General features: G+C 59.3%; 54 protein-coding genes and 4 pseudogenes (2 of these 58 cut by a window edge). 33 read left to right on the top strand and 25 right to left on the bottom strand.

Annotated features, from left to right (window positions below; all coding sequences use genetic code 11):
* The 4 genes in view from DES49_RS03270 to DES49_RS03255 are tightly spaced (each overlapping or abutting the next) and all read left to right on the top strand, a layout consistent with a single transcriptional unit that may run on beyond the window.
* A protein-coding gene (locus tag DES49_RS03270; RefSeq protein ID WP_133734929.1) for an AAA domain-containing protein crosses the window boundary here: on the top strand, positions 1 to 687 show its 3' portion. It extends 1902 nt beyond the left edge of the window; only the last 687 of its 2589 coding nucleotides appear in the window; its start codon lies beyond the left edge, outside the window; its stop codon occupies positions 685 to 687.
* Positions 687 to 1805: a hypothetical protein gene (locus tag DES49_RS03265; RefSeq protein WP_133734928.1), complete on the top strand. Its 1119-nt coding sequence runs from the start codon at positions 687 to 689 to the stop codon at positions 1803 to 1805. Before DES49_RS03270 ends, DES49_RS03265 begins: the two co-directional genes overlap by 1 nt.
* Positions 1805 to 3325 (top strand): phospholipase D-like domain-containing protein, encoded by a 1521-nt coding sequence (locus tag DES49_RS03260; RefSeq protein WP_133734927.1) that lies wholly within the window; start codon positions 1805 to 1807, stop codon positions 3323 to 3325. The genes DES49_RS03265 and DES49_RS03260 overlap by 1 nt, the downstream gene beginning before the upstream one ends.
* Positions 3325 to 4761 carry a sigma-54-dependent transcriptional regulator gene (locus tag DES49_RS03255; RefSeq protein WP_133734926.1) on the top strand — a complete coding sequence of 479 codons (1437 nt, stop codon included), beginning with the start codon at positions 3325 to 3327 and terminating at the stop codon, positions 4759 to 4761. Before DES49_RS03260 ends, DES49_RS03255 begins: the two co-directional genes overlap by 1 nt.
* Before the next feature lie 222 nt (positions 4762 to 4983).
* Here the strand turns inward: DES49_RS03255 and DES49_RS03250 are convergent, their stop codons facing one another.
* The 7 genes and pseudogenes from DES49_RS03250 to DES49_RS03225 all read right to left on the bottom strand — a co-directional run.
* Positions 4984 to 5895, bottom strand: a complete 912-nt coding sequence (locus DES49_RS03250) for a hypothetical protein (RefSeq protein WP_133734925.1) — start codon at positions 5893 to 5895, stop codon at positions 4984 to 4986.
* A complete protein-coding gene (locus DES49_RS03245) occupies positions 5892 to 8660 on the bottom strand; it encodes a hypothetical protein (protein ID WP_133734924.1) in 2769 nt (922 codons plus the stop codon). Before DES49_RS03245 ends, DES49_RS03250 begins: the two co-directional genes overlap by 4 nt.
* Positions 8657 to 9235, bottom strand: coding sequence for a condensin complex protein MksE (locus DES49_RS03240; RefSeq protein WP_133734923.1), 579 nt, complete (start codon positions 9233 to 9235; stop codon positions 8657 to 8659). The genes DES49_RS03245 and DES49_RS03240 overlap by 4 nt, the downstream gene beginning before the upstream one ends.
* Positions 9232 to 10488, bottom strand: a complete 1257-nt coding sequence (locus tag DES49_RS03235) for a hypothetical protein (RefSeq protein ID WP_133734922.1) — start codon at positions 10486 to 10488, stop codon at positions 9232 to 9234. Before DES49_RS03235 ends, DES49_RS03240 begins: the two co-directional genes overlap by 4 nt.
* Positions 10489 to 10710: 222 nt before the next feature.
* On the bottom strand, positions 10711 to 11280 hold the full coding sequence (locus DES49_RS03230) for a GIY-YIG nuclease family protein (protein ID WP_133734921.1): 570 nt from the start codon (positions 11278 to 11280) through the stop codon (positions 10711 to 10713).
* 9 nt (positions 11281 to 11289) lie between these two features.
* Positions 11290 to 11514: pseudogene (locus DES49_RS15790) on the bottom strand (DUF7669 domain-containing protein); the annotation flags it as partial.
* 680 nt (positions 11515 to 12194) lie between these two features.
* A pseudogene (locus tag DES49_RS03225) lies at positions 12195 to 12506 on the bottom strand (IS1182 family transposase); the annotation flags it as partial.
* A 72-nt stretch (positions 12507 to 12578) separates the two neighbouring features.
* Here DES49_RS03225 and DES49_RS03220 point away from each other — a divergent pair.
* From DES49_RS03220 to DES49_RS03210, 3 genes are all read left to right on the top strand, one after another.
* Complete coding sequence (locus DES49_RS03220; protein WP_133734920.1) at positions 12579 to 13199, top strand: class I SAM-dependent methyltransferase; 621 nt, start codon at positions 12579 to 12581, stop codon at positions 13197 to 13199.
* Positions 13186 to 14487, top strand: a complete 1302-nt coding sequence (locus DES49_RS03215) for a protein NO VEIN domain-containing protein (RefSeq protein ID WP_133734919.1) — start codon at positions 13186 to 13188, stop codon at positions 14485 to 14487. The genes DES49_RS03220 and DES49_RS03215 overlap by 14 nt, the downstream gene beginning before the upstream one ends.
* A gap of 106 nt (positions 14488 to 14593) precedes the next feature.
* Positions 14594 to 14941, top strand: a complete 348-nt coding sequence (locus DES49_RS03210; RefSeq protein WP_133734918.1) for a DUF6482 family protein — start codon at positions 14594 to 14596, stop codon at positions 14939 to 14941.
* 25 nt (positions 14942 to 14966) lie between these two features.
* Here the strand turns inward: DES49_RS03210 and DES49_RS03205 are convergent, their stop codons facing one another.
* A complete protein-coding gene (locus DES49_RS03205; RefSeq protein ID WP_133734917.1) occupies positions 14967 to 15722 on the bottom strand; it encodes a competence/damage-inducible protein A in 756 nt (251 codons plus the stop codon).
* Between the two features lie 170 nt (positions 15723 to 15892).
* Between DES49_RS03205 and DES49_RS03200 the strand changes: the two genes are divergently transcribed.
* The 3 genes and pseudogenes from DES49_RS03200 to DES49_RS03190 all read left to right on the top strand — a co-directional run bounded on the left by DES49_RS03200 (position 15893) and on the right by DES49_RS03190 (position 17995).
* Complete coding sequence (locus tag DES49_RS03200; RefSeq protein WP_341776773.1) at positions 15893 to 16513, top strand: type IV toxin-antitoxin system AbiEi family antitoxin domain-containing protein; 621 nt, start codon at positions 15893 to 15895, stop codon at positions 16511 to 16513.
* A pseudogene (locus DES49_RS03195) lies at positions 16510 to 16650 on the top strand (nucleotidyl transferase AbiEii/AbiGii toxin family protein); the annotation flags it as partial. The gene DES49_RS03200 and the pseudogene DES49_RS03195, both read left to right, overlap by 4 nt.
* A gap of 232 nt (positions 16651 to 16882) precedes the next feature.
* A complete protein-coding gene (locus tag DES49_RS03190) occupies positions 16883 to 17995 on the top strand; it encodes a HigA family addiction module antitoxin (RefSeq protein ID WP_133734915.1) in 1113 nt (370 codons plus the stop codon).
* Between the two features lie 96 nt (positions 17996 to 18091).
* Here DES49_RS03190 and DES49_RS15740 read toward each other — a convergent pair.
* From DES49_RS15740 to DES49_RS03175, 3 genes and pseudogenes are all read right to left on the bottom strand, one after another.
* Positions 18092 to 18205, bottom strand: a pseudogene (locus DES49_RS15740) (YkvA family protein); the annotation flags it as partial.
* A gap of 249 nt (positions 18206 to 18454) precedes the next feature.
* A complete protein-coding gene (locus DES49_RS03180) occupies positions 18455 to 18982 on the bottom strand; it encodes a carboxymuconolactone decarboxylase family protein (RefSeq protein ID WP_133734914.1) in 528 nt (175 codons plus the stop codon).
* Positions 18983 to 19036: 54 nt separating this feature from the next.
* On the bottom strand, positions 19037 to 19741 hold the full coding sequence (locus DES49_RS03175; protein WP_133734913.1) for an HAD family hydrolase: 705 nt from the start codon (positions 19739 to 19741) through the stop codon (positions 19037 to 19039).
* A 148-nt stretch (positions 19742 to 19889) separates the two neighbouring features.
* Between DES49_RS03175 and DES49_RS03170 the strand changes: the two genes are divergently transcribed.
* On the top strand, positions 19890 to 20801 hold the full coding sequence (locus tag DES49_RS03170) for a homocysteine S-methyltransferase family protein (protein WP_133734912.1): 912 nt from the start codon (positions 19890 to 19892) through the stop codon (positions 20799 to 20801).
* Here DES49_RS03170 and DES49_RS03165 read toward each other — a convergent pair.
* Both DES49_RS03165 and DES49_RS03160 read right to left on the bottom strand, forming a co-directional pair.
* Complete coding sequence (locus tag DES49_RS03165; RefSeq protein WP_133734911.1) at positions 20798 to 21592, bottom strand: lysophospholipid acyltransferase family protein; 795 nt, start codon at positions 21590 to 21592, stop codon at positions 20798 to 20800. The two genes, DES49_RS03170 and DES49_RS03165, sit on opposite strands and share 4 nt — an antisense overlap.
* Before the next feature lie 91 nt (positions 21593 to 21683).
* Positions 21684 to 21875, bottom strand: a complete 192-nt coding sequence (locus DES49_RS03160; RefSeq protein ID WP_133734910.1) for a YgaP family membrane protein — start codon at positions 21873 to 21875, stop codon at positions 21684 to 21686.
* A 116-nt stretch (positions 21876 to 21991) separates the two neighbouring features.
* Here DES49_RS03160 and DES49_RS03155 point away from each other — a divergent pair, with 116 nt between their 5' ends.
* The 4 genes from DES49_RS03155 to DES49_RS03140 all read left to right on the top strand — a co-directional run bounded on the left by DES49_RS03155 (position 21992) and on the right by DES49_RS03140 (position 24061).
* Positions 21992 to 22303, top strand: coding sequence for an ArsR/SmtB family transcription factor (locus tag DES49_RS03155; RefSeq protein ID WP_243864843.1), 312 nt, complete (start codon positions 21992 to 21994; stop codon positions 22301 to 22303).
* 131 nt (positions 22304 to 22434) lie between these two features.
* Complete coding sequence (locus tag DES49_RS03150) at positions 22435 to 22974, top strand: hypothetical protein (protein ID WP_133734909.1); 540 nt, start codon at positions 22435 to 22437, stop codon at positions 22972 to 22974.
* Between the two features lie 120 nt (positions 22975 to 23094).
* Positions 23095 to 23712, top strand: coding sequence for a Tll0287-like domain-containing protein (locus DES49_RS03145; RefSeq protein ID WP_133734908.1), 618 nt, complete (start codon positions 23095 to 23097; stop codon positions 23710 to 23712).
* Positions 23702 to 24061, top strand: coding sequence for a rhodanese-like domain-containing protein (locus tag DES49_RS03140; RefSeq protein WP_133734907.1), 360 nt, complete (start codon positions 23702 to 23704; stop codon positions 24059 to 24061). The genes DES49_RS03145 and DES49_RS03140 overlap by 11 nt, the downstream gene beginning before the upstream one ends.
* Positions 24062 to 24070: 9 nt before the next feature.
* Here the strand turns inward: DES49_RS03140 and DES49_RS03135 are convergent, their stop codons facing one another.
* Positions 24071 to 24808: a Crp/Fnr family transcriptional regulator gene (locus tag DES49_RS03135; RefSeq protein ID WP_166645972.1), complete on the bottom strand. Its 738-nt coding sequence runs from the start codon at positions 24806 to 24808 to the stop codon at positions 24071 to 24073.
* Positions 24809 to 24987: 179 nt separating this feature from the next.
* Here DES49_RS03135 and DES49_RS03130 point away from each other — a divergent pair, with 179 nt between their 5' ends.
* Entirely contained in the window at positions 24988 to 25605 is a 618-nt protein-coding gene (locus DES49_RS03130; RefSeq protein WP_133734905.1) for a hypothetical protein, read from the top strand.
* Between the two features lie 83 nt (positions 25606 to 25688).
* The gene (locus DES49_RS03125) at positions 25689 to 26255 is read left to right on the top strand and encodes a DUF2452 domain-containing protein (RefSeq protein WP_133734904.1); all 567 of its coding nucleotides are present in this window, start codon (positions 25689 to 25691) and stop codon (positions 26253 to 26255) included.
* Here DES49_RS03125 and DES49_RS03120 read toward each other — a convergent pair.
* Positions 26236 to 27507, bottom strand: a complete 1272-nt coding sequence (locus tag DES49_RS03120) for an MFS transporter (protein ID WP_133734903.1) — start codon at positions 27505 to 27507, stop codon at positions 26236 to 26238. The two genes, DES49_RS03125 and DES49_RS03120, sit on opposite strands and share 20 nt — an antisense overlap.
* 263 nt (positions 27508 to 27770) lie before the next feature.
* Between DES49_RS03120 and DES49_RS03115 the strand changes: the two genes are divergently transcribed.
* Positions 27771 to 28703 carry a carbohydrate kinase family protein gene (locus DES49_RS03115; RefSeq protein WP_133734902.1) on the top strand — a complete coding sequence of 311 codons (933 nt, stop codon included), beginning with the start codon at positions 27771 to 27773 and terminating at the stop codon, positions 28701 to 28703.
* Between the two features lie 232 nt (positions 28704 to 28935).
* Here the strand turns inward: DES49_RS03115 and DES49_RS03110 are convergent, their stop codons facing one another.
* Positions 28936 to 29892, bottom strand: a complete 957-nt coding sequence (locus tag DES49_RS03110) for a radical SAM protein (RefSeq protein ID WP_133734901.1) — start codon at positions 29890 to 29892, stop codon at positions 28936 to 28938.
* A gap of 130 nt (positions 29893 to 30022) precedes the next feature.
* On the opposite strand from DES49_RS03110, the gene DES49_RS03105 reads away from it, so the two are divergent.
* From DES49_RS03105 to DES49_RS03080, 6 genes are all read left to right on the top strand, one after another.
* Positions 30023 to 30796, top strand: coding sequence for an enoyl-CoA hydratase (locus DES49_RS03105; protein ID WP_133734900.1), 774 nt, complete (start codon positions 30023 to 30025; stop codon positions 30794 to 30796).
* A gap of 110 nt (positions 30797 to 30906) precedes the next feature.
* Positions 30907 to 31359 (top strand): c-type cytochrome, encoded by a 453-nt coding sequence (locus DES49_RS03100; RefSeq protein WP_133734899.1) that lies wholly within the window; start codon positions 30907 to 30909, stop codon positions 31357 to 31359.
* Between the two features lie 50 nt (positions 31360 to 31409).
* Positions 31410 to 32753, top strand: coding sequence for a cbb3-type cytochrome c oxidase subunit I (locus DES49_RS03095; RefSeq protein WP_133734898.1), 1344 nt, complete (start codon positions 31410 to 31412; stop codon positions 32751 to 32753).
* 6 nt (positions 32754 to 32759) lie between these two features.
* Positions 32760 to 33548, top strand: coding sequence for a CbbQ/NirQ/NorQ/GpvN family protein (locus DES49_RS03090; RefSeq protein WP_133734897.1), 789 nt, complete (start codon positions 32760 to 32762; stop codon positions 33546 to 33548).
* Positions 33549 to 33560: 12 nt separating this feature from the next.
* Positions 33561 to 35495, top strand: a complete 1935-nt coding sequence (locus tag DES49_RS03085; RefSeq protein WP_133734896.1) for a nitric oxide reductase activation protein NorD — start codon at positions 33561 to 33563, stop codon at positions 35493 to 35495.
* A gap of 2 nt (positions 35496 to 35497) precedes the next feature.
* On the top strand, positions 35498 to 35992 hold the full coding sequence (locus tag DES49_RS03080; RefSeq protein ID WP_133734895.1) for a nitrous oxide reductase accessory protein NosL: 495 nt from the start codon (positions 35498 to 35500) through the stop codon (positions 35990 to 35992).
* Here DES49_RS03080 and DES49_RS03075 read toward each other — a convergent pair whose 3' ends face one another.
* Positions 35993 to 37123 carry a patatin-like phospholipase family protein gene (locus tag DES49_RS03075; protein ID WP_133734894.1) on the bottom strand — a complete coding sequence of 377 codons (1131 nt, stop codon included), beginning with the start codon at positions 37121 to 37123 and terminating at the stop codon, positions 35993 to 35995.
* A gap of 93 nt (positions 37124 to 37216) precedes the next feature.
* Here DES49_RS03075 and DES49_RS03070 point away from each other — a divergent pair, with 93 nt between their 5' ends.
* The gene (locus tag DES49_RS03070) at positions 37217 to 37522 is read left to right on the top strand and encodes a DUF4156 domain-containing protein (protein WP_133734893.1); all 306 of its coding nucleotides are present in this window, start codon (positions 37217 to 37219) and stop codon (positions 37520 to 37522) included.
* Between the two features lie 8 nt (positions 37523 to 37530).
* Here the strand turns inward: DES49_RS03070 and DES49_RS03065 are convergent, their stop codons facing one another.
* Both DES49_RS03065 and DES49_RS03060 read right to left on the bottom strand, forming a co-directional pair.
* Positions 37531 to 37950, bottom strand: coding sequence for a hypothetical protein (locus tag DES49_RS03065; RefSeq protein ID WP_133734892.1), 420 nt, complete (start codon positions 37948 to 37950; stop codon positions 37531 to 37533).
* Positions 37951 to 38003: 53 nt separating this feature from the next.
* Positions 38004 to 38741, bottom strand: coding sequence for an outer membrane protein (locus DES49_RS03060; RefSeq protein ID WP_166645971.1), 738 nt, complete (start codon positions 38739 to 38741; stop codon positions 38004 to 38006).
* Positions 38742 to 38928: 187 nt separating this feature from the next.
* On the opposite strand from DES49_RS03060, the gene selD reads away from it, so the two are divergent.
* Positions 38929 to 41202, top strand: a complete 2274-nt coding sequence (selD, locus tag DES49_RS03055) for a selenide, water dikinase SelD (protein WP_133734890.1) — start codon at positions 38929 to 38931, stop codon at positions 41200 to 41202.
* Between the two features lie 6 nt (positions 41203 to 41208).
* On the opposite strand, the gene DES49_RS03050 is transcribed toward selD, so the two are convergent.
* The 3 genes from DES49_RS03050 to senB form a co-directional block, all read right to left on the bottom strand.
* A complete protein-coding gene (locus DES49_RS03050) occupies positions 41209 to 41949 on the bottom strand; it encodes a putative 4-mercaptohistidine N1-methyltransferase (protein WP_133734889.1) in 741 nt (246 codons plus the stop codon).
* Positions 41950 to 42332: 383 nt separating this feature from the next.
* Positions 42333 to 43673: a selenoneine synthase SenA gene (gene senA / locus DES49_RS03045; protein WP_133734888.1), complete on the bottom strand. Its 1341-nt coding sequence runs from the start codon at positions 43671 to 43673 to the stop codon at positions 42333 to 42335.
* A 54-nt stretch (positions 43674 to 43727) separates the two neighbouring features.
* Entirely contained in the window at positions 43728 to 44693 is a 966-nt protein-coding gene (gene senB / locus DES49_RS03040) for a selenoneine biosynthesis selenosugar synthase SenB (RefSeq protein WP_133734887.1), read from the bottom strand.
* Between the two features lie 113 nt (positions 44694 to 44806).
* Here senB and DES49_RS03035 point away from each other — a divergent pair, with 113 nt between their 5' ends.
* The 3 genes from DES49_RS03035 to DES49_RS03025 are packed head-to-tail and all read left to right on the top strand — an operon-like array spanning position 44807 to position 47786.
* Complete coding sequence (locus tag DES49_RS03035) at positions 44807 to 45661, top strand: putative selenate ABC transporter substrate-binding protein (protein ID WP_133734886.1); 855 nt, start codon at positions 44807 to 44809, stop codon at positions 45659 to 45661.
* A complete protein-coding gene (locus DES49_RS03030; protein ID WP_133734885.1) occupies positions 45661 to 46311 on the top strand; it encodes an ATP-binding cassette domain-containing protein in 651 nt (216 codons plus the stop codon). The genes DES49_RS03035 and DES49_RS03030 overlap by 1 nt, the downstream gene beginning before the upstream one ends.
* A gap of 2 nt (positions 46312 to 46313) precedes the next feature.
* Positions 46314 to 47786, top strand: a complete 1473-nt coding sequence (locus DES49_RS03025) for a PhnE/PtxC family ABC transporter permease (RefSeq protein ID WP_133734884.1) — start codon at positions 46314 to 46316, stop codon at positions 47784 to 47786.
* 26 nt (positions 47787 to 47812) lie between these two features.
* Here the strand turns inward: DES49_RS03025 and DES49_RS03020 are convergent, their stop codons facing one another.
* Positions 47813 to 48526 (bottom strand): outer membrane protein, encoded by a 714-nt coding sequence (locus tag DES49_RS03020; protein ID WP_166645970.1) that lies wholly within the window; start codon positions 48524 to 48526, stop codon positions 47813 to 47815.
* Between the two features lie 168 nt (positions 48527 to 48694).
* On the opposite strand from DES49_RS03020, the gene DES49_RS03015 reads away from it, so the two are divergent.
* From DES49_RS03015 to DES49_RS03000, 4 genes are read left to right on the top strand one after another with little or no spacing between them, the layout of a single operon-like run.
* A complete protein-coding gene (locus DES49_RS03015; RefSeq protein ID WP_133734882.1) occupies positions 48695 to 49162 on the top strand; it encodes a copper chaperone PCu(A)C in 468 nt (155 codons plus the stop codon).
* A gap of 13 nt (positions 49163 to 49175) precedes the next feature.
* The gene (locus tag DES49_RS03010; RefSeq protein ID WP_133734881.1) at positions 49176 to 51455 is read left to right on the top strand and encodes a molybdopterin-dependent oxidoreductase; all 2280 of its coding nucleotides are present in this window, start codon (positions 49176 to 49178) and stop codon (positions 51453 to 51455) included.
* A 58-nt stretch (positions 51456 to 51513) separates the two neighbouring features.
* Positions 51514 to 52044 (top strand): DUF2489 domain-containing protein, encoded by a 531-nt coding sequence (locus DES49_RS03005; RefSeq protein ID WP_133734880.1) that lies wholly within the window; start codon positions 51514 to 51516, stop codon positions 52042 to 52044.
* 49 nt (positions 52045 to 52093) lie between these two features.
* Positions 52094 to 53626, top strand: a complete 1533-nt coding sequence (locus tag DES49_RS03000) for a sensor domain-containing diguanylate cyclase (protein ID WP_133734879.1) — start codon at positions 52094 to 52096, stop codon at positions 53624 to 53626.
* 46 nt (positions 53627 to 53672) lie between these two features.
* Here DES49_RS03000 and recG read toward each other — a convergent pair whose 3' ends face one another.
* A complete protein-coding gene (gene recG, locus DES49_RS02995) occupies positions 53673 to 55751 on the bottom strand; it encodes an ATP-dependent DNA helicase RecG (protein WP_133734878.1) in 2079 nt (692 codons plus the stop codon).
* Between the two features lie 3 nt (positions 55752 to 55754).
* A protein-coding gene (locus DES49_RS02990) for a hydrogen peroxide-inducible genes activator (protein WP_133734877.1) crosses the window boundary here: on the bottom strand, positions 55755 to 56566 show its 3' portion. Its footprint extends 154 nt past the window's final position; 812 of the gene's 966 nt are visible here — the last part of the coding sequence; the start codon falls outside the window, past its right edge; the stop codon is at positions 55755 to 55757.

Below are 56566 nucleotides of genomic sequence, written 5' to 3'. Positions count from 1 at the left end.
GACGGCTTACCAGCTGATGTTTTGGCAAGCCGGCATGTGCTTTTGAGCACTCAGCACCGGATGCATGATGAGATTGCAGAATTTTCTCGAAGCTACATCTACCAGGGCAAAGCGTTGCAGACGCCAGTTGATATGACTAATCGTCGGAACTGGGGATACTCGCGGCATGCTCATCGTGCTCTTTGGCTCGAAGTAAACAGCAGATTTCAGAGAAAAACCAACTCCAATCCCGGAGAGGCGAAAACCGTTCTTGACGAGATAACTGCATTTGACCACTGGGCAAAACAAAACCCGCCGCCTGATAAGGCACCTTGGGTTGTTGCCGTGCTTGCATTTTATCGCGGCCAAGAGAGAGAAATCCGCAACCACCTCCAACGTTGGAGCGGGATGAGGGGGAAAACGCGCCATTTCCATCGTGGTGACAAGCAGAAACCGTATTTGGAGATAGAGCTATGTACCGTCGACCGTTTTCAGGGGCACGAAGCGGATATGGTGCTGATCAGTTTGGCCAATGACCATCCCACCAGCTTTCTGGAAAGTCCTAACCGTCTCAATGTGGCGCTAACCCGAGCTCGCTATCAACGTATCGTTATAGGCAACCGCAAAGCAATGCGAAAGGCTAAGCAGAGTGTGCTCGGAACCTTCGCAGGCACGGAAGTTTGGGGACTTCCAGGGGGAGGACACTAATGCAAAACCAACTGATTCTTCGTCGGACCTTGAATGTCGTGTGCTGGCATGTGTCCGGGCAAGTGGCTACTGCCAAAGAGCGACGCGACCTTATTCCCTTACTGCTTCGAGCTCAAGAGGTTGAGCAAACCGGCGCAAAAGATATTGCCGAGCACCTGTTTTTCGAATCGAATTCCAGGAAAGTAGTCGCTGAACGCCTTCTGCAAGTTGCTCATAGTTATGGGCTACTGAAAAAAGAAAGTGCGGGGGCGTACTCGCTTAGTGAGGAGGGAAAGCAGGCAATAGCCAGGGAGCGCGTTTATGTCCCACAGGAAGGTACCTGGATCATATGGGCCAGTGATGAGCCAATGCTTGATCACCCGATTTTGCACGTTGAAGCTTGGAGCGAGCCCAGCGCCTTTGATGAAGTGTGGGGTAAAGAAAAACACAAAAATTCCGAGCGAGCATTTGAGGAACTGCCACGTTGGATGACGGAAAGCGAAGGTCGAGCCTTTGACATGGTATGTAAAACGACTGAATCTCGCCGCATCGACAGCATGCAAATAAATGCCGAGCCAGTTCGGAACCACGCCTTCATATATCTAGAATGGAACGTCAATAAAGGAAAGCTTTGGCTGCGAGGAGAGTTAGCAGATCAGTCCGTCGATTCGAGCCTCAACGCTCCCGACATTGAATCGAACCAGGTTTGGAAGAATCTACTTGAATGTGTAGAACTCTGGCCTCGGTGGGATCCGAGCCAACAGGCGTTGAGAATGGCCTTCGATGAAAGCTCAAAATCCGAGCGAGAATCTTTGACTAGGGTTTTGAAGTTCAAGAACCCCGAGATCTCGGGTGCAGGCCGGTTTGAGGATTTGGATGTTTACGATGTGCCCTTGTTACCGCTGTCAGGAGAGGATGCAAAAAAATGGGCAGAATGGCGATTAGAGGCTCGTATCAGCGATTATGCGACAAATTCGCGTTATCAGCAGTGGACCAACGAGGCGGCTGAGCCATTTGCTGAATTTTCTCCCACTTTGCCCCCAAGAGATGCATTAGCTGAATTGGTTTGGACGCAACGAGGTAACCGACCGACGGCAAAGTGTTGGTATTTAATGGCATCAGAAGATTGGGGACTGTAATGAACAAAGCGATGGCAAGCTGGAAGAAAGAAGATTCTGAAACAATTGATCAGCGTAACTTCACCCTGCCTCCAACCTGGACACCGGCGTCTGAATCACGATTCGCTCCCGTCGAATCTATTAATGATGTATTTAGCTCGGGGCCAGAGAGACAGCTCGCTCGCAAGTTTATATCCTTTAGCGAAAGCGCCGACCAGATGATTGTTCTTTCCAGCTTTCTTTTGGCAGATCGGGAAATTGAGGATGCCCTATTGGCGGCCGCAAATCGCGGCATTAGAGTCTATGTCATGCTCGCATCGGAAGCACGGTTGGAAAACGATGATAGTGAGGAGCCGTTCGACAAGCATGTCATTGACCAACATAAAGAGATGCTAGCGCGTCTGAGTGGCCATGTTCTTTTCCGCTCGGCACCCCACTTCCATGCAAAAGTCCTTTTGATAGATCCATTTGATGCGGGCAGTTCTGGTATCTTACTCACCGCTAATCTTACAGAAGCCGCTTTAGAGCGGAACCCGGAATTGGCGGTTGAACTGACCTCCGCAGAGGTGGAGCAGGTCAGTAATTTGCTTCGTTGGGCGATGTGGGAAACTGCGGAGCATGAAAAGCTCGGTCCCGAGGAGCAATTCAGACCAGTAAAGCCTTTGGGCATGGTCGATTACCCTGAACTGGCAAATGGGATCGTGGCTACCACCGAACAAGAACAGAGCATTCATGAATGCGCGATGTCGGTAATCGATAGCGCGATGGATAAGCTGCTGGTCAGCAGCTTTGGTTGGGACCTCAACCACCCTGTCGTTCAGCGTTTGTGTGAACGGGCTCAAGAGGGCGTGAAGATCACTATTCTTGCGAGAAAAAGGGCTGCGTCAATGCCTGCTTTGCTAGCACTTCGGAGGGCCGGAGCGACAGTCATTGGGTATAAATGGCTCCATGCGAAAGCGATATGGGCTGACTCGGATCGGGCAGTTATTACGTCTGCGAACCTTCAGACTCAAGGGTTGGACAAAGGCTTTGAGGTAGGTGTGCACTTGTCGGATACGCGCTCAGAATGGCTGAAGTATCATCTTGAGAGTTGGGTTGCGCAAGCACCAAAATCCTTACAGATCGCGCCTCTACTGGGAAGCCTGATCGGTAAGGTCGAAGTCTGGGACCAGCCTCAATTCAAGGAGGTTGAAATCTCCGAAGAAGAAAATATTAACCTGGGAAAACATGAGTGTGAGTCGGCTGAAGACTTAGAATACAGACCAGAGTTTCCAGCCGGGCCTTCTATCCCCACCGCGCATCAACGTTACTATCGGTGGGAGGTTACCGCACCGCAGTTAAAGCCAAAATCGAAGCCGGAGCACCGCAAGGAGAAGAATAAGTCTAGACAGTCTACTCCGTATGCGCTTCCAGTTTTTAGGGAGCCAGATGGACGCAGGGTGGTAGCAATTAGAACACGTGATCAGTTACAGGAAGCCTTGTCCGTTAAGGTGCAAGTCCAGGCTGACGCTATTGTGGTCGATAGTGGAGCAGAAGGGTGATGGCAACAGACAAAGGCGTGCTGCTATGTTGGCACGCTGAGCGTGCTGGTCTTGGCGTGCTTGAGCGTACACTCAAGGCATTGCGTAATCGGAACATTACAATTGTCGAGGTCTTTTATCTGGTTCAGGGAAAGGCACGGCATACCTTTCCTTCCACCTTGGCCGATGCTCAGCTGAAAGCCATCGAGGTGCCACTTGAGGACCCGACACACCATGTCGATATATACTCCCGAGTCCGCCATGACATCTTGCCCCGGCTTCGGGATTTAGATCATCAGCTACACATTAATATCTCGCCTGGCACTCCTGCTATGCACAGTGTCTGGTTAATTTTGCATGCAGGTGGAGCACTCCCCCCAGGCTGTCGACTCTGGTCTTCTCAGTACAGCACGCAGACAAAGCGAACCCGCATTGATGAAGTAGAGTTCCCAATTACTACGTACTTGTCAGAGATCCATGAAATTGAATACGGGGCCCCCCAACTTGCGGTATACGAACCTGAAGCTCGTTCTTTAGCCCGCCGGAATTCGCTTGAGCGACTTGCCAGATATTCACAGGTGCCAGGAGCGCCTGTTTTGCTTTTGGGTGAACGAGGCACCGGTAAGACGCGATTGGTTGAGACATTTGTTTCTAAACTCAAACAGCGCTTTAAGGTAGCTACTGTACCTTGTGGTGGGTTAGACGGCGATTTGGCTGAAAGCTTTCTCTTCGGCCATTTGAAAGGGGCTTTCACTGGGGCCAGTGAAAAACGTGCAGGCATTTTGAAGGAAGCTGATGGTGGTATTCTTTTTTTAGATGAAGTCCAGGATTTACCAAAACCTATACAACGAAAACTTGTGCGAGTATTTCAGGACCGACTCCACCGTTATAGACCGATGGGAAGTGACCGGGAAGAAAGTGTGGATTTAGAAGTCATTTGTGCTTCAAATCTCTCCATGCAGGAGCTCCGAGAACGTCTGGACCCTGATCTATTTGACCGACTAAGCCATCTGGTTGTATCCGTCCCCCCTCTTCGGGAGTGTCGCGAGGACTTGTACGAAGACTGGAGGCGCGTTTGGCGAGAGCTCCAAATATCGAATCAGGGCTCATCGAACCCACCTTGGTCTGAAGAGATTCAAGAAACGCTGACCCGAAATTCGTTGTCCGGAAACCTTCGTGATCTACAGCGTTTAGCTTTATTGATAATGGCTTGGTGCCCTTCTGGCGATCAAATGCACCTTGATAACGCAATAAAGGAATGGGCGAGAAAGGACGATATTTTGCCATCTCAACCAATATTCCTGGGCGATGGAACAAGATCGGAGCGGCTTCGCTGGTTTCGTAAAGAGTTAGCTATGTGGGCAATAGAGCATTACGGAAACTGGAGTGCTGCTTCAGACGCTTTGGATTGTGACCGAAAAACATTACAGAATGATGCTTCTGCAGAACGTAGATGAGGTTTTGAGGATCTCCTTTGGAGCCTCCTCTGAAACGACATTTTTCAACCCTCAAGACAACCAAGTTAAATGGACACCCACGGAGGCTGACTTGGGAGGTGTACTGAATTCGTTACGGACTAAAATGAACACAGTAGTCGCCTAAATAATAACATCCAGTGCACACCTGCTTTTCCGAGCCGAAGCCTTAATCGATCGGTACACTACAGCAGCCGATATAAGCTACCCTTGGGTCGTCGGTCCAGAGGTAAATTCTCCAGATATAAGCCCGATAGCTTCCTGTTCCAGCATCATCCCCCAGAACGCGAGTTCCTCAATAAGTTCATGAACGCGATCTTCGGGTGCAAGCCACTTCAGGCGCTGCCTCGCCGTTTCAAATGTCACCAAGTTGTCCTGCCAGATTGTTCGGTTCCCATAGCGTGCGAGAAGCGCCTTCCAGCCAGGCATTAACCAGAATGACGCCTGGTCGCCAATAGCGGTTTTCAAGCGTGCGTAATTCTCCAACCCTGTCCCGTCGTAGTCTGGAAACAGGATAACCTGAGAAGCCCGCTGGCGGCTCTCAAGCCAACGCAGAAGGTTGTTCGTGAGATTCCCTGCGTAATAAGCGACGGAGCCTCCTAAAGCAGGCTCCACCCAATCCAATGAATCAAACAGTGCCTGATTCTCAATCAGCCAAAGCGGCTGGTCCGTTCGCCACGTATCACTCGGCGCCACCTGGAGGGCACCCAGTCCGTATGCGTCGGTCGACTCGGACAGCTCCAGAGTTACCCCTTCATCATTGAACCACTGAACCCCAGAACCACTTGCCTTCAACAACAGATAATAAAGGTCGTGTTGATGCTGGCCCGCCTTGCTGGACCTTCGGGTGGCGATATTACGCGCTCGATCGTTCAAATCTGACGCCAGATCCGAATCACGATCTGGCCGAAGCTCCTGGAGATGACGGTTGAAAAGGGTTTGGTTACAGACCTCATACCCCCAACCCCGCCCCTTTCGATAGACGCGAATACATCCGGTTTGTTGTATGAATTCATCCAGAGCGCGACGCTGCGCCTGCGTAAAAGCTGAACTGGAACGCGCTTTTTCCTCGTTCTCTGCCAGCTTGGCCAGCGCTGCGGCCAGAGCCTGATTCATGACGGCGTTTCCTCCAGCGACTCCAAAATCTGCCAGCTCTTGCGGCTGATGTGGTTCAGGCCATTGTGCTCCTGAATGGGCACACAATAGCGGGCAGTGGTGAGCGGGGCGGGCGATGCGAAGATCAGTGAAAACCCAAACTCAGACGCTGCCTCAATAAGACTCCTCTGGTTATCGGCATCCAGGGCCAGCGCCTCATCCAGGTAACATACGGCGCGAACGCTGTGGCGCCTGTCCTGCATCAGATAGAGCATGGCCAGGCCCGTCACAAGCTTGGCCATGAGCACGGTGCCGTTGGAGGCAGCACTATCAATGTCATCGAAAGACTCAGGGGGAGCGCCCTTTTTTGCGACCACAAACTGCAGCTGAAACAGATCGCCAACCCGTAACCCCGATCGGGCATCGCCCTCCTCGATCAGGGTCCGCCGGGCACGGTCGAGTTGGTCGTCATCCAACACACTTCCCTGACTGAAGATCTCGAAGGACTCGCCACTTGAAACCGTCTCTGCTTTATCAACAAGGGTGTTGATGGCACCAACTAGGTGCTCCTGACGCTGGGGCGATATGCGGAAGGTTTCGAGATCGGAAAGCTTGCGACGGCCAATCAATCGTTTGAATTCCGCCATGCCCTTTTCGAAATTAAGTAGCCCATCCCGCAGTTGGCGTAGGCTGCTGGTCACCGTGACGACCGCACTGCGGGCCTTGCGCTCCAGCGCTTCTGCCTCACGTTCCAACTGATGCCGGAACTCGATGATGCGGGTTACCTCTTCTTCTTCCGAGCCACTGTATTGATACTTGGTGAGGCCTCCCTCATGCAGGGCCGATAATTGCTGGTGAATCGCCCGGTCGAGTTCCAGGACCTGGCCGCAGTCCCGTTGGTACTCCTCCAGCGTCACGGCCAATTCGTCCACAGAGACTTCCGTGTCTGCCATCCAGGCATGATGGGGCATTTGCGCCAGCGACAGAAAGGGCTCGCGATGGTCCAACCGTTGCCCACGGAGGCGATTGATCCGTTCATGCTGGTTGGTCAGCTCGCCCAGATCCTGATCCGCCTGATTGATCTGTCTGTTCAATTCATTGAAACGCTCACTGAAGCGATTCAGCTCCTCTTCGATGGCCTGCTTCTGTTCCTGCAGGCTCTTCAGCGTTGTATCTCGCTCGGCCGCCCCCTGCTGTAATGCCACCATTTCATCATAGGCTTCGAGGTCCTTCTCCACCTCCTTGAGCGCTTTCTCATGGGAGTCCCGGCGCTGGCGCGCTGCCTCCATCTCGCGAGCCGCTTCAAGCTGATCACTCAGCTTGCCGGCCTGCTGCTCCAGCTCACTTAATCGATCACGTAACTCAGCCTCGCTGCGCTGGCTGAACTGCACCTCAAGGTCATGCAGACTGAGTGACAGGCCCGGGAGCGCCAGCCTGTCTTCCCCGCCCTCGGACAGCCACGCCTTCAGCGCAGGCACATTCAGCTGAAACTGATCGCTGGGCAGAGTCATGACCTGGTTATTCAGTCCCCGATTCAAGCGCGCCAGATACTCGCTGGACAGCGACTCCGCCAGAGACTGGTAGAGATTGTCATGGCGGTTTTCGAGTTGGCGCTGAGCCTCCTGCTGCTGGCGCCTATTATCAGCGAGTTCCCGTTCAATGGCGTCAGGCTTTCGGTCACTGGCGTTGTTCACCAGCGTAACCTGTTTCTCGTAGGCTTTGCGGCTTTCCTCGTAGCGCTGCTCCAGCTCGCCACGTTCACGTACCAGCGCGAAATGATTTTCCAGTTTGGACTGGCGTTCAGCCTGTTGCGTGAGTTCTTCCAGTTGACGCTTGTGATCCACTCTCTGCTCACTCAACTGTTGATGACGTGAGGAGAGCCGGGTCTGCTCAGTTTGCAGCTCACTGCGGCGGTTCGTCAGGACTTCCTGCTGTTGTTCGTAATGGGTCTGCCAGTGTTTTAGCGTTTCATCAATGAGTGGCTTCCAGGCGACGACTTTACCGCGCAGGGTCAGGCGCTCTTCGTGTTGCCGCTCTAGATGATCGATCTCGGTCACTTGGTCCTTAGCCGCCTTATACTGGGCCCGATCCTTATTCACGCCATCAAAGGCCTTCTCCCACTCATCTTTGAAATTAATGCTGGCATCCGGCAGGCTCCGGTGAAAGATGCGCAACAGGTAGTCTTTCACCTCGATGGAGGTGAGCTTATCAAGCCGCAGCGTGCGAGTGAGTACTTTCTGGTAAACGCCCGCATCACGGGCATTCTCAAGCCGGAACACGCGGAAGTCCGGGGCGCTTCCCCCGCCGCTGCGCCGCCCGCCGTACAACAGGTCGGCGAACTCCGAAGCATTGTAGGCGTGGACCAACCGGCCCTGCTCTCCCAGGTGGCTCTTTAGCTGGGGCTGAGTCACCAGAGTGCCATCCGCCAGGCGAAAGTCATCCACGTTGAGCGATCCGGCATAGACAAAGTACTCGTACTCATGCCCCAGCCCCTTGCCGACACAGCCCAACACCATCGTGCCGGACTCCGGGAGACTGACTTCCAGAAGGATATAGGCGCTGTTGTCCGGGAAATAAAAACGCCGGGTCTTGTCCCATTCATGCGCCCCAAAATCCATGCGCCGCCGATCAATGATCAACAGGAACTGAAGCGCGTTGATCAGGCTTGTTTTGCCGGCGTTATTTGGAGCAACCAGGGAGACAGAATCATCCAACGGCAATTCGGCGCGCTGATACCCCGCACTCCCCAAGAGCACCAGACGCTGGAAGCCGTACTGGACACTCATACTTCGTCTCCCTCGCTGTCGTCAGCCTCGGCAAGCCAATCCTCACTGCTTTCCACCTGCGCCGCCAATTCCTCGAAATGGGCCAGGTAACGATGAACCGCTGGCAGTAACCGCCAGCCGCCCTCCTCGGAGAGCGCAAACCCATAATTGGCGGCTCGTTCCATAAGCTGACTCAGGAAGGCGCGATCCATTTCCTCTGCCAAAAGAAGCTCCTGCTGTTGCTCGTAAACCGCATCAAGTAGGCGGTTGTCGATGAGCCACTCCTCAAAGCGGACCAGCGGCTGCCCGACATCCGCCTGATAATCGAAGATCACCATAAACAGCAATGCCAGTTGGCGCGTCAGCCGGTTGACCGCGCTGGAGCTGTCCTGGGTGTGGAACCAGGCAAAACCGCGGGCGTCAATGCGGAGATCATAGCCCAGTGACTGAAACAGCGACTGGTAAGCCGCCTGCTGCTCCTCCAGCTCCGCCCAGAGTCCCGGATCGGCGACCCGGTTGAGATGCTTGCCCGCGCTGAAAAAACGCCACATCTCATCAAGTCTCGGGAGCTGCTCAAGGTCAATCCAGTGCGTCATAACGGTTGCAGTCCATGGGGGTGATAGTGAACCCGAACCTCGGTTAGTTCGGTAGCGCGAGCTTCATCCTTTTGAAAAACTTCCCAGAGTTCATCCTTGATGAGGTCATGGTACAGGCGCAGCACAACAGCATCTGGCAACTTTGGGTAATGTTCATGCAGCCAGCGCATCAGATCAGAGACAGGCAATGCGGCTTGCAGCCTCTCTCTCAGCGCCGGCTCATCAACCCAGGAATCGATGGCGGTCGAGCCCTCACTCAGTTCCTCTGGGAAGGATTTCAGAACGGCCTCAAAGTCCCGTGCCTGGGCCATGATGATTTTGACCTCGTCGCCCACGGAGACGCGTTGCTGACGCTGGACTCGCCAAACAGGCAGCTCGGACCCAGAGACCTGACGGGGCAAGGCACGCCGGAGCCCTTTCTTGCGGACCTGGCCAAGCAGGCTGCTGACGGCGGCGGATAGATTGTTGTGCTGACGGGCCTCCTCGCGCAAAGGGAGAAGCGTCTCCGCACATTTCTGGGCAACAACGCGGCCCATGCGCCGCAGTTCCTTTGCTCTGTAACCGACCTGGCGAAGCTGAAGCCGGTGGGTGTAGAGAGCGCCTACCACATTGAGCTGCTCGTACGCCTGATCCAGTGCCTGCTCAGCACCCTCCAGATAGGGATAGAAGGTGCCCTCAGGGCCCGTATCCATCATCTCATTCATGGGTTCGACGTACTGGTCATAGGCATTCAGCACCGTGCGGTAGCGCCGGGCAATCGGAATCGACGTATCCGCTGCCTTGGCCTGCTCACCGATCTCCATGATCGCGTGGCGGTCCTGCTCCAGCTGCTGAGCGATCCGGTTAAAGAGCTCGCCCAGCTTCCCCGAACCGGTGCGCATGGCTTCAGGATCACCTGCCGCAATACCTTCTGAAAGCTCTTCCGTGGCTGATTTAATCGCCTCGACGCGCGCTTTCAGAACAGCAGACAGGCCGAGCTCATGCTCACGGGTCAATCCCCGCACGAAATCCAGAACCAGCGAATTGAGCTCAAAAACTTCAGTGCGTGCCGGTGTCTCAAGCAGGTTGGATTGGCAGAGTGTGCGCAGTACCGCATCCCGTTCGGCAGGACTCAAAGCCGGATGATGACGTTCAATCACCGCAAGAACCTGTTCGTGCGTAAACGTCTGCGTCTCGCGGGTAGCCCGGGTCAGCGATTCGATTACATCCCAGTATTTGTGGAGGTTGGCGACCAGGGCGCGAGGGGCTGCCAAAATCAATCTCCATTTGGTTGTGGTGACAGCAAGCAGGTCACTTGCCCACTTTAGTGTAGACCCTGCTTTTTTTGTTGCTAAAGCAGTCGGATACTCTCTCACCACTGATAGGGTAAAGGTGTCGGTCTTAGCGATCGATTTTCACTAGGAAGCAATGCAAAGTATCGCGTCTATGGTTTATGCCTAAACCATCAGTGGTACCGTAAGGTAACGGGCGCCTTCTTATACCCGATTCCAACCGAATGCCCCTATCTCTCTAAGAGCGGACTCCACTTTCTTGTATTCGTCTGTCGTATGGAACCAAAGAGTGACTCTGCAGCCTTCACTGAGCTTATCGAAGATGAGGCTATTTATTCTGCAGTTTGTCTCTTGCCCACCTGCAAAGCAGTTTCTCGGAGAGATGTTCCCATAGCCCATGTTAAACCGGTTGCTCAGATTTTCGGTTTCCCCAACGTAGTGGATCTGTTCATCCACCACGAGGGCATAGACCCCACATTTGGATATATTCCATGGGATTTTAAACTTACAGAAGGGCCCCGCTCCGTACCTATTCAAGGTAAGGTATCCGGTATTTTCATAACGATCCTGCGGAGCCAACATCCTGACAGTCCCATCATCGTTGCGCTCCGGCTCAATCTCGCAGATATACTTAAAATCGTACCCACCTATTTCAAGAATCTCATGGCCAAGTCCAGCCGACTGCCTCTTCTCGCCCTCCACCTCACGAGCCGTTGGGCGAGCCGGAATCTTCGCTTGGGGCTTTTCTGGAGAGCGGGGAACAGCCTCGTTCAAAACGAAATGTCCTCTGCTGAGACTGTGCAGTAGATTCTTACCAACCGCTCCAGGCGCTCCGCCCCGGAGGTTGTCTGTCATTCCCTGAATGATGGGATTTATTGAGTCTGGACTGCAGTCGGGATCATCGCGCTGCACGCAACGAATCAGATCACCCCTTGTAAAAGGTGTCACTCCCTTGCTCGTCAGTTCTTGCGCGCACTGATACACGCGCTTCCAGATTACATCAGTCATCTTGCTGCATACTTTATTATTAGTGACGCTACTCGCTTCGCCATGACATGTAGAAAAAGTAAGCCGCTCCATTTTCCCTGGACTTTCCACCGAGGCTAGGTCTGTAAGGGGCATCCCTTCTTACTGGGGCGTACTTTTGCCATGACGATCGTCTTGCATCGTTCTGCAGCCCCTCAAAAACTCTCTTCTCCAATGCCAGTGCTTCTCTAGCGGTCAGTCCCACCTCAAGTACAACAAAGTGTTTATAATGCGGAGGCAAAGAAGCATACGGAACTCGTCGACGTCTGGGGTTGTCAGTAATTCCAATGTTGTAATAGATCACTTCAGGCGATTTTGAGATCGCGGAAATCGTATCAATGACGCGATTGACCATTGACTTTGTCACTCGTGGCATACTGCCTCCTCGCAATCAAACTGTAGAAAACCCGCTTCCGGGCCTTACACCACAGCCTCTTCGTGTGTTGGTTTCACCAATTCATCTACTGTCCGAATACCTTCCGGTTACCAGATCCGATTATATTTCACCCGCAAGACCATTTCAGGTTCTGTTTTGACCGCCCTCTGCCGGTGCCTTTTGGCCTTGTCTCCTCATGCGACCGACCGCTCGTGTAGTTGGCCACCTTCTGAACGTTATGCACCAGGCAGCATAGCTGCCACAGGCCCTGCACGTTCTTATTCTTGGCCTCGTCCAGCGACAGGATGGTATTGGCCTCCCGGATCTCCTGGTCCAGTTCGGGCTCTGTCGTGACCTCATCGCGCTGGCGATGCTCCTGGAGTCGGTAACGGATCAGTCGGCGCAACTTGTCGCGCTTAGCGCCCAGTTCATTAAAGGTGCCGAACCATTCCTTGGCCGCATCAGCCCCCATCTTGCAGCCGTCGATGGCTTGCCACAGTTCGTTGCCCAGAAGACCTTGCTCCTGACACACCAGAAGGACCTGCTCGAACAGCGCTTTGATCTCATCGGCGTGGTTACTCACAAACGCCGCCAGGGAGCAGGTCAAAACCCATTAACCATGCAAACATCGTTCTGCTAACCTGGCAGTAAAGCAGAACCGAGTCGGCCGATGCCCGATCCCTACTCCCAAAGAGCAAAAGCGTTCTTCGATCAATACCAACAGCTGGCATTTGAAGAGGTGCATGACGCTTGGCTCCACTACTTGCCGGAAGATCCCGGATACGCACTGGACATAGGAGCAGGCAGTGGCCGGGATGCAGGAGCGCTAGCAAAGCGCGGTTGGTCAGTTCTTGCTGTGGAGCCTGCAGAGGCGCTTAGGGAGCTTGCCGAAAGATCAACTGCGGAACTCCCGCTTCAGTGGCTCAATGACAGGCTCCCCGAACTCGAAGAGGTCAAAGCTTGTGGTCATCGCTTCCGGCTCATTCTTGTTTCTGCCGTTTGGATGCACCTGCCTCCCAACCAACAAGGGGAGGCTCTGAATACATTGTCTGAACTCATTGAGCCAGGGGGCATCATCGTAATTACGTTGCGTCATGGGCCTGGGGATGATGAGAGAACCTTCTATGAAACCAGTCGAAGCGAGCTCGAAACGCTAGCCAATGATGAGGGGCTGACGCCAATGGCTGTCGATGATTCCCCCCAAAGTGACCAGCTGGGTCGCGATGCTGTGTCATGGGAGACCCTGGTATTCACGACCGTTAAGACGGGAGCACGCCATGAGCCTGCTTGATTACGAACGCAGGTTCTCCCAACTCCGAGCTAACAGCGCTGGGGGCCATAAGAGTCCTCACAAAGTCGCGATGCTGACGGTGGTCATCGACCTGATTGCATCCGGCGACATAGCCAGTAACCACATCCCGTTTTCTGAACAGCTCAAGACCCGATTTATCGAGCGCCTCAAGGAACTGGGAACATCCAATGATCGCCCTAACCCACACCTGCCCTTTTTCCACTTACGAAGTGAGGGATTCTGGCACCATCAGGTTAGGCCCGGGAAATCAGAGCAATATGGCCAGCTCAGCACGGTAGGTGGCCCGGGCGCTATCGAGGAGCACATCCTCTACGCATATCTTGATGACGAACTCTTTGAGCTTTTGCAGAACCAGTATGTCCGCGAGCTACTCAGAGAAGCACTGCTCACCAACCTGGATGATCAAGCCCGTGCAAAGATACTGCGCCAGGGCAATGGCTGGGATTGGCTGGAGTGCGAGTTTACTGTGGCTGACTATCTGGACATGCTTCATAAGCAGCTCGCCGGGGAGCAATACAGCAAGAAAAAACATCGAGAGGCGCTAAAGCAGCGTCTGAACGGTCGCAGTGATAGTTCCATTGAGTACAAGCACCAGAACATCAGCGCAATCCTCGTCGAACTCGGACTCCCCTACATTCCGGGCTACAAGCCTGCATCAAATTATCAGGCCCAACTCAAGCGAGCCGTTCTTGCCCACATTGCTGCTCGGCCTGGAGACCTGACTGATCTTTCCACCCCTGCGGAGACAACTCCGAGCACTCCGGGCGTCATCAATTGGGAGAAAGTTCTTGACCCGGATCTTCCGGAGCAACTGCCGCAGGTCAGGGAACCCCAGCGGCAATACCTCGCTCGAAATCTCAACTTTTCAGAGAGAGAGCAACGCAACCGTAAGCTCGGTGAGCGTGGTGAATCCTTCGTTATCGACTTCGAGCAATACCGCCTAACCCAGGCTGGGCGACAGGATCTCGCACGGGAAATCAGTTGGGCCAGCAGGGATAACGGCGACGGCCTTGGCTACGACATCCTTTCGTTTGATCCCATCAGCGAGCATCCTCTCTTTCTCGAGGTCAAAACAACCCAATCCGGAAAGTACCAGCCCTTCTACATCAGTGAAAACGAACGGGCCTTTTCCAATGATTACTCGGACGAGTATCGCCTCTACCGCGTGTACCAGTTTGGTGACCAGCCAAAGCTGTTTGTCCTCCCCGGCGCCATTGAACAATACGCTGCGTTGTTGCCCCAACAGTACCGCGTAAGCTTCGGATAGAACTGCCTCGCCTCCCACTGATCCAGCTGTTGCTGTAATCAGTAATTGCCAGACAACAGAGCTAGTCATACTCTTAACGAAGGCACCCCAGAAGAGAGGCACCGCCATGTCAATCCAAGCCTACCACCTCAGCGATCACGCCACCCTGAAGCAGCTCTCCCATGCGATCCACCAGGGCCTGTCGCCCCTGGTCGAAGTACAGTCCATGGATGGCATCTACACCGTGCGCATCCACGATAGTGAAAACAACACAACGCAGCTCAGTGACGATCAGGGCCGGACACTCACGTTTCACGGCACGGGTAAGCTGCGCGAACTGCTTGCCAGCATTGGCCTGAAGCACGGCGTACTGACCTGGAGTGACCAGTGCGGTGACGAGATGATTGGTGTTGAAGGCCAGGCGCCAACCCAGGCGGAAATGATGGCCAACGGCACGCGGATCGGCTTTACCTGATACCGAGGCTGGGCCTGGCTATTCCCTATTCCCAGCGGTGCCCGGCCTTGTCCAGCTGGGCCTTGAGCTGGCTGAGCACCTCGTCCACCTGGTCATTCGGGCCGCGTACGCCGAACTCAAGCTCATAGTCCGGCGGGCACCAGCGCGGCAGGCAGGACAGGCGAACCTCCGGGTAATCGGCCATGAGCGCTTCCATCATGGGAATCGCATGACTCTCGCGCAGGCCATGGACGGTGATGGTGCGCTCTTTGCGTTCACCGATGGCGTTCAGGTGGCCGTAGTGATGGTCCAGCACCCATTCGACCATGGGCCAGGCCATGTTCGGGAAGCCGGGAACGAAGTGGTGGTGGCCCAGGGTGAAGCCGGGCACCTGGTTGACGGGGTTGGGGATGAGTGAGGCGCCGGCCGGGAACTGGATCATGCGGCGGCGCTCGGGGGTGAGGTCGTCGCCAAACTGGCTGCGGATGAGTTCCAGGCCCGCCGGATGCTCTTCAATCTCAAGCCCGGCGGCCGCGGCGGCGCACTGGCGGGTGCGGTCATCGGGGGTTCCGCCAATGCCGCCGAAACTGAACACCACGTCGTTCTGCGCCATGGTCCCTGCCAGGGTTCGGGTCAGGCGCTCGGGCTGGTCGCCCACGTAGCAGGACCAGTCCAGCTCCAGGCCCCTCGCCTCCAGGTACTTGATCAGCTCGGCCATGTGGCGGTCACTGCGTTTTCCGGAGAGCATTTCATCGCCGATGATCAGAGCGCCAAAGCCGGCGGGGTTACTGATGTTGCTCATGACAGCTCCAGTTCGGGACGCAGGTGCTTGAGCAGGCCGGGAAGCGCTCGGTAGAGGACCTGAGCATCAAGTTCCCACCCTCCATGCAAAAATGCAACACTGGCGAGACCGCTTGATTCACCACGCTTGACCAGACAAACTGTCACCACTTATCAGTAAATGGTGACAGTTTGTCTGATCGCGCACCCTCACCTTCCAAGCACTCTTCACCGGAAGCGATCTTTCGCGCTCACGGCGGCCAACTGCGCATGAGTGAAGCGCTGCGCCTCGGGATTAGCCGTTATCAACTCTACAAGATGCGGGACGAGGGGGTGATCGAGCCCATCAGCCGCGGCCTTTATCGGCTGGTGGAGCTACCACCGATCACTCACCCGGATCTTGTGGCGGTGGCATCCCAGTTCCCCCAGGGCGTGCTTTGCCTCATCTCCGCCCTCGCCTGGCATGAGATGACCACCCAGATTCCTCACGAGATCCACCTGGCGGTTCCGCGAGAGGCACGGCTGCCCCGGCTCGACTACCCGCCCGTAGCCGGATACCGGTTCTCAGAACCGGCTTTCTCCGCTGGCATTGAAGAAACCACCGTGGACGGTATGCGGCTTCGCGTGTACTCCATGGAAAAGACTCTCGCAGACTGCTTTAAGTTCCGAAACCGGCTCGGAACAGATCTGGTGATGGAAGCGCTACAGCTCTATCGCAAACGCCACAGGTTCAACCTCACCAAACTGCTGGAATATGCCCGCATTTGCCGTGTGGAACAGGTTATGCGCCCATATCTGGAGGCCCATTTATGACCGGCAAAAAGGACATTGCCGCTTCCATTAGACAACGATTGCTGAACCGATCTCGCGAAGAAAAACGCCCTTTGCAGGAGCTGCTGCAGTACTACGCCATGGAGCGGTTCCTCTATCGCCTGAGTCAATCCGACCACTAGCGAGCCCCGGATATTCTAGACACGTGAGAGCTCCTCAATGGCAAGCCCACTGCTTCTACATACTCTAGAGAGACTGAAAGAAGCGTGACAGACCCTAAGGTTTACCTCCTCGCCCTTCTAACCAAACCACCTAGACAAAACCGGCGTTTTTATTAACCTGTCAGGTAAATAATTTCCAAGACTTGGCATGCCATTACGGCCGTAAAAATTAAAGCAGTGGAGGATACCCATGGGTGATCCAGTCAAAAACCAGTACGAACCGGATTACGCTGTATCCCCAGGAGAGGTCTTGAGTGCCGAACTGGAGATACGAGGCATGAGCCAGTTGGAGTTATCTCACAGAACGGGCCTGACGCCCAAACATATCAATTCAGTTCTCAAGGGTAAGTCAGCAATTTCGCCTGAAACGGCGATTAAGTTGGAGCGTACCATTGGTATGCCTGCCGACTATTGGCTGAATCTTGAAAGTAATTACCAGGCAATCAGGGCTCGAATCTCGGAAGCCGAAAAACTGGAAAGAGATCTCGACTGGCTCAAACGAGTACCCGTTAATCAGATGGCGAAGCTTGGATGGATTACCAAGCACAATGACAAAAAAGCACAGCTGATTGAGGTTCTCCGCTTCTTCGGAATTGCCAGCGTCGACCAATGGGAAGAAGTATGGCCAAATCTCAGCGTTGCATACCGACAGAATGAGAAATTTGAGATTTTTCCAGAAGCTGTTTCTGCATGGCTCCGACAAGGGGAGTTGCAGGCCGCTGCCGTTGAATGCCAGCCGTATGACAAGAATCGGTTCCGGAAGGCGCTGGATGAGATTCGGGCATTGACGGATTTGCCACCCGACGAATTCGCCCCTCGTATGCGGGAGCTATGCGCATCGGCAGGTGTGGCGGTCGTATTTGTCCCAGCACTCCCGAAAACAGCCGTTAGCGGTGCCACACGATGGATAAAACCCGATAAAGCAGTTATTCAATTAAGCTTGCGGTATAGGACCAATGACCATTTGTGGTTCACCTTCTTCCACGAAGCTGGCCACATCGTGCGTCACGGAAAGAAAGATCTATTTATCGAGCAGAACAACAAATCCGGAAATGGTCTGGACGAGGCAAAAGAAGCAGAGGCGAATTCCTTTGCCCAGCAAACACTTATACCAGAAGCTGAACTCAAGAAGTTCATTGCTGCAGGCTCGCCCAACAGAACTTCAATAAAGCAATTTGCTCAGCACGTGGGCATCGCACCAGGTATTGTGGTTGGCCAGCTTCAATACCGTCGCATCCTGCAATTCAGTATGTTTAATGACCTCAAACAGTATTATAAGTGGTCACATGAAGCTGGAGGCTAGTGAGCTCTAGCTTGGATCATTTATTTCAGGGACTTACTTCCCTTTCCAGGCCTTATAGGCTTCAAAGTCCGACTGGATCAGGTTCAGACAAGCGACAACAACGGCAGCATCGTCAATCATGCCGATACCGGGAATAAAATCCGGAATCAGGTCAACCGGACTCAGCACGTAAAGCAGCGCAGCAACAACCGCTGCGATGGTCATCCAGGGCACTTCCCGGTAATCGCCGTTCCAGTAATCCTGGACCATGGAGAACATCAACTTCAGCTCATTGATGAACCGATTCAGATAACCACTCTTCTCGAACTTGGCCTCGATGTCTTCTTTGCGGCTGAGCACTTTCTGAACGTCGTCCGAGTCCACCTTCTGCGACTTGGTCTCAAGCTCTTCCCGAGCTTCTTCCTCGCTGATTTTTCGGTCAGTCACAATGCCCTCCTTACCATGATTCCGCGTGGCGCCTCAGCCTTCCAACTCAACGCCAAGGTTCTTCCCAACACGCTGAATAAAGTTACCGGAAGCCACCACAAAGGTGATTTCCGCAATCGCCTGATTGGAAAAGTGCGCTTTCAGGTCCGCCATCGCCTCATCGGACGCTTTCACGTCCCGGGTGCTCTCGTACGCGAAGCGGATGACGGCGCGCTCGGGCTCCGAGAACTCGCCACTGTCAAAACCGTCCTCGTCCAGCTCATCAATCTGCATATCAAGCAGCCCAGCCTGCTTGCCGGCCGGTACGTGATGCCCCTGGCAGTAATCACAGCCGTTGAGGCGCGCCACCGTCAGGTAGGCGATCTCGCGCAGCCGGTTGCTGATGGAAAGCTGCCCGAAATAGATGTCCAGCAATGTGCCGATGCCCTGGGTAGCGGGGCCGGAATGGCCAAGCAGCTTAACCACGTTCGGAACCAGGCCCATACCCTGTTCCATCTGCTGATAGACCGGTGTCGCGCCTTCCGCTTCCAGGCCTTTTTCGGCGTAGGGGATTCGTGCCATTCGTTTTACCTCATTGTTCGCTGAGTATGCGGGCGCCAGCGTTGCTGGTGTTGCTCATGACAGCTCCAGCTCGGGACGCAGGTGCTTGAGCAGGCCCGGGAGTTCATTCAGGCTCCGGATCTCATGGTAGGCCACCCGTGGCACGTCTGACGGCCAGGGCGCGCCGGAACGGTTGAGCCAGACCGCGCGCAGGCCGTGCCGGACGGCGCCGGCAACATCGGTCACGGGGTCGTCTCCCACGTGAATGAGGGTCTCCATGGGCACGCCCGTGCTGAAGGCGGCGGCCTCGAACATGGGGCGTTCCGGTTTCGCAGCCCCCACTTCAACGGCCGAGTGTGCCGCCACGAAGTAATGCCCCATCCCGATACGGTGAACATCGGCATTGCCGTTGGTCAGCGCGACCAGGGGGAGGCGCCCGTGCAGCCGGTCAAGCAGTGGCACGGCATCGGGGTAGAACTCCACCCGGTGGCGCGCCTCCATGAAGATCTCGAAGGCCTCTTCCGCAATGCGCAGCGGCGCATTCACTTGGCGCGCGGCCTGCTCCAGGGTGCGCATGCGCAATGCGGTCACGTCATGTTGCAGGCCCGGGTCGGCCTGGGCGATTTCCGAGCGCAGTGTGCGCAGTCGCTCCGGAGGATAGGCACTGGCCAGGAGGGGGTGATTAGCCTGAAGGTACTCGTGCGTGGCCCACTCGGCCTTCTCAATCACGCCGTCCAGCCGCCACAGGGTCTCGTCCAGGTCCAGACTTAATGCGGTCATCGCTCATCTTCTCCGGGAAATATCAGGCTACACCCGACTCTGCGCTCGACGGCCCGGCCTTGAGCCGGTCATCAGAAACCGATAGGGTCCGAAAAGGTCAGCTGTGGCAAAAACAGCATCCTAAAACCAACAACAAGGATACCGCACAATGACCACAGAAAGAGACCCAATCGTACTGCTCGACGGTGGCATGGGCCAGGAACTGCAGAAGCGCAGTGACCAGCCGGCCTCGCCCCTCTGGTCCGCCCAGGTGATGCTCGATGAGCCGAACCTGGTGGTCGACGCGCATCGCGATTTCATCAATGCCGGCGCCCGCGTGATCACCCTCAACACCTACAGCGCCACGCCAACGCGCCTGGCTCGTGACGGCCAGCCGGACTGGTTCGAGCCGCTGCATACCGCCGCTCTGAAGGCGGCGCGCCAGGCGTGCAAGGAAAGCGGCAGGGGTGCGCGGATCGCGGGTTGCCTGCCCCCGCTGGTGGCGAGCTATCGCCCGGAGGTGGCGCACGACGAGGCGACCTGCCTGAAGGAGTATCGCCAGATGGTGGAGGCCCAGAAGGCCGGCGGCGTGGATCTTTTCCTCTGCGAGACCATGTCCATCGCCCACGAGGCGCATGCGGCGACGATCGCAGCCGTGGAAAGCGGACTACCGGTATGGACGTCGTTCACGGTGGATGATGCGGACGGCACGAAGCTGCGCTCCGGCGAGTCCCTGGCCGAGTCGGCCAAGGCGGTCGTGGATGCCGGCGCCAATGCGGTACTGGTCAACTGTGCGGTGCCCGAGGCGCTGACCACCGCCATGGATGTGCTGAAGGAGTTGGGCGTGCCCTTTGGCGGCTACGCCAATGCCTTCACTTCAGTGGCCGCCCTTGAGCCCGGTGGCACCGTGGACGTTCTGGAGGCCCGCAAGGACCTGGATCCCGACGCCTACGCGGACCATGTGCTCCAGTGGGTCGAGAAGGGCGCGACCATCGTCGGCGGCTGCTGCGAGGTGGGCCCGGCCCACATCAAGGCGCTTGCCGAGCGGTTGGCCGCAGCTGGATACAGTCTGGCGTCCTAGAACGGCAGTTCCTGGATCCGCCCCGCCGCCAGCTTATGCCACCAGCGATTGACGGTGGAGCCCTCGATGCTGGCCTGGCGGTGGGCTTCCGCTTCATCCGCCAGGTTGGTCACCACGGACTTGATCGCCTCGTTCTGTGCCTGGATGCCCTCTTCGGTACCCAGCTCTTCCGCCGAAAGATGGATCGGCTCGCCAACGCTGAACACAACTTTGGTCGGCCTTGGAATCGGCATCTTGGGCACCAGGAAGAAGTCGAAGGAGGGATCAACCGGCTTCATGAAGGTCTGCGCCAGGAACTGGTTCCTGGAAACCCACCAGGGAATGGCTTCATCCACGCCGGAGAACCCGATGGGGATGACGGGAACCGGCTGTTCCTTGAGGATCCGCAGGTAACCGGTGCGGAAGGTATTGAAGCGGTTCCGTACGTCCGTTGCCCCAACCCCCTCGGGCAGCACCAGCACATTCCTGCCCTGCTTAAGCAGCGTTGAGCCCCGCTCGATGGAGATGGTCTCGCAGCCCATGGCGCGGAACCAGGGGCCGGCGGCGCCTTCCGTAAAGCCTTTCCAGACCAGGGTCCGGTAGTCAAAGTCCGGGTCGCGGCTGAAGAGCCGACTGCCCAGCAAATACGCTTCCAGGCCGAAAAAGGCCGTATGGTTCATCACCAGCAGAACCGGTCCGTCCTCCGAGGTGGGGAGCCGATCCTCGTTGAGGAACTCTGCCTGGAAGTACTTCGCCCCGAACTTGTCCAGCGCATCGGCAACGCCCAATCTGATCAGATAATCCCTCAACACATCCTTATCCTCTGCCTGACTCGATGCGCAAAGGATAAAGGATCCAACGATCTATTTCCGTGATCTGTTTCGGGCTTGCCCGTGCTCCGCGTTAGCCGTCCTTCAAACCCGCTTTACGCAGGATCGTCATCATCGGACACCACCGGGTAAAGGCGGACTGCATCAGGTTCAGGGCGACGAAGCCCGTGAACAACAGCCATGCCGGGTGAAAAAAGTAAGCAAGCAGTATCGAAAGCAGTACAAAAAACCCCGCGATCAGCCTCAGTGCATCATTTACAGTCATGGTAGGCTCCTCCTTTAATATTCAGAACTTTAGAATATACTAATATAGTAGCCGAACAAAACCGATCGAGGAAACGAAAAATGTCATCCCAAGGGGTTCAGCAAAGCGCCTTAACCATGTTCACGTCGGAGGAGATGGCCGGCCATGCGGAGGAAGCCGCTGAGGTCCTGAAATCCATCGCCAACCCGAATCGCCTGATGATCCTGTGCTCACTGATTGAAGGCGAGATGACGGTAAGCGCGATCAACGACCAGGTCCCGCTCAGCCAGTCCGCCCTCTCCCAGCATCTGGGCAGGCTCAGGGCGGAGAATCTTGTCACGTCGCGCAAGGAAGGGCAGACGGTGCACTACCGCATCAGTGATCCCAGAATCGTCGACCTCATGTCCCGCCTCTACGAACTCTACTGCACTCCCCAATCCGAGGATTGATCATCGCGCTTGCAGAGTCCCCGCGCAGGGCGTACATTTTTTGTACAGACTCCGAAACTTTGACGCGGTGCTGTTGGGCGTCAAGGCAACAGGCGGGCTAACCCGCACAGGCAATCACGAGGAGGTGCCCTATGAAACGCCTTTTCTACCTGGTGGACCAGATGGACAGCGTCGAGTCCATTTCGGAAGATCTGCACAATGAAGGAATCACCGACTGGCGGTTCCACGTTCTGAGCAGGGATGAAGCGGGACTTTTCACACGCAAGCTGCACAGTGCCAGCATTTTCGACCGCACGGATCTGGCGCGCTATACGGAACGCGGCGCCATCGCCGGCGCCCTCTTCGCGATGGCGTTCATCGTGACGGCCAAGCTTACCGGGGCACTGGTATTGCCAGCGGTGGCCTGGGTTGCACTTTTCCTGTTCATGACCGCAGCCGGCGCCTGGCTGGCGGGCTTCGGAGGCATTGGCGTGGAGAACTATCGGATACGCCGCTTCCATGACGCCATCGAAAACGGCCAGCACCTGGTAATGGTGGATGTGCGCAAAAAGGATGAACAACGCATGAAGGAGCTGATGGCAAGCAACCACCCGGACGCCCAACTCCAGAGCGAAGACTCGGCGTTCAACAATCCGCTGGTTGAAGAAGACGGTAAGGTGCACATACTCTGAGCCACTGCCCCCTGCTGCGGATTTTTCCTGAGCGCCTCTTCGGAGGCGCTTTTTGATTGATTCGGTTCCTCTTTTATTTTAGATTATTCTAAAGTACAAACCATTAAACGAGGTGGCCCCATGAGCCGCATTCCAGCATACCTGATGAGCGCCATGCTTGTTCTGCCCGCAGCCTCGTACGCAGGCGCCAGCGGAGAGGACGAGGCCACACTGGAGCAGCGCCGAGCCGGCGCCAGGGAAGTAACTGAAACGCTTTTCAACGAGCTGTCCTCGGAACTCAAGGCCGCCATGAAGGAAGGTGGCCCGAAAGCAGCCATCCGGGTCTGCCGGGACCAGGCGCCGGCAATCAAGTCACGCCTGTCCCGGGAAACCGGGTGGAAGATCAGCCGGGTGGGCACGCGGGTGCGCAATCCGCTGCTCGGCATGCCGGACGGGCGCGAGTCCGAAATATTGGCCCGTTTCCAGCGTCAGCTGGATGAAGGGGCTGATATGCAGGACCTCGAATACTCCGGTGTGGAAAAAGCAGGTGACACCCGTTACTTCCGCTACATGCGGGCCATCGAGGTCAAGGCACAATGCCTTGGCTGCCATGGCCCTGAAGACCAGCAGCCCGCGGCAATCCGTGAACAACTTGAAAAGGAATATCCCCGGGACCATGCAGTGGGATACCAGGCGGGCGATCTGCGCGGCGCCTTTTCAGTCATACAGAATATGGAGCACCCCTACAATGAGCCTTAAGACGCTTCAGGAAATCGTAGCCGAAACCAAGCAGTCCCTGCACTGCCTGACCCCGCAGGCGGCCAGCGAGGCACTTGAGGGCAACAGCGACGCGCTGGTAATTGATGTGCGCGAACCCGGCGAGGTGGCTGACAAGCGCCCCCGGGGAACCATCAATATTCCCCGTGGCGTTCTGGAGATGAAGATTACCGACTATACAATGGACCCGGATCAGCCCATATACCTGCACTGTGCCACTGGTGGCAGGGCCGCCCTGGCCGCTGCTTCCCTGGAGCATATGGGCTTTAACAGCGTCAGCATCATCGACTGCAGCTGCGATGACCTGATTACCCAGATCGGCGCTGCCTGACGCCACTTTTTACCGGCACATGGCCTCGAGCAGCTGGCGATCACTCACGTGCAGCCGCCCCCGCTCGAGGCTGAGCAGGCCCTGGGCCGCCAGATCCCGCAACAACCGCGAGAGCGTCTCGGGCTGCATGGACAGCCGGGTCGCAATCTGGCATTGCGGCAGCGGCAACTCAATCTCAATATCGTAGCGCTGATCTTCCGGCATGAAGTCCAGCAGGTAGCGGACCACGCGCTCCGTGCCGCTGCGCACCGTCATGACTTCCAGATCATGGAAGCGCTTGTACATGCGCTGGGCGTACTGACGCAGGAGGATTTCCGTGTACGCGGGATCCCGCGCGATCACCTCACGATAGACATCGGTTGGAATCGCCAGGAACTGGGAACGCCTGAGCGGTTCCGCGTAGCAGGCATAACGGGCCGGATCCGCGTAAATCATGACGTCGGCAAAACATTCGCCCGCGCCATGGCTGTCCAGCGTCCGTTCATGGCCCGTGGAATCCAGCCGGTAAAGGCGGGCTCGCCCCGAGACCACAAAGTAAAAATAGTGGGCGCTGGAATCCTGTTCATAGAGCACTTCGCCACGGCCCAATTCGCGGCGTCGCACTTCCCGGGCCACGCATTCGAAGTCTGTTTGACTCAGGGTCTGGAACAGCGGATGCTGGCGCAGCATAAGCAGCCCGGATCCCTGGTTCAGACCCTTGGCAACTTCGTGGGATGGTTCCAGTTCCAGGGCGATACTCTGATTCATAACCGTCGTTTCCCGGTAATCAAATGCTTTCTTTGATTTACATCCTAGCATCAGGCTCTAATGCTGCCCCTTGCTCCCAAGGCGTATATTGCTACTCAGAAAGAGGTAGCAAGGAAAAGGTAAGGCGTCAAAACCGAGCAACAGGAAGTGCGCTTCGCTTCACAGAACTGCTCACGGCCATGCTCGTCATCGCTATGCCAGTATGGGCGCAAAACGCCGACAGCGCCACTGATGTTGAGGGCGACCTCATTGTCCAGGCGTACTCGGATGGGGATCGCACCCATGACGTCAGGCTGGGTCTTGGCGGCACCCTTGATCACGGCATGGGATATGTGTACCTCGGCCATTTCAGGACAGGGTCGCGGGCCAGCGTACGCTCGGGCGCGGCAGACATCGCTCCACTTCCCAACAATCAGTACCGTTCGACCCGGTTGGGCCTCTACTCCGAAGGTCACGACCGCGAGACCGGTGAGGGCTTCGGTTTCGGGCTCTATGGTTACCGCAATGAGTCGGATCTTCTCATTGACCGGGCCGGGCTTGGCGCAACACTGGACCTTGCCTACATCGCCGCCACCGGCCTCAGGTTGTCTGCGGGCGCGGACCTCATGCCGGGATACCTCAGCAACGACCGCGACGCCGACGTGGCCCTTGAGTACGAGTGGCACGCGGACATCCGCTACCGCCTCCATCGCCGGGTAACCATTGGTCTGAACTGGCGCAACGGTCGTACGAATGATTCCACGCTTAACACGGAGCAGTATGAGGAAGCCCTGCTGGGCTTGCGGCTGAGCTTCTGAACCCCTGCCCCGGGGCCTTGCCAGCTGTAACACGACCGGGATCGTGTTAGGATTGGCCTCCAAATTTCAGACAGAACCGACCTATGCCAGAGAATCCGAACCCACAGGGCAAGGGCCTTCGCCCGGTGCTGGCACTTCTGGAAGAAAGCCGCGCACCGGCCGTCATGGCCCAGCCCAAGCAGATTCAGCAGATTTCACTGGAGTTGTTCACCTCGCTCTTCGTGCTGGAAAGCGATTTCAAGTTCAAGCCCGTCCGCGGCAGCAGTTACTGGCTTTACCAGAAAAAGGGCCGTTTCTGGCTCTCGCCCATCCGCCCGGATGAATGGCGCGAAGAAGTCTACGGCCGCTACATCGGCGAGTGTGAACTCCATGAGGATATGACCTGGTCACTGGAGCTCTGCGAAGAGGCCTCGAATGATTCCCAGCTCATGGCCTTCCTCGAGCAGCGCTGGCAGGCGTTCGAAACGGCCATGGAGGAGACTGACACCGTTGAGGAGGCCCTCCCCCGTTACCAGGGCCAGATGCCCTTTTACCAGCGCGTCTACGCCTTCGCCCTGGCGCACTCGCTGAGGGCTTCCATGGTGGGTTCCGGCATCCAGTCGCTGTCCTACAGCGAAGCCCAGCAGCAGCTCACGGACCAGACGAGCTGAACCACTCCGGTGTGTCCTCCTCATCCTCGAACTCATGGGCCCTGGGGTCCATCTCGAGCACAACGGCGGAACTCCGCCCCATCGTCCGGAATGGGTTGCGCATACGGATATAGCGCTGCTCCGTGGCCATGGCCGCTGCGGCAACGATCCCGCTAACCACCGCCATATAGACGAAGACTCCCCCGGGAGGCGTATGGGCGATGACGTAGCCGCCAAGAATTGGGCTGACGGCGGCGCCGATGCCCCACAGAAAAATAAGCGCTCCGGATACGGCCACAAAATTGCCGCCGGGCACGGTATCGTTGGCCAGGGAAACCGCCAATGGGTAGAGCGTAAAAACCAGTCCGCCCAACAGGACCCCCTTGCCAACCAGAAGCCAATGGGAGTAGGTAACACCGACGTAGACCGGACTGAGGGCGACCAGGGCAGCTGCAATCCCCACGATGAAAATCAGTGGCCGTCGCCCGTAGCGATCCGAGTAATGCCCGATCGGCCACTGCAGCACGACCCCGCCGAGGATAAGCCCGGCCATCACGGGGGCAACCTCGTCAACGGAGAGCCCCATGCCAAGCACGGCAATCGGCACCAATGTAAAGGCGGCCCCACTGAGGATTCCGGCGCCCACACAGGTGATAACGGCAAGCCGGGACCCGCGCCAGGCCGCTCCGAGTGCCATGGAGGCGTGAGGGAGCGGTTCCGGCGGGTTACTCGCACGGCTCAGCGCCACAGGGACCAGGCACAGGGCGAACAGGAGCCCGACGATCATGAACAGGTCCGGCATCATCGGATCGCCCAGGTGCATCAGCAGCTGTCCCGCCCCGATCGCCGCGTAGGTGATGATCTGGTAGACCGAGAACACCACCCCTCGGCTGCGTGAGTCCGCCCGCTCATTGAGCCAGCTCTCAACGACCATATAGATCCCGGAAATGGAGAAACCGACCAGCACGCGAAGCAGGAACCAGGACACGGCCGCTACATAGAGTCCCTGAAGCAGGATGGCCACCGTGGAGAGCGCGGCAAAGATGGCAAAGGCGCGAATATGACCCGCCTGACGGATGACACGCCCTGCCTGCTGCGACCCGATCACCAGCCCGATGTAGTAGGCGGACAGAACAAGGCCCTTCGTCTGCGGGTGCATCGCTTCGAAGTTCAATCGGACACTGAGCAGGGTTCCCATCAGCCCCACCCCCAGCAGCAGAACGGCGATGGAAACCAGCAGTGCGGTTATGGAGACCCAGAACTCACGAACCATCACGCGCTCCCAAAAAACTGAAAACCCCAAGTAATCCTTGCCGGACAGCGGCTTGGATGATTTTCCGTTCGGTTACACCGAGTTTCCGATTTGAAACAAGGCCACTTCACAGGTAGCCTGCTATACGACCATGGGGCCCGGAAGCCCCGAACCGCCACAGGCCAATCTGCTTCCACGCGGTCCCATCCTCGACTGACGAGCGCAATGGCAGGCTTTCTGTCTGCCCTGCAAACGTTGGCAGTAATAAAGCAAGGAGAATCCCGATGACAGCACTGATCTGCGGATCTTTCGCCTACGACACAATCATGGTTTTTGATGGTAAGTTCAAGGACCACATCCTCCCGGATCGCGTTCACATGCTGAACGTGGCCTTCCTGGTGCCGGAGCTGCAGCGCAACTACGGCGGCACCGCCGGCAACATCGCCTACAACATGAAGCTGCTGGGCGGCGACGGCCTGGCCATGGGCACGGTTGGTGCGGACTTCGGCGGCTATCGCGAGTGGCTGAAGAAGCACAACATCAACGACAAGTACGTGAAGACCATCGAGTCCGAGTACTGCGCCCAGGCTTACATCACCACGGACATGGAAGACAACCAGATCACGGCCTTCCATCCGGGCGCGATGAACCATGCGCACACCCAGAAGGTGCCGACCGATGAGGGCATCAAGATGGGCATCGTCGCGCCGGACGGCCGTGACGGCATGATCGAGCACGCGCGCCAGTTCGCGGAGGCGGGCATTCCGTTCATGTTCGATCCGGGCCAGGGTCTGCCGATGTTCGATGGCAATGACCTGGAGTGGTTCATTGAGAAGGCGACCTGGGTTGCCGTGAACGACTATGAAGCGGGCATGCTGGAAGAGAAGACGGGCCTGAGCCGCCAGCAGATCGGTGAGAAGGTTGAGGCGCTGATCGTGACCCTGGGTGGTGATGGTTCTGTGATCTATGCCGATGAGGAAGTTCACGTTGAGCCGGTTAAGCCGGAGGCGATCAAGGATCCGACGGGTTGTGGCGATGCGTATCGTGCGGCTCTGCTGACGGGTCTGAGCGAGGGCAAGGACTGGAAGACGGCGGGTCGTATGGCGTCGCTGATGGGGTCCATCAAGGTTGCCAGTACTGGGCCGCAGAATCATTCCCTGACTCGGGATGAGTTTGCTAAGCAGTTCAAGGACGCATTTGGTGCGGATCTGGACTGATACCGGTTCTTCTAGATTACCGGTTATTGAAATGCCCGGCCTTGTGTCGGGCATTTTTGTTTGTGGCCTTTGGATTGGGTGCCAGCGACGGGATGGGGGATTCCTTTCCGGGACCGCTGTGAACCCATCCATGGGCGCTGGCGCGATGACATCCTGTCATCGAGCCTCCCTCCAAGGAATCCCCCATCCCGTCTCGATCAGCTACAAGCAAAACGCCTCCAAGCCTGAAGACCTATCCTGAACAGCTCGCGCCGCCGAGGACGCAGAACTTGGCGCAGTGGGGGTGGTTTAGGGGGACTTCCTGGAAGCTTTCTTTGAGGGTCTGGCCGAGTTCGAATTCGGGTTGGTACGGGAGTAGTGTGCAGGGAACCACCACGGGGTGGTCGGCGCCTTTGCGTTTGATGACCATGCGGGAGGTGGCGCACATCTGGTCGTCGGGTTTGGTGCCGACTTTGTTCCAGCAGGCGGTGGTGATTTCCGGGACGTCGAGGCTTTCGTCCATTTCGGGGAACAGGACCAGCTGGTGGCGGTTCCAGGCGTCCATGTTGATGCCTTGGCGTTCAAACAGGCGGGCAAAGCCCGAGCGCATCTGCTCATCCGTTTCTCCCGAGAACAGGCGGCCGGCGATGTCGATGTGGAAGCCGTGTTCGCTCAGCCACTGCATACCCCGGATTGCGGGATCCCAGGAGCGTTTGCCGCGTTCCTGTTCGTGGACGTCCTTGCTGTAGTGGTCGATGGAGATGCGCATGGTCAGCCTGTCGCCGTATTGCTGCTGCAGCTCCAGCAGCGGTTCGCTGACTTTCATCATGGGTTTCATGGCGTTGGTGAGCACCAATGCGTCGTAGCCCCGCTCCAGCACCGCCTGCAGGATGGGGATCATGTCCGGGTTCATGAAGGGCTCGCCGCCGGTGAAGGCGATGGTCTTGGTGCCGTATGCCTCGTTCTCGATCTCATCCAGGTAGGCCACCACTTCGTCCGTGGTGATGTAGACCAGGCTGTCATTGCTGGGCGAGGACTCGATGTAGCAGTGCTCGCAGGTCAGGTTGCACAGCGTGCCGGTACAGAACCAGAGCGTTTCCAGTTTCTTCAGATGAACACTCGCCCTCGGCTCGCCGTCCGCGGTCGTCCACCGATCGCGAAACTTGCGTGGGTCCAGAAGTCTCAGCGGTTGTGCGACGATATCATCCATTACTTCTTCCTGTTGAACTCGCTTGCATTTACTGGGTTATACGCATGGGACAGTCACTGGACCATGATGTTACAGAATCGCCCCGCCCCGTTATACTCTGCGTCAGCAAACAAACCAGAAGGAGCCCCCTGTGAGCACCCCCATTCTCCAGGAAAAGCATGACCGCATCCTGATCCTGCGCATCAACCGCCCGGACCAGAAAAACGCCCTCACCAAGGCCATGTACACCGACCTCGCCGACGGTATCTCCGACGCCCACAACGACCCTGACATCAGAGCCATCCTCATTGCCGGCAACAACGAATGCTTCACCGCTGGCAACGACCTCTCCGAATTCGAAAACGGCATGCCCGAAGACTTCCGGACCACGCCCGTGGGCCGCTTCCTGTTCGCCCTCGCCGGAGCCAGCAAACCCATCGTCGCTGCTGTCAACGGCCCCGCCGTGGGCATCGGTACCACGCTACTGCTGCACTGCGACCTCGCCTGGGCCGGCTCCAACACCACCTTCCGCATGCCCTTCGTCAACCTCGGCCTCTGCGCCGAAGGCGGCTCCAGCCTTCTGCTGCCACGCTGGCTGGGCCGTGTCCGCGCCGGTGAACTCCTGCTGCTGGGTCGCCCCTTCGATGCGGAAAAGGCGGCGCATTACGGGCTGATCAATGGCGTCTGCGCGCCCGAGAGCACCGAACAGACCGCCCTCGAGGCCTGCCAGGAGCTTGCAGCCCTGCCACCGGCCGCCATCCGGGCCACCAAGGAACTGATGAATGAAGGCAATGGGGGAGGCCTGGAACAGGCCATGACCCGGGAAGGTGAACGCTTCGCCAGGCGCCTTGAATCGGCTGAGGCAAAAGAAGCATTTTCAGCCTTTCGTGAAAAGCGGGCGCCGGATTACTCCGGGTTTAATTGATCGATTTTTTCTGAATCATGATTTGAATCAAGGTTTTTTGGCAACCGCTACTGGTAGCCTCCCCGCTGAGAGAATGAATAACTGTTAAGAAACGGCGGGGAGCCTGTGCCATGTCTGAAGGATTAACCCGAAATGCTGCGAGAAATATCTTCTATGGCGGTTCCGCCATATTCTTCCTGATTTTTGCCGGCCTGACGCTTCATACCAATTACTATATGGCGAATACCTCGACCGCCAAGTACGAGTTGGATGCGTCGGTGATCAAGGGCAAGGAAGTCTGGGAAGAGCACTCCTGCATCAACTGCCACACCATCATGGGTGAGGGAGCCTATTTCGGGCCCGAACTCTCCAATGTCTGGCACCGCTATGGTGGCCGGGAGAATCCGGCAGCCGCACGCGCCGGCATCAAGGGCTGGATGAAGGCTCAGCCGACCGGAGCACCGGGGCGCCGGCAGATGCCCCAGTTCAACATCAGTGACGAGAACCTGGATCACCTTGTGGACTTTTTCCGCTGGGTCGACGGGATCGAAACCCACGACTGGCCGCCGCACAAGTCGGGCTGAGCCCGCGTGCGCCGAGTTGAAACGACACTGCCTATCCAGGGAGAGACTTCATGAAGTACGAAACCCAGAAAGTGGCGCTGCCCTTTTTCGCGGTTGCCATGGCCCTTTTTGCCTTACAGATTGTCTTCGGCACCCTTGCCGCCACCGTCTACGTCATGCCGGAGTTCCTGTCCGAAGCCATGCCGTTCCACATCATGCGCATGAGCCATACCAACCTGCTGCTCGTGTGGCTGCTGATTGGCTTTTTCGGATGCACCTACTTCCTTCTGCCGGAGGAAGCTGAAACCGAAATCTACAGCCCCAAGCTGGCCTATTGGCAACTGGCGATCTTCGCCGGCGCCGGTGCGGCGGCCGTGATCGGGTACCAGTTCGAGATCCACGGGGGGCGTCACTACCTGGAACAGCCCGTCTACGTGAAGGTCCTGCTGACCATCTCCTTCCTGATGTTCCTCTTTAACGGCACCATGACGGTCATCAAGGGGCGCCGCACCTCGGTCTCCACAGTGCTGCTGCTGGGGCTCTGGCTGGCTGCTATCTTCTGGCTCTTCTCCTTCTACACGCCGGACAACCTGGCCCAGGACAAGCTCTGGTGGTGGTGGATCGTCCACGTCTGGGTTGAGGGCGTCTGGGAGCTGATCATGGCCTCCATCCTTGCCTACCTGCTGATCAAGATGACCGGCGTGGATCGGGAGATCATCGAGAAGTGGCTCTATGTGATCGTGGGCCTGGTGCTGTTCTCCGGCCTTCTGGGGACCGGCCACCACTACTACTGGCTCGGCACGCCGGGCTATTGGCAGCCGATCGGCAGCATCTTCTCGACCATGGAGGTGATTCCGTTCTTCGCCATGGTGATCTTCGCCTTCACCATGTTCTGGAGAGGCAACCGGAACCATCCGAACAAGGCGGCCATGCTCTGGACCCTGGGCTGCGCGGTGGTCTCGTTCTTCGGCGCCGGTGTCTGGGGCTTCATGCATACGCTGCACTGGATCAACTACTACACCCACGGCACCCAGATCACGGCGGCCCACGGTCACCTGGCCTTCTTCGGCGCCTACGTGATGCTGAACCTGGCGATCATTACCTACGCCATGCCCCAGATCCGGCGCCTGCAGCCCTATAACCAGGTCCTGAACATGTGGAGCTTCTGGATCATGGTGGGTGGCATGTGCTTCATGACCTTCACCCTGACCTTTGCCGGCGTGGTACAGACCCACATGCAGCGGGTTCTGGGCGAGGACTTCATGACGGTGCAGGGTCAGCTCGACATCTTCTATATGATGCGACTGGGCTCCGGCAGCGTTGTAGCGATAGGCGTGGTGCTGTTCCTGATCTCCGTATTCGGACCGGCCAGGGAGCAGATCCCGAACTATGTGCCCGAATCCGAGAAGGAATAAGACCCAATGCTGGATGTAGCAGCGCCCTACTACGAACCGGTCGGCCATGAATGCGAGCTTTTCGAGTACGCGTTCCACCAGAAGCTGCCACTGCTTCTGAAGGGGCCCACAGGCTGTGGCAAGACCCGGTTCGTCAGTCACATGGCGGCGCGCCTCGGCCTGCCACTGCAGACGGTCGCCTGCCATGACGACCTGACCGCCTCGGACCTGACCGGCCGTTTCCTGCTCCAGGGCGGAGAAACGGTCTGGACCGACGGGCCGCTGACCCGCGCGGTGCGCAATGGCGGTCTCTGCTATCTGGACGAGGTGGTGGAGGCACGCAAGGACGTCACGGTGGTGATGCACCCACTGACCGACGACCGCCGCGTGCTGCCGCTGGACCGTACCGGCGAGCTGCTGGAGGCGCCGGACGACTTCATGCTGGTGGCCTCCTACAACCCCGGCTATCAGCACGTGCTCAAGTCCCTGAAGCCCAGTACCCGCCAGCGCTTCATCGCGCTGGAGCTGGGTTTTCCGCCCCCGGAACAGGAGCTGAAGATCCTGATTCGCGAGAGCGGATTACCCCGGGAAAAGGCGACGGCACTGATCAATCTGGCCAACCGCCTGCGCGAGCTCAAGGGCCAGGACCTGGAGGAAGGCGTGTCAACGCGGCTGCTGGTCTATTGCGGCCGGCTCATCCAGGCCGGGATGCCGATACTCCAGTCTGCACGGGCTGCGCTGGTGGAACCACTGAGTGACGACGAGGACGTGCGTGACGGGCTGATGGAAACCATCAGCGCCACATTCGGAGGCTGACAGAAGACGGCTATGCCACAGATCTTCGAAGTCGAGGAAATCGCGGGCCAGTTCTGGCACCGCTGGGCCTCAAAAGCCGTCAGCTATCCCCGTTACCCCGAGGCTGGTGTGCCCCTGAGTTCCGTGGAGAATTCCCTGGGCGTTCTGTTCCGGGCGCTTGGCGGGTCCGGGGCCCTGACCCTGTCCGCCGTCGAGCCCCGACCTTCGGGACACCGGCTGAGCTTTCGCCAGAAACTTGGTTTTGACCGGGAAATCACCGACCTGGCCTGTGTGGACAACGAACACCTTCTGCTTCCGCCACAGATGGACTACTTCCCGGAGTACCGGCTGAACCGCTACGCCTACACCTGGCTTGTGGCCTTTCTTGCCCAGCTCCCGGAGCCATCGCCGATCCGTCAGGGACTGCCCGCGGACCTGACCTGGCTGCGCAGTGTCAGCGCTGCGATCACCAGCACCCAGGCAACCTTTCCTGGTCTGAGCGAACGTTACGCGGAACTCTGTGACCAGTTGCTGGCGAATCGCCCCAAAACGCGGCTCCCAGCCTGGGAAGATGCCGTGGATCATGGCATCCGCGTTATGCTGGGCGACCCACGGGCGCCTGAAACCCCACAGCGGCGCGATGTGCTCGACATCCTGGATAACCCCGAGGCGCCGCTGCCCGACAGCAGCCCAACGGGCTATCGCCCGCCACTGCCCGTCCCGATCTGGGGAGAACGACGCCCGGACACCACCAACCCGACGTCCAAGCGCCCCGATGACCCGGACGACCCGCGGGACGGCGCCACGCCCGAAGCCGAGGGCGGCAAGCGCAAGGCCGAGCGCCGCCACCAGGACCAAAGCGAGCGGGATGACCCGCTGGCACTGAATATCTTTGAAAAGATGCTTTCCTGGACGGAAATGGTGAACGTTAACCGGCCGGTCGAGGATGAGGAAGAAGATCACGCCAAGCAGGCCGCGGAACAGATCGAGGAAATCACCCTCAGCCCGCATAAGGAAAAGACCGCCTCACGGCTCAAGCTGGAGCTGGACCTGAGCCCGGACGAACCGGAAATCGGTCGCCTCCAGGGTCCTGAGCCCTACCCCGAATGGAACTACAAGAAGGGGCGTTACCTCCAGGATCAGTGCCTTGTGTACGCTGCCACCCAAAGCACGGAAGGCGACAACTGGACGCCGGACCAGGGCACAAAACGCCGCATCCGGCGTGTGCAGCGCCAGTTCGAGGCGTTGCAGCCCCAGCGCTGCTGGGTGCGGGAACAGCCTGACGGGGATGAGTTCGACATGGATGCGTTGATCCGCAACCGCTGCGATATCCAGGCCACGGGCAATGGCTCCGAGCGCATCCACCAGTCACTGCTGTCACAGAACCGTGATCTGGCGGTCAGCCTGCTGGTGGATACCTCCCTGTCCACCGAATCCTGGCTGGAGGATCGCCGGGTCCTGGATGTGGAGAAGGAAGCACTGCTGGTGCTCTGCCATGGGCTCGCGGCCTGCGGGGATGATTTCAGCATCCACGGCTTCACCTCGCGCCGGCGCCACCGCGTCGAGGTGAACACCATCAAGGGCTTTGATGAAAGGGTGAACGATACGGTGACGCGTCGCATCCAGGCCCTAAAACCCGGCCACTATACCCGCATGGGGACCGCCATTCGCCACGTCACCAAAGAGCTGGCCGCCCGGGGCAACCGCAACCGTCTGCTGCTGGTACTGACCGATGGCAAGCCCAACGATACGGATTACTACGAAGGCCGCTACGCACTCGAGGACACGCGCCGCGCCGTGCTCGAGGCCCGCCGGCAGGACATCCGCACCTTCGGCATCACCATCGACCATGAGGCACGCCGCTACTTCCCCTGGGTATTCGGGCGTGGCGCCTACCACATCGTGCAGCGCCCGGAGCACCTGAGTGAAGCGCTGCCCGGCATCTATCAACAGCTTGCAGGATTCTGACCATGGCCCTGTCCCGCGCACTCCACCTTGCAACACTCGCCTCAGCGTCGCTGCTGCTCGCTGGCTGCGGACAGCCCGCTCCGGAGGTTCCAGATTACTGTGAACCGGAACCAAGCGCCGGCGACGCCATGACCCACGACAACGCCCTCGCCATGAACGAATGTGCCGGCCCCCAGGCCCAGGCCTGCGTCGCGGACCAGGAGGAACCGGTCTACTTCTGCAGCACGTCGGATCTTCTGGAGTGGCAGGCGGACAGTGACCGGAAAGTCCACACCACCCTCACCCGGGACCTGTCGGATGTGGACTGGAATCCACGGGACCCCGGCGACTGGGTCGCCATGGACACCGCCTGGTACGTGGTCGGGCATGACCGGGACAATGGTCAGGGCCAGACGCCACCGGTCGGATTCTCCGACCTGGGTGACGCCGAGATCTTCGCCAGCAAGCACGGCGGCCGCATCACGGGCTATGACGGGCTCGCCGAAGACAGCGATTGATTACTGCTCCGTTCGGAAGAACGCCGCGATATCCCGGCTCTTGCTCTGGGCGTCGCGGTAACCAAGCTCAACAAGGTCCCGACAGAACCGGTGATCAAACAGCAGGTAGCTGGCAAGACTCGCACCGGCCACATTGCCATCCTCCGGAACGCCCGCCAGGGTCCGGAGCATGGTCGGCAGCCCATCCATGTACTGCTCGGCAATGTCCTCGAGCGGCTGGCTGGGTGAAATATCCAGCAGATCAATGGGCTTGTAGTCGACCCCGGCGTTTTCCCGCTCTTTCTCGGGAATCAGCTCAACCAGTTCGTTGATCACCCTCAGCCGGCCAATGTCGTATTCAAGGGTGTCCAGGAAGAGGCCGTTGAAGACATGACTCATGATCTGGCCGAACGTCGGAACCCCTGGGTGCTGCGGCCGGCGTGGCTTGACCGTGCGGTTGGAACTCACGCCAATGATCAGGACCTTTTCCGCACCCAGGCGAATGGCGGGGCTGATGTGCGCCATCTGGCGCGTGACCCCGTCACCGAAATACTCCCGGTTGATCTGCACGGGTTTGAAGAGCGTCGGAATCGCCGATGACGCCATCACGTGATCCAGGTTCAACTGCGTCTTCGCGCCCGCCCGCTGGCCATTGCTCCAGCTCTCCAGGTCATCGCCGGCCTCAAAGAAGCACAGGTTCTGACCCGAGGTATAGCCACAGGCATTCAGGCCAAGCGCGCGCACATTACCGGATTCAATGGTTTCGTGGATGGCCTCGAAATCCAGCTCCTTATCCAGCATCTTTCTGAGGGGGGCATTATTGAGCAACGACAGACTGTTCTTCTGCTCACCACCGGACACGAGCTTGCGCGCGATGTTGCTCATGTTGCGCAGAATCGACACGGACCCGGAATGATACACCCGGTCCACCGAGAGCTCGGACCACAGATGCTCCAGCCGGCTCACGTTGTGCCTGAATATGCCGCCCCCGGCGGCCAGCGCCGCTGCATTGATGGCGCCCGCCGAGGTTCCGATGATCACATCAAAGGGATAGTGGCTGTCCGGGTACATATCCGAAATGGCCCGCAGCACGCCCACCTGATAGGCCGCCCTGGCGCCGCCTCCGGTCAGTACAACACCCGTATGACTCATTCTCGGCTCCTCTCGACAATCGACATCTCCTTTCAAGGATAGCCCTTACAGGGCAGACTGTGTGTTTTCGACCCGGAATGAGGACAACCCGAAATGCCCAGAAGGCTCGGCGCAACCCTGTTGATCATGCTGCTGGCCGGTTGCGCGACGCAATACAGCCCGCAGGCCCAGAAGGTTCGCGAGGCGCATGAGAACGAGGTAGGGGACTGTGAACGGATTGGAGAGATCTACGGCAGTGCCTCGGGTTTCCACTGGTCCCAGGGGGAGGCCATGCAGAGTGCGCGCAACCAGGCGCTTGAACGCGCCCATGAGCGCAACGCCACCCACCTGGTCTGGCGGCATGCCGAAGACGGCATCACCCCCGAGGTCCGGGGGATCGCCTATCGGTGCCCGGGGTAACGAGGGCGCTAGAATTCGTCCAGGGTCTTGCCGCGGCCACCCATGAGCCACATGAAGAGGGCGACACCCAGGCCCCAGGCGCCATTGAGCAGGAAACCGCCAATCCAGGTGGTCATCGAAACGGACATTCCCTTGAGCGGAAACACCACCAGCATGGCAACGGCCGTGGGCGCTATGGCACCGAACAGAATGGCCAGGCCCCAATAACCCAGCGGACCCCGGCGCGCGATTACGGCCCAGGCGGGTAAGCCCCAGAGGCCGCCAAAGAAAGCCAGGGACAGCACCGCAGGCACTCCCAGGGGGGGCACCGAGTCCAGATTGTACGGGGTCACGGGCACCATCTCCGCCATGTGCATGAGACCCAGGAGGCCCTGATGAAAGATCAGGGTTGCCAGAAAACCCGCTACAAACGCTTTAAGCCAGACCATTCCTGTATTCCATCAACCGGTTAATGGTTCAAGACTAGCAGTTTTCCCGGCAATTAAAACCGCACCCGAAAGCCCGCGAGTGCATTGTGGCTCGACAGACTCAGTTTGGACTTGGCCCCGTCCTCGGACACCAGGGACACATCATCAAAAGCCCGGTAACGGTAGGTCAGCTCAAGGTCCAGGGCACTGAGCAACCGGTAGCTGAGCCCTGCGGTCAGCTGGTAGCCATAGGTAATGTCATCATCGTCCATGACCAGCCCCTTGCTGCGCGCACTGTGCTGCTCAAAGGTAACCTGCCCGAGGCCAAACCCGAATCCCGCCGTCAGGCTGGTGTTGGTAGTCAGGCTGAAGTCGCCCATGGCGTTGTAGAAGCCATAGGCCACATCCGTGGTCCCGGAGACGTCATCGATGCGGCTGCGACTGCCCTGATCAGTGCCGCCACCCCCGCCACCATCTTCGACAACCGGCTCATCATCAACCGCCGGTTCCTCGTTGGTCGTGCTGTCGAAAAGCATACTGTCAACGGTATCCCGCTGGAACCCGAATTCGAACTCCGCGCGGCCATTGTAGGTACTGCTCCCCTCGGAGGCATGGCCGAGCGTCAGCGACACCGTATCCCCACCCCCATAATCACCGGTGACGCGGGTCGCGCTGTCCGGGCCGATTTCGAACTGTGCCTCCCGGAATTGTGAATAGCCGCCCGTCACGCCCAGATAATAGCTGTCAGCCATGGCAGCCGGTGCCGCCAGAGCCAGGATCAGCAGGGTCGGTAGCCCGAGAGCCTGTCGCATGCGATCTCTCCTTGTCCCTGTATCGCGAACCGCAATTAGTACCATAATGGAATGCCTGATTCCGTGGCGCTCTTAACAATGCCGCAAATCCGCTTGCGATCCGCCACCGCGGTTCGTAACGTAATGCCCGGTTCAGTGCCCATGAACAACAGCAACCTGTCCCATTCGCCCACTCGAGAGGTAATGCATGGATCACCCCTCCCAACCAGTATTGCGGGACATCGTACTTGTTGGCGGCGGTCACAGCCATGTCGGCGTGCTGCGCAACTTCGCCATGAACCCGATCCCCGGGGTACGGCTGAACCTGATCTGCCGGGATACGCACACCCCCTACTCAGGGATGCTCCCGGGTTACATTGCCGGTCATTACAGCTACGACGATGTGCACATCGATCTGAGCAAGCTGGCTGAGTTCGCTGGCGCCCGTTTCTACCGGGATGAGGTCATCGGTATCGACCGCAGCCAGCAGCGGATCAGGTGCCGTAACCGGCCCGATGTCCCCTACGATCTGCTCTCCATCAATATCGGATCGACGCCACGTGTGGACCAGGTGGAAGGGGCTGCCAACCACTCCGTCCCGGTCAAACCGATCAACCGGTTCAACAGCCGGTGGCAGACCCTGCTGCATCGCATGGAGCACCACAGGGGACCACTGAGTGTTGCCGTGGTCGGTGGGGGCGCCGGCGGGGTAGAGCTGACCCTGGCCATGCAGTACCGCCTCCGGAACGAGCTCAAGCGGCAGGGCCGGGACGACTCCGGGCTGACCTTTCACCTGTTCAACAGCGCCGAACACCTGCTCGCTACCCACAACCGGCGGGTGAGAGGACAGTTTGAGCGGGTCCTGAGCGAACGCGGGGTCCGGGTTCACGCACGCACCCGGGTGGAGCGTGTTGAGGGGCACCGGCTTATAACGGACACGGGGGACGCCTTCGAGGCCGATGAGATCCTCTGGGTCACCCAGGCCGGCGGCGCCGAATGGCTTGCCACCACGGGCCTGGAACTGGACGATTCCGGCTTTATCCAGGTGCGGGACACGCTCCAGACGACAACCGACCCCAACATCTTTGCCGCCGGTGATATTGCCACCATGGTGAACCACCCGCGTGAGAAGGCCGGCGTCTTTGCGGTGCGCCAGAGCAAGCCACTGGCCGAGAATCTGCGCCGGACCGTCCACGGCAAGCCGTTGAAGGACTACCACCCGCAGAAGCAGTGGCTGGCCCTGATCAGCACCGGCGACCAGTACGCGGTGGCCTCGCGCGGGCCCATCGGGCTCGCGGGGGAATGGGTCTGGCGCTGGAAGGACTGGATCGACCGGCGCTTCATGGCGAAATTCAACCAACTGCCCGCCATGGAGGAGGACAGCGAGTCCGATCCCACCAGGGGCATCGCCCTAAACAACGAGGAAGCCCAGCAGGCCATCTCGGCGGTGGCCATGCGCTGCGGCGGCTGTGGGGCCAAGGTGGGAAGCACGGTCCTGTCCCGGGCACTGAACGCCCTGCAGCCCATCGAACGGGATGATGTGCTGGTTGGCCTGCATGCCCCGGACGACGCCGCGGTGGTGCGCGTGCCGGAGGGCATGGCCATGGTTCATACCGTGGACTTCTTCCGGTCCTTTCTCGACGACCCCTATGTCTTTGGCCAGGTTGCGGCCAACCACAGCCTGGGCGACCTCTTCGCCATGGGCGCCGAGGCCCAGAGCGCTACCGCCGTCGCCACCGTGCCCTATGGCCTGGAGTCCAAGGTCGAGGACGTGGTCTACCAGATGATGTCCGGTGCCGTGGAGGTGCTCAACGAGGCCGGCTGCGCCCTGGTCGGCGGCCACACCGGCGAGGGCCAGGAGCTCGCACTGGGCTTCGCGGCCAACGGTTACATCGACCCGGACACCGTCATGAGCAAGGGTGGCATGAAGGCCGGGGACGTGTTGATCCTGACCAAGCCGGTGGGCACCGGTACCCTCTTCGCCGCCCATCCGAGATTGAAGGCGAAGGGGCGCTGGATCGACTCGGCCATTGCCTCCATGCTCGTGTCCAACCAGCTTGCCGGCCGCTGCCTGCACCAGCACGGCGCCACGGCCTGCACGGACGTCACCGGTTTCGGACTGCTCGGCCACCTGGTGGAAATGACCCGGCCCTCGGGCGTGGACGCGGAACTGGACCTCAGCGCCATCCCGGTCCTGCCCGGCGCCGAGGAAACCGCCGCCTCCGGCATCCTGAGCTCACTGCAACCCGCCAACGTGCGCCTGCGCCGCGCCATCCGCAACCAGGACGAAGTAGCGAACCACCCCCGCTACCCACTGGCATTCGACCCGCAGACCGCCGGCGGCCTGCTTGCCAGTCTGCCAGCCGAACGGGCCGACGCCTGTGTAAGCGCACTTAAGGCACTGGGTTACCCGGAAACCGCGATCATCGGGCGTGTAAAGGAACAGGGAGAGGCACTGGAGCCGATCCTTCTCAATCCCTGAACCTGCTCAGTCCTTCCGTTCCCAGACCGTCAGTTGCGCCAGCGTGTGCTGGTGCTTGCGCCGCGTCTCACGGATCACAAAGGGAATGTCCTCGGGATTGGCGGCCAGACGGAAGTGCTCAGAGAGGCGTTGCTTCATGCCATCAAGGACGGTGACCGGCTGGCCGTTGGCGTAATAGCCACCAATCCAGTTTTCCCTTGGCGTGAAATCCTCCAACAACGTATACGGCGAACTGATCACAACCACACCCTGGTCGCCCAGAAGCTCATGCAGCCCGCGCAGAAACGCGCCAGGATCCGGCATGCGATCAATAAGGTTACCGGCAAAGATCAGGTCGTAGCCCTGGTGATGCCCCGCAAGATCACCCGCATCCCCTTCCTCAAAACTGACCCTACCGGCAGCCTCCTCCAGCCCAAGCTCCGCCAGCGAAGCCGTCTCGGCATGCCTTAGCTCACCTTCATCCACCAACTGGTAGGCCATCTCCCCATCACGCCGAAGCGCCTCGGCGGCCTGGATGAACCGATGCGAAAGATCCACCCCCACCACCGACTCAAAACCGCGCGCCAGCTCCAGGGTACTGCGCCCGGTGGCACACCCCAGATCCAGCGCACTGCCACGCCCCTTCGCTACCGAAAGACACCGCTCGGCACAAACCCGAGGATAATTCGCCACACCAAATCGCTCAGGCCCGAAATGGAAATCCATATACTGGCCAAGCTGTTCATCCGTCTCATAGAAATCAGTCATTGAAGCATTCCAGTTGTGTGCATAAGAGGTGGTGGGGACCTTGTTCCGGGAACCGCTATAAATACTTTTCAGCTACGCAATCCTGCTCCGCTTAAAAGTCCTGGGTTTACATCCTTGTAAACCCGTTTGCGCTTAATCGCGCAAACCCATGTACGCTGCGCCTCCGCCATCCCTGGCTCCGGAGCTTCCCGGAACAAGGTCCCCACCACCTCTTTTGATAGTTTGGAGTTAGCGCCACCTAAAAAGCTGGACCGAGGGGCATGGGGGAGCCCTTCACGGGAAGCTCTGGAGCCATGGATGGCGGAAGGCAGCCTACAGGGACGTACTCGTGGCGGTTCCCGTGAAGGGCTCCCCCATGCCCCGACGCCCCCAAAACTCTCAGTCTAGAGAGCACAAGTCCGAAACCCAGTAAACACATCAGACCGATCCGGATGATAGGCCTGCCGATAAGTACCGCGAATCAGCATCGAAGAAGCCGCACAGCCACCCCCCTTGGTGGTCTTGTGATCCCCAAACTGCAAGGTCGACATAAACGGATACATATCCACAGAAAACCCGTCATAAGGCAGAAACTGATTACTCGTCCACTCCCAGACAGTGCCCACCATCTGCCGACACCCAAAGGGACTTTCACCCGACTCCAATGCCGTCACCGGCAGCCGCCCCATATAGCGGGCATCCATATCCACCTTCTCCGGATCCATCTCATTGCCCCACGGGAAACGCCGCCTCGGCTTATCCGGCGTATTCCCAAGGGCCGCCACCTCCCACTCATACTCCGTGGGCAGGCGTCGCCCCGCCCAGTTACAGAAAGCCTCCGCCTCCCAGTAACTGATCTGCTTCACCGGATGGCCGGGCTCGAGCGGCAGCCAGCGATCGAAAACACGCTCATACCAACGCCCGTCCTTCTGGCGCCAGTGGAACGGGTGGCGAATGGTCCCGAACAGCGGCGGCTCCCCTGACCCGAAATTCAGGTTCAGCTCGCGCTTGAGCCACTTGCGACCGCCCTGGCTCCAGAATTCAGGGCGCTCATAGCCGCCCTCCTCCACGAACTTCTGGAACTCGCCGTTGGTGACCAGGGTGCGGGAAATGGAGAACGAGGGCAGTTCCACATCAAACGCCGGCTTCTCGTTATCAAAGCCGAAATCCTCGGTGGCGTAATCGGCAGAATCGGCGGGAAGGCCGATGCGGTAACGCCCGGCCGGAATCTCCACGTCGCCACGGGCATTTTCATCCACGCCTTCACGACCATAGCCCTCGGGCTCCGAGAAGGGTGGCGCGGGGTAGCCCACGGTCTGGCGGCACCAGGTCATGGACTCCACGTGCATGTTCTGGTGATAGATCGCATAGCGGTAAAGGTACAGGGCCTCGTCCGTCAGCGGTTCGTTCCGGATGCGGTCCTCAACGCGCTGGACGATGGTGTCCATGTACTTCAGCGTATCCTCGCGGGAGGGGAAAAGATCCTTCGACCAGCGATCCTCGTGGTCCATGTGGAAGGAATCCCAGAGTTCATCCATGGACGGGTCATAGCTGGGCGTGCCATCCAGCCAGTTGAGGACAAACACCTCATAGAAAAAGGTGGAATGGCCCATTTCCCAGACCGGGGGGTTCACGCCCGGGTGATAGGGCACGCTCAGTTGTTTGTCATCGAGCGAGCAGACCAGGTCCTTCACGCGGTCGCGTGTCTGGTGCAGAGCCCTGATGAGACTGTCTCGATCATGCATGGTGACAACTCCAATCCCTGATGGCGATTACGCAAACCAATACGCATTCGGGCCCTAACCGTATTGCCCACAGGCGGCATTGACTACCCTCTCCAGGGCGCGCTGCTCCGACTCCGGCGTGAAAAGCGGCGCCCTGGCCTCGCAGTGGGCCTGAAGACTGGCCAGAAAGTCCGCATCCCGTTCCGCGCGCAGCAGCAGTGTGCGTAGATCATGCGTGTCCCGCACCCGATAGTATCCCGGATAATCCTCCCCCAAAAGACCGATATTCCCGGGGATATCCGAGGCAATCACCGGCAGGCCCGCGACGCAGGCTTCGGAGACCACATTCGCGCCCCCCTCCATCACTGAACTGATGACCATCAACCGCACACGGGCCATGTAACGCCGGACCTGCCAACGCGGTACCTCCCCTTTCCAGTGGAAACGTGGGTTGGACGCATCTTCCCGCTCCGCCAGCGTTTGCCACTCCTCATTATGCGCCCGCCCCAGCTGGATAACGTTAAGGCGCGAGTCCTGCGGCAGTTCCCGAACCGCCATGGCTGCGCGCAGGGAATCCTTCTCCTCCCTCAGGTGTCCGATTACGGCTGCATCGAATCGCGACCTGACGGGAGGCAGCCGCCGGGGCAATGGATCCGCCGACTGGAAGACGGTAAACAGCCTCGCATGCAGAACGCCGGGGATGTCATCACCGACCCGGTCATGGAGCCCGATCAACGCATCGGCCTCGGCCATGCTGTAACCGGTCTCTTCCGGGTGCGTCTGCTGGAAACGGTATATGTCGGTGCCGGTGAGTGCCACAATCAGCGGGGTTTCCGGATGGGTCTCACGGAGACACCTGACGGCATCCACGCTTCGCCAGGCGTGCAGCGCTATCATCAGGTCCGTGGGTTCAGCCTCATATTCGGTTATAATGCGTGTCCGGTGACCGAGGCCGCGCAGGTGCCGCGCCCAGCGCTCCGCCGTTGCCCTGTTGCCGGATTTCGAGCCGGGTGCCGCTGGTGTTACCAGGGTAATTCGCACCAGAGAACCTCCGGTTGTTGATTGAGTCGTTATTATTGAACGGAAACGCCTATCAGAGCGTAAAACCTGAACCGATTACAACAAACCCATGGAACGATAAAGGAATGATTCCCATGCGCTGGATACTGATCACACTGCTTGCCACCCTGACGGCCTTTACTCAGGCCAATGCCGAAACGCTGTATTTTACGGCCATTCCGGATGAGGACGAGACCCGCCTCGAGGAACGTTTTTCCAAGGTCGCCGACTACCTGGCGGACGAGCTGGACGTGGATGTGCGCTTCGTCCCCGTGAAGTCCTATGCCGCATCGGTCACCGCCTTCCGCAATAACCAGGTACAGCTGGCCTGGTTTGGCGGCCTTTCCGGCGTGCGTGCCCGCGACCGGGTCGACGGAGCCGAGGCCATTGCCCAGGGCGTTGAGGACCAGGAGTTCCGCAGCTATTTCATCGCCAACACGGGAACCGGTATTGAGAAGGCCGACGAACTCCCCGGGACGGTCCAGGGCAAAACCCTGGCGTTCGGTTCGCGGGGTTCCACCTCGGGTCGACTGATGCCCGAGTACTACATCCGGCAACGGTTTGGACAGCCCCCGGAGGACGTTTTCAGCCGCGTGGGATTCAGCGGCAACCACACCCGCACCGTGGCACTGGTGGAGTCCGGCGCCTATCAGGTGGGCGCGCTCAACTACACCGTCTGGGATAAGCTCGTTGAGGAAGGCGATGTGGATACGGACAAGGTCCGGGTGATCTGGAAATCACCTACTTACCCGGATTACCAGTGGACCATCCGCGGGGACGTCAACGAACGCTTCGGGGATGGCTTCAAGGAACGGGTCAAGGAAGCGTTGCTGTCCATGGAGGATCCGGAGCTTCTCGAAAGCTTCCCCCGCTCCGGCTTCATCCCGGCCAGCAATGATGATTACAGCACCATCCGCGAGGTTGGCCAGGAGACAGGGCTGCTCGATTAATGAACAGCCTGGTCGTTAACGACATCTCCGCCAGTTACGGCGGAACCCGAGTCCTGGGGCCGCTGTCCCTGTCGGTCGTGCCCGGGGAAAAGGTCGCGGTGGTAGGCCGCAGCGGCGCCGGCAAGTCGACGCTGCTGAGCCTGCTCTACGACGAGGCCAGGGAGACCGGGGTCTACATGCCCCAGGACCTGGGCCTGGTCGAGACCCTGTCGGTCTTTCACAATGTGTTCATGGGCCGGCTGGACCAGCATCCCATCTGGTACAACCTGGCCAACCTGATCCATCCCATGAAGCGGCCAACGGAGGACATCAGCGCCATACTGGAAACCCTGTCAATGGCCGACAAGATCCGGGAACCCGCCGGGGAGCTGTCCGGCGGCCAGCGCCAGAGAACAGCGGTGGGCCGGGCGCTTTACCAGCAGGGCCGGATACTGCTGGCAGACGAACCCGTATCCGCCCTCGACGAGCCCCAGGCACACCGCGTCATGCAGGCACTGGTGGGGCAGTTTGAAACTGCCGTCATCGCACTTCACGACGTGGATCTGGCGCTGCAATACACCGATCGCGTGATCGGTATCCGTGACGGCCTTATCGCGCTGGATGAACCCAGCAACCGGCTGTCCCCCTCCGATCTGCAGCCCCTTTACTGACCATGCTGGCATCACGCACAGGCAGGATCTCACTCCTATTCGTCGCTGTAGCCCTGGCATGCCTTGGCGTTGCCGACATCGCCGTGACCACCCAGAACCCCTGGGCTGAACTGCAGCGGTTGATGAGTGGCTTCCTGACACCGGATTTCACAGCGGTGGACGACCTGGGCACCGCCTTCCTGCGAACCCTGTCCTATGCCTTCACCGGGGTTGCCCTGGGCGCTGTTGCCGGCTTTTTCCTGTCACTGGTGTTCAACTCCAGGGTGGTTCGTACCTTCTGCGCCTTCATACGGGCCATCCATGAAATCTTCTGGGCACTGATCTTCCTGCAGTGCTTCGGGATCCATCCGCTTTCCGGGGTACTGGCCATCGCCATCCCCTTCGCCGGTATCTTCGCCAAGGTCTACTCGGAGATCATCGAGGAATCGGACCCTCTGTCAGCACGCGTGCTTCCATGGGGCACGGGGCGCCTGGCACGCTACTGTTTCACCCGCATTCCCGAAGCCTGGCCGCACCTGCGCACCTACACGGCCTACCGGCTTGAGTGCGGCCTGCGCTCCTCGGCCGTGCTCGGGTTTATTGGCCTGCCCACGCTTGGGTTCTACCTGGAGTCTGCCTTTTCGCAGGGGTATTACTCCCAGGTAGGTGCGCTGTTGATCCTGTTCTACCTGCTGATCGCCACCATGCGGTTCTGGCTGCGCCCGCGTCTGATCCCGGTCTATGTGCTCGGTGCGCCCTTCTTCCTGGGCGACGGGCTGCCCATCATGTGGGGCAACGTCACCCGCTTCTTTACCGAAGACATCGTGCCCCGCCCCCTGAGGGAGGGAGAAGGCTGGGAAGGACTGCAGCCCTGGCTCATGGATATCCTGACCACGGAGGCCCTGCCCGGCATCTGGAACACGCTGATCCTGACCCAGATCGCGCTGGTGGCGACCGGCATCCTGGCCCTGCTGGCCTTTCCGCTGATCTCGCCCCACTTCTTCGGGCCCAAGCGACGGACTGGCGGCCACCTGCTGCTGGTGATCGCCCGCTCCACGCCCGAGTACATGCTAGCCTATATCCTGCTGCAGATATGGGGCCCTTCCATGCTGCCGGCCGTGGTGGCGCTGGCCCTGCACAACGGCGGCATCATCGGGCACCTGATCGGGCGCATGAGCGGGGAGATCCCCATGCGCCCGAATGCGCCAGTGGGTATCAATCGCTATGCCTATGAGGTCGTGCCACGGGTCTATCCGCCCTTCCTGGCGTTCCTGTTCTATCGCTGGGAAATCATCATGCGGGAAACCGCCATACTCGGGATCCTGGGGATCACGACCCTGGGGTTCTATGTGGAGGGAGCCATTCAGGAAATCCGGCTGGACCGGGCCATGGTGCTGATTCTCATCACGGCCCTGCTCAACATCGGCGTGGACGCACTGTCACGCCGCATCCGCGCCTACCTGAGACTGAAAACCCGCCCGACCTGCGAGGCCTGAGCGGGCTAATAACAAGCTATGCGGCTTCAGAAGCCGACGCGCACACCGGCCATGAAGTGGTGTGAATCGATGCGCTGGCTCTCGGAAAGGCCGTCCACGCTCTCGAGCTCGATTTCCTCGATGGACATGTAGCGATAGGTTGCCTCGAGGGAGGTCCGGTCCGTCAGGTGATAGGACCAACCAGTGGTCAGGTGAAAGCCATAGCTGATGTCGTCATCATCCATCACAACGGGGCCACCGCCGGAATACTCCTCAAGGCTGACCTGGGCGCCACCACCACCGGCACCGAAGATGAAGCTGGCATTCGGGATGACTTCAAGATCCTTCTCCCCGTAGACGCTCACGAAGCCGGTGATCATGGTGAGATCACCGCGGGGGTTGGGGAGACTGGATTCAGAGACGGTCGTGGGGACATTGGGATCACTGCGGTCAACGACCGTAAGCGTGTGTGATTTCGCCTTGTTCTTGCTGTAGCCGAGCTCAAAATCGGTCCGGATATTGAAGCTGCTCTCAATATCGTACTGGCGCCCAACCGCCAGCGCAGCATTGAAACCATGATGATACTGGGTCTCAACCCTGCCCGTCTGGGTCGCGGTGCCCGCATCCACGGTAAAGCCATTATTGCGGATCTGGCTAACACCACTCTTGAAGGACGCATAATTGAAGGTGTCCGCTGCCGCGAGCCCGGGTGCGGCCAGTGCAATGGTGGACACCGCTACGGCCATGGACAGTTTTCTCATTGTATTTCTCCTGACGTTAGATGGCATTCTGCTCCGCTTAGATATAGTCCATAATCCAATGGGGCTCAAGGAAGAGACCATCTGATCACTCTAGCAGACTGGGATCAGGTTGGCCTCTCTGGCATCCTCTCTTCGTAGTAACCATCAATATCCCCTGGAGTCTCCAGCATGCGGAAAAAAGCTCTGTTACTGGCCGCGGTTCTGGGCCTGTCCCTCGCCGGGACCACGATCGCGGGTGAAACCATCGAGATCACCAATGCGTGGTCCCGGGCCACTCCTCCCGGCCTGGACCGCGGTGTCGGCTACCTGGATATCCATAATCACGGTGACGCACCCGTTCACCTGACAGGAGCGACGACCGATGTGGCAACAAAGGTCGGAATTCACCGCTCCCGGGAGACGGATGGCCAGACGCGGATGGAGGCTGTTGAGGAAGGCATCCGGATCCCCCCCGGGGAATCCGCAACCCTGGCCCCGATGGGCTATCACCTGATGCTGATGGGACTGGAAGCCCCCCTGAAAGCCGGCGAACGTATTCCGCTGACCCTGGAGTTCCGCGATCACGAGGACGTCAGCACGTCGCTGGAGGTGCGCTCACCCGGTCAAGACAGTCGTGGGATGGAAAACAGCCAATAGCGGGAGAAGAATCATGAACAACGGAACCCACTACCGCACCTGCAACCTCTGCGAAGCCATGTGCGGCGTCGCCATCGAGGTTGAAGACGGCGCCATCTCGCGCATCCAGGGTGACGACCAGGACCCTTTCAGCCGCGGCCACATCTGCCCCAAGGCCCTGGGACTCAAGGACATCCACGAAGACCCGGACCGGCTGCGACAACCCGTGAAGCGCACCAGTGATGGCTGGGAAACCATCAGCTGGGACCAGGCGTTCCGCGAGGTTACCGAAAAGCTTTGCGGTATCCAGGCCACCCACGGGCGCAACGCCATCGGCCTGTATCTGGGCAACCCCAATGTCCACAACCACGGCGCGCTCATGGCCAATGGCATCTTCATGGGCGCGCTCGGAACCCAGAACCGTTTCTCCGCCACCTCCAACGACCAGCTCCCGCACATGCTGGCCAACCTCCAGATGTTCGGCAACGCCATGCTGTTCCCGATTCCGGACATTGATCACACGGATCTGTTCATCTGCCTGGGCGCCAACCCCATGGCGTCCAACGGCAGCCTGATGACGGTGCCCGACTTCCGCGGACGCCTGAAGGAGCTGCAGCAGCGCGGGGGACGCTTCATCGTTATTGACCCCCGACGCAGCGAAACGGCGGCCAAGGCGGATGATTTCCACTTCATCCGGCCCGGAACGGATCCCTGGCTGCTGCTGGCCATGCTGAATGTGCTGTTTGAGGCGGAGGCGCTCGATCCGGATGTCTGCAGACAGCACCAGCGCGATGCCCGTATCCTGCAGCTGGCGGCCATGCCCTATTCACCGGAAGACGTTGCCGATACAACCGGGATCACCGCCGATGCCATACGCGAACTGGCCCTGGAATTTGCCCGGACCCCAAAGGCCCTGCTCTACAGCCGTGTCGGGACCAGCACCCAGGAGTTCGGCGGCCTGGCCACCTGGCTGGTCTACGCCCTGAACATCCTCACCGGCAAGCTGGATCGCGAAGGCGGACTGCGCTTTACGGAGCCCGCCATAGACCTGGTGACGCTGGGATCGCTCAGCGGCCAGACCGGGCACTATGGACGCCGGCACACGCGGGTGCGGGGGCTTCCCGAATTTGGGGGCGAATTCCCGGCCAGCGCCATGGCCGAGGAAATGCTGACCCCGGGCGAGGGCCAGATCCGGGCCTTCATGACGGTGGCGGGCAACCCGGTCCTCTCAAGCCCGGCCGGAGAACGCATGGACGAGGCCCTGTCGGGGCTTGAGTTCATGGTCTCCGTGGACTACTACATCAACGAGACCACGCGCCACGCGGACATCATCCTGCCGCCAACAGCGCCGCTGGAACGCAGCCATTACGACCTGGCCTTCAACACTCTGGCCGTGCGCAATGTGGCCAAGTTCAGCGACCCGCTTTTCACGCCGGACCCGGACACCCGCAGTGACTGGGATATCCTCATTGAGCTGGCCCATCGCCTGGAACGCACCAAGAGGGGAAGCAGCCTGCGCGGTGAGCTGGGATGGCGCACCCTGAAGACCCTGGGGCCCGACCGGATACTGGATCTCATGCTCAGGGCCGGCCCTTACGGCACGTCGCCCGCACCACTGAGACCCGCCCTCCAGGCCCTGACCGACCTTGGCGACCATCTGTTGCCGGAGGGCAATCCTTTCCGTGCCCTGCTGAAGAACACCGCCAGCCACAGTCACTGGAAGGGACGCCCCAAGGGGCTGAGCCTGGACCATCTGCGCCGCCATCCTCACGGCGTGGACCTGGGGCCCCTCCAGTCCACGCTCCCCGGCCGGCTGCAGACCCGCTCCGGGCGCCCCAATCTGGCGCCGGAGCTGTACCTGGAGGACCTGCCCCGGCTTCACAGGGCAACAGGGAATGCAGGCAGAGAGTCAGACCAGTCCTTCTACCTGATTGGCCGGCGTCAGCTGCGCAGCAACAACTCCTGGATGCACAACAGCCAGCGTCTGGTGAAGGGCAAGACGCGCTGCACCCTGCAGCTGCATCCACGCGACCTGGCGCGACTGGGCCTGATCGATGGCCACAACGCCCGGGTCAGCAGCGAGGCCGGCACGATCACACTGCCGGTTGAATCCACCGACGCCGTCATGCCCGGCGTGGTGTCGATTCCCCATGGCTGGGGGCACGGGCGGAACGGGATTCAGCTGTCTGTAGCACAGGCACACCCTGGCGCCAGCATCAACGATGTGATCAGTGATCGCCAGGTGGACACCCTTTCCGGGGTCTCGGTGCTCAACGGCCAGCGTGTGACGGTATCCCCGGCGCGATCCGAGTGATAGTTTGGGCACTGTCGCTCGTATCATCCAATGAACACCCTTAGGAGCAACCAGTCGCATGATTCCTGAAACACTGCAATGGACCCTGATCGCTGTTGGCGTGGTCGCCATCGCCGTGCTTATCTACGTGATCCAGCGCCATTGGCGGCGTCTGAGCCAGTTCCGCAAGGCCCAGGAACATACGCGCGAACTGCAGCAAAGGCGCCGGGACAGTATGATTGAAAGCATCCGGATCCTGGCGAGGACCATTGAAGAGGAGCAGGTGGAGCCCTCCGAAGGCTGCATCCGGATCAAGGGGCTGCTCGATCACGTCGCCCCCGACCTGCTGAGCCAGAAGCCCTTTAACGTCTTCCAGACCATATACGAGAAGACCGAGCACATGCCGACCCACGACGCTCGCCGCCAGGCGGACCCCAAGCTGATCAGCCGGCTGGATGAGGAACGGTTTGCGCTGGAGGCGGAATACGCGGACCACATCCAGGAAGCCGCTGTTGCCATCCGTTTCCACCGATTCGAGGAAAAACCACCCGAGCAGGGCACCGGCACACCCCAGACTTTTGACCCTGTAAAAAGCACCCTGAATCCCTGACAGGCTTCCTTTCCTGCGCTACGCTTGACGCAAAAAGGTTAGCTTTACGATGGATCAGCTGCTTGAGCGTCTCGCCCGCTCCAATACAGATTCAGCCTCACTCGAGTCCCTGACAAGGCCCCTTCTGGACCTGGGGCAACAGGTTACGGGTATGGACTCGGTATACCTGACGGCCATTGACGAAACCGAGGGTCTCCAGAAAATCATCTATTCCCGGAATACCGGGGCCCTGCAGATGCAGGAGGGAATGGAGGTTCCCTGGCAGGATACCCTGTGCCGGCGGGCTCTCGACGAGGGGCGTTTTTTCACGGAGGATGTGCCGGCCTGCTGGGGCGATTCCAATGCCGCTCGTGAACTGGGAATCAAAAGCTACCTGACGCTTCCGATCCATGTCGGTAAAACCAAACTCTTCGGCACCCTCTGTGCCGCAAGTACCCACCCCGTTGAGTTGCCGGAAAATGCCAGATCGGTTCTGTCACTGTGTGTCGAACTGATTGCCAACCAGATTGAGCGCGAACTGAGCTTGCGCGAGAGCGTCCGCCACGTAACGGAGGCGCAGAAACGGCTTGCACGCATGACTCTGGTCGCCGACATCAGCCGGTACTGTCTCAATGCACCCTCGATCGAGGAAAGCGTCCTGGCGGTCGCCGAAAGGCTCACCCAGACCGGGTTCTGGGAAAAGGTCGTGCCCATGCGCCTGCGGGAAGGGCGTCGCGGCCCTCTCGGAGAACGCGACCCCGACGCCGCCCGACTGGCCGCCCTGCTGATCAAGGCCAGCCCGGATGCCCTCGACGGCATGGTGTATCACGGACACGAACACCTGATCTTCCCCCCTGATGACCTTGACTGGATCAAGGCCTACCGCCGCCAGCTCGACCTGGGCGAGCACGGAGACGCGGCCCTGCTCGTGGTGAGCACTGAGGAGGCCGTCGAAGCCGGGCTGCTTATTCTCTCCGGCCATGAGATCAGCAGGGATCCAGACGAACGCCAGCTCCTGAACACCATTGCCAACTCCCTGTCACTGCTCGCCAGCCGTCTCCTTGACCATGAACGCCTGGAAGCGGCAAACACCGAACTCCATTACTCGGCGCTGCATGATGCCCTCACGGGTCTTCCCAATCGGCGCAGCCTGATCGAGGAGCTGGAACGCATGCTCGCCCGTGCCGAACGGAGCAAAGAGGCCGTGCATGTGGCCTTTATCGACCTGGACGGCTTCAAGGCCATCAATGACCATCATGGCCATGACGTGGGCGATGCCTTTCTGCGCGAATTCGGGGAACGCCTCCGCGAGGTGTGCAGGCAGGGAGACCTCATTGCCCGTTACGGCGGTGATGAGTTCGTCTTCGTCGGAAAGAGTGAAAACGCGGACAACGCCTCTGCTGAGCGTGACGCCATATCGAAACGACTCCGGGACGCCAGTTCCGGTCACTATGAGCTGGACGGGATCCGGATTGATTATGCGGGGCCAAGTCTGGGCATCATTACCTGGCAGCCCGGTGACATGGTGGATGCGGACATCACGCTCGCCCGTGCCGACGAAGCCATGTATGCCGATAAACAGGCCCGGCGCACCGGGCGTTGACCCGGGCTGAGCATCCCGGGCTGCTCAACCGTCTTTCCATTCGACGTCAGACGTCACCGTAGCGGATACGGTCTCCCAGCCACCGGCGGATAAGCGCATCCACGCGCTCGGGTTCCCGCATCACCTCCGGCGCCATGCCCCGGACTTCTTCCAGCCACTGCTGATCGCGCTCCCAGTCCGCGATACGGAAGTTCATCAGCCCTGTCTGGCGGGTCCCCAGCACTTCCCCGGGGCCCCGGATTTCGAGGTCTCGCTGGGCAATCTCGAATCCGTCCTGGCTCTCGCGGAGCACCTTGAGCCGCGCCTTGCCGTTGTCTGACAGAGGTGGGTTATAGAGCAGTACGCAGTAGCTGTCCCGGTTGCCCCGGCCCACCCGGCCACGCAGCTGATGGAGCTGTGCCAGCCCAAGACGTTCCGGGTTCTCGATGATGATCAGCGAGGCCGCGGGCACATCCACGCCCACCTCGATCACCGTTGTGGCGACGAGCAGATCCAGGTTCCCATCCTTGAAGGCACCCATCACCTCGGCTTTCTCCGATGCCTTCATGCGCCCGTGCACCAGTCCGACGCGCAGTTCCTCCAGCTCAATGCGCAGTCGTGCCGCCGTATCCTCGGCGGCCTGGCACTGCATGGCTTCCGACTCCTCGATCAGGGTGCAGACCCAGTAGGCCTGTCGGCCCTCCGCACAGGCGCGCCGCACGCGCTCCACCACCTCATCACGCCGTGATCCCGGCAGGGCAATGGTTTCAATGGGCTGGCGCCCCGGCGGCAACTCGTCGATCACGGACGTATCCAGGTCCGCGTAGGCGCTCATTGCCAGGGTCCTCGGAATGGGGGTTGCCGTCATGATCAGCTGGTGGGGCACCGTGGCCTCGGATGCACCCTTCTGCTTGAGCGCGAGGCGCTGGTGCACGCCGAACCGGTGCTGCTCATCGATGATCACCAGCGCCAGACGCTGGAAAACCACATCCTCCTGAAAGAGGGCATGGGTGCCGATGACCATCGGGACCTCACCGCTGGCGAGCCCGGCGAGCACCTCCTGGCGCTGGCGCGAACGCGTCTTCCCCGAAAGCCAGCCGGGTGTCAGGCCCAGGGGCGCCAGCCACTCCCGGAAGCTCAGGTAATGCTGCTCCGCAAGAATCTCCGTTGGCGCCATCAGCGCCACCTGGGTGCCTGCCTCAATCGCCTGCAGGGCGGCCAGCGCCGCCACCACCGTTTTCCCCGATCCCACATCGCCCTGGACCAGACGCAGCATGGGCAGGGGCTGGGTCAGGTCCTGGCGGATCTCGCGGCTGACCCGCTCCTGGGCCCCCGTCAGCTTGAAGGCCAGGGAGTCCCGGAACTGCTGCTCCAGCGATGCCTGCCCCGGCAGCAACGGCAGGGCCTGCCAGGACTGCACCTGGGCCCGGATTTTCAGCAGGCTCAGGTGATGGGCCAGCAGCTCCTCCATGACCAGCCGGTGCCGCGCCGGATGGCGGTATTCCAGCAATGCCGTGGTGTCGGCACTGACCGGCGGGGCATGGAGGGTACGCAGGGCGTCATTGATCTCCGGGAGTTGATAGTTCTGCAGAAGCGAGGCGGGAAGCCATTCCCGGATCGGGTGGCGGTCGAGCATCGCCAGGGCCTGGCGGCACAGTTCCCGCATTCGTGGCTGCTGCACCCCCTCCGTCAGCGGATAGACCGGCGTCAGGGTCGCCTGATCCCCGGTTGGCAGAGGGCCGGGATTCACCTGGTATTCCGGATGGTAGAGCTCCAGTCCCGCCCGGCCCGGGCGCACCTCGCCGTAGCAGCGAACACGGGCACCCGGAACCAGTTGGCGTTGCTGGGCGGCACTGAAATGGAAGAACCGCAGGGCCAGGAAACCGGTGTTGTCCCGCAGAGTCACCTGGAGGCTGCGTCGGCGCCCGGTAACCACATCGCTGCTGACCACCTCGCCTTCAACAACACCCGCATCGCCCACGTGCAACTGGCCAATGGGCATGATCCGGGTGCGGTCCTCGTAACGGATGGGCAGGTGGAACAACAGATCCTGGAGATTGTGGATGCCCAGCCGTGCGAGGCGCTGGGCGAGCTTATCCCCGACACCCTTGAGCACCGTCACATCAATGGCTTCGGGTCCGGCCATGGATCAGCTCCGCGTCGGTGGCCGAAGCGCCGTGGCGCTGTCCGACTCCCCGTCCGTCACGGAACGACACTGGGCCGCGGCCCGGGCCAGCACATCAATGGCCTTGGGCCGGGGAAAGGTTACGCGCCACGCCAGCGCCACGGTCCGCGAGGGCACCGGATGCTCGAAGGGTCGAACGGCCAGGATATCCTCCCGGTAATTGACCGCCGAAGCCGCCGACAGGGGAAGCACCGTAACTCCCAGCCCCGATGCCACCATGTGCCGTATGGTCTCGAGGGAGCTGCCTTCCGTGACAATGCCGCCTGACTCCGTGCGCCGGGTATTGATGGTTTCCACCAGCTCGGGGACCGACTCCAGCACCTGGTCACGGAAGCAGTGACCGGGTCCGAGCAGCAGCAGCGGCTGGTCCGCGAGCTGATCGCTGCTGATGGTGTCATGCGCGGCCAGGGGGTGCTCCGACGGCATCAGGACCACAAAGGGCTCATCGTAGAGCGGCAGCGTCACCACCTCGGGCTCCTCAAAGGGCAGTGCCACGATGATGGCATCGAGCTCCGAATGGCGCAGCTTGAAGCGCAGCTCACCGGTGTAGCCTTCCTCGATGAACAGCGGCATATCCGGTGCCTCCCGACGCAACTCCGGAAGCAGGTGCGGGAAAAGGTAGGGACCGATGGTGTAGATGGCCCCCACTTTCAGCGGGGAATTGAGCTGATTCTTGCCGTCTTCCGCCAGGTCCTGGATAACGCCCGCCTGGTCGAGAACACGCTGGGCCTGGTCCACAATGCGACGACCGATCTCGGTGACCTGAATGCTGTTCT

The sequence above is a fragment of the Halospina denitrificans genome (assembly GCF_004364635.1).
Taxonomy (GTDB): domain Bacteria; phylum Pseudomonadota; class Gammaproteobacteria; order Pseudomonadales; family Oleiphilaceae; genus Halospina; species Halospina denitrificans.
This window is presented reverse-complemented; position numbering and strand designations above follow the sequence as displayed.

Excerpts from the sequence above, each read along its gene's own strand:
- DES49_RS03180 (WP_133734914.1), bottom strand. The coding sequence starts at position 18,982 with ATGGCACGAATCCCCTACGCCGAAAAAGGCCTGGAAGCGGAAGGCGCG.
- DES49_RS03130 (WP_133734905.1), top strand. The coding sequence starts at position 24,988 with ATGCTCGTCATCGCTATGCCAGTATGGGCGCAAAACGCCGACAGCGCC.
- DES49_RS03120 (WP_133734903.1), bottom strand. The coding sequence starts at position 27,507 with ATGGTTCGTGAGTTCTGGGTCTCCATAACCGCACTGCTGGTTTCCATC.
- DES49_RS03065 (WP_133734892.1), bottom strand. The coding sequence starts at position 37,950 with ATGGTCTGGCTTAAAGCGTTTGTAGCGGGTTTTCTGGCAACCCTGATC.
- DES49_RS03255 (WP_133734926.1), top strand. The coding sequence starts at position 3,325 with ATGGCAACAGACAAAGGCGTGCTGCTATGTTGGCACGCTGAGCGTGCT.
- DES49_RS03140 (WP_133734907.1), top strand. The coding sequence starts at position 23,702 with ATGAGCCTTAAGACGCTTCAGGAAATCGTAGCCGAAACCAAGCAGTCC.
- DES49_RS03250 (WP_133734925.1), bottom strand. The coding sequence starts at position 5,895 with ATGAATCAGGCTCTGGCCGCAGCGCTGGCCAAGCTGGCAGAGAACGAG.
- DES49_RS03175 (WP_133734913.1), bottom strand. The coding sequence starts at position 19,741 with ATGACCGCATTAAGTCTGGACCTGGACGAGACCCTGTGGCGGCTGGAC.
- DES49_RS03015 (WP_133734882.1), top strand. The coding sequence starts at position 48,695 with ATGCGGAAAAAAGCTCTGTTACTGGCCGCGGTTCTGGGCCTGTCCCTC.
- DES49_RS03020 (WP_166645970.1), bottom strand. The coding sequence starts at position 48,526 with ATGAGAAAACTGTCCATGGCCGTAGCGGTGTCCACCATTGCACTGGCC.
- DES49_RS03005 (WP_133734880.1), top strand. The coding sequence starts at position 51,514 with ATGATTCCTGAAACACTGCAATGGACCCTGATCGCTGTTGGCGTGGTC.
- DES49_RS03025 (WP_133734884.1), top strand. The coding sequence starts at position 46,314 with ATGCTGGCATCACGCACAGGCAGGATCTCACTCCTATTCGTCGCTGTA.
- DES49_RS03260 (WP_133734927.1), top strand. The coding sequence starts at position 1,805 with ATGAACAAAGCGATGGCAAGCTGGAAGAAAGAAGATTCTGAAACAATT.
- DES49_RS03245 (WP_133734924.1), bottom strand. The coding sequence starts at position 8,660 with ATGAGTGTCCAGTACGGCTTCCAGCGTCTGGTGCTCTTGGGGAGTGCG.
- DES49_RS03000 (WP_133734879.1), top strand. The coding sequence starts at position 52,094 with ATGGATCAGCTGCTTGAGCGTCTCGCCCGCTCCAATACAGATTCAGCC.
- DES49_RS03160 (WP_133734910.1), bottom strand. The coding sequence starts at position 21,875 with ATGACTGTAAATGATGCACTGAGGCTGATCGCGGGGTTTTTTGTACTG.
- DES49_RS03210 (WP_133734918.1), top strand. The coding sequence starts at position 14,594 with ATGTCAATCCAAGCCTACCACCTCAGCGATCACGCCACCCTGAAGCAG.
- DES49_RS03220 (WP_133734920.1), top strand. The coding sequence starts at position 12,579 with ATGCCCGATCCCTACTCCCAAAGAGCAAAAGCGTTCTTCGATCAATAC.
- DES49_RS03240 (WP_133734923.1), bottom strand. The coding sequence starts at position 9,235 with ATGACGCACTGGATTGACCTTGAGCAGCTCCCGAGACTTGATGAGATG.
- DES49_RS03205 (WP_133734917.1), bottom strand. The coding sequence starts at position 15,722 with ATGAGCAACATCAGTAACCCCGCCGGCTTTGGCGCTCTGATCATCGGC.
- DES49_RS03075 (WP_133734894.1), bottom strand. The coding sequence starts at position 37,123 with ATGAGTCATACGGGTGTTGTACTGACCGGAGGCGGCGCCAGGGCGGCC.
- DES49_RS03095 (WP_133734898.1), top strand. The coding sequence starts at position 31,410 with ATGAAGTACGAAACCCAGAAAGTGGCGCTGCCCTTTTTCGCGGTTGCC.
- selD (WP_133734890.1), top strand. The coding sequence starts at position 38,929 with ATGGATCACCCCTCCCAACCAGTATTGCGGGACATCGTACTTGTTGGC.
- DES49_RS03030 (WP_133734885.1), top strand. The coding sequence starts at position 45,661 with ATGAACAGCCTGGTCGTTAACGACATCTCCGCCAGTTACGGCGGAACC.
- DES49_RS03085 (WP_133734896.1), top strand. The coding sequence starts at position 33,561 with ATGCCACAGATCTTCGAAGTCGAGGAAATCGCGGGCCAGTTCTGGCAC.
- DES49_RS03150 (WP_133734909.1), top strand. The coding sequence starts at position 22,435 with ATGAAACGCCTTTTCTACCTGGTGGACCAGATGGACAGCGTCGAGTCC.
- senA (WP_133734888.1), bottom strand. The coding sequence starts at position 43,673 with ATGCATGATCGAGACAGTCTCATCAGGGCTCTGCACCAGACACGCGAC.
- DES49_RS03070 (WP_133734893.1), top strand. The coding sequence starts at position 37,217 with ATGCCCAGAAGGCTCGGCGCAACCCTGTTGATCATGCTGCTGGCCGGT.
- DES49_RS03090 (WP_133734897.1), top strand. The coding sequence starts at position 32,760 with ATGCTGGATGTAGCAGCGCCCTACTACGAACCGGTCGGCCATGAATGC.
- DES49_RS03155 (WP_243864843.1), top strand. The coding sequence starts at position 21,992 with ATGTTCACGTCGGAGGAGATGGCCGGCCATGCGGAGGAAGCCGCTGAG.
- DES49_RS03035 (WP_133734886.1), top strand. The coding sequence starts at position 44,807 with ATGCGCTGGATACTGATCACACTGCTTGCCACCCTGACGGCCTTTACT.
- DES49_RS03215 (WP_133734919.1), top strand. The coding sequence starts at position 13,186 with ATGAGCCTGCTTGATTACGAACGCAGGTTCTCCCAACTCCGAGCTAAC.
- DES49_RS03125 (WP_133734904.1), top strand. The coding sequence starts at position 25,689 with ATGCCAGAGAATCCGAACCCACAGGGCAAGGGCCTTCGCCCGGTGCTG.
- DES49_RS03135 (WP_166645972.1), bottom strand. The coding sequence starts at position 24,808 with ATGAATCAGAGTATCGCCCTGGAACTGGAACCATCCCACGAAGTTGCC.
- DES49_RS03110 (WP_133734901.1), bottom strand. The coding sequence starts at position 29,892 with ATGGATGATATCGTCGCACAACCGCTGAGACTTCTGGACCCACGCAAG.
- DES49_RS03010 (WP_133734881.1), top strand. The coding sequence starts at position 49,176 with ATGAACAACGGAACCCACTACCGCACCTGCAACCTCTGCGAAGCCATG.
- DES49_RS03080 (WP_133734895.1), top strand. The coding sequence starts at position 35,498 with ATGGCCCTGTCCCGCGCACTCCACCTTGCAACACTCGCCTCAGCGTCG.
- DES49_RS03170 (WP_133734912.1), top strand. The coding sequence starts at position 19,890 with ATGACCACAGAAAGAGACCCAATCGTACTGCTCGACGGTGGCATGGGC.
- DES49_RS03100 (WP_133734899.1), top strand. The coding sequence starts at position 30,907 with ATGTCTGAAGGATTAACCCGAAATGCTGCGAGAAATATCTTCTATGGC.
- recG (WP_133734878.1), bottom strand. The coding sequence starts at position 55,751 with ATGGCCGGACCCGAAGCCATTGATGTGACGGTGCTCAAGGGTGTCGGG.
- DES49_RS03060 (WP_166645971.1), bottom strand. The coding sequence starts at position 38,741 with ATGCGACAGGCTCTCGGGCTACCGACCCTGCTGATCCTGGCTCTGGCG.
- DES49_RS03050 (WP_133734889.1), bottom strand. The coding sequence starts at position 41,949 with ATGACTGATTTCTATGAGACGGATGAACAGCTTGGCCAGTATATGGAT.
- DES49_RS03115 (WP_133734902.1), top strand. The coding sequence starts at position 27,771 with ATGACAGCACTGATCTGCGGATCTTTCGCCTACGACACAATCATGGTT.
- DES49_RS03190 (WP_133734915.1), top strand. The coding sequence starts at position 16,883 with ATGGGTGATCCAGTCAAAAACCAGTACGAACCGGATTACGCTGTATCC.
- DES49_RS03145 (WP_133734908.1), top strand. The coding sequence starts at position 23,095 with ATGAGCCGCATTCCAGCATACCTGATGAGCGCCATGCTTGTTCTGCCC.
- DES49_RS03265 (WP_133734928.1), top strand. The coding sequence starts at position 687 with ATGCAAAACCAACTGATTCTTCGTCGGACCTTGAATGTCGTGTGCTGG.